The sequence below is a fragment of the Pseudoalteromonas sp. S1727 genome (assembly GCF_005886375.1).
GTDB classification, from domain to species: domain Bacteria; phylum Pseudomonadota; class Gammaproteobacteria; order Enterobacterales; family Alteromonadaceae; genus Pseudoalteromonas; species Pseudoalteromonas haloplanktis.
Window position 1 is genome coordinate 1 of the sequence record NZ_PNDT01000006.1, and the last position, 57,671, is coordinate 57,671.

Consider the following 57,671-nt stretch of genomic DNA (forward strand, 5'->3'; position numbering starts at 1 on the left):
CATGGATGCAGGAGGTAGAGCAATGCAGGAGCAATTGCCGAGAACAACTACATGTCAAAATTTATGCCTTGTTATCACTGTATTTACCTGTCGCTATAAATGGTCAGTAACTTAACACGATTGGTATAAAAAATTTAATTTATATGAATACCACCGCTTCTCGGTGGTATTTTTTTGCTTGCAGCAACAGCGGCATCAAGCAGGTTAAGGCATTGTTTTAAATAATTAACAATTCTAGGATAAATAAATTATACTCCAAAACAGCACTTAACTTTTGGAACTACTTTGTTGGTTAAAAAGCAATTCAATACACTGTTTTCTGTGTTTGCCCAATCACGGTATATTATTTCCCTACGTGAAGCATTCATTGCATTGATCCCGTATTTTGTAAGTTCAGCACTGGCCATTTTAGTATTAAACCTTGCTGTTAATTTTGCTTTTTTATCTCCCAACGATTTTTTGTATAACGTTATACAACACAGCTCAAATATCATTTCTGTATTATTTCCGCTGATGGTTGCACTGTCGGTAGGCTTTCACCTGTCTAAAAACTTAGGTAACAGTGCAGTGGTTGGCAGTATGCTAGCGTTAGTAGGGTTTTGCACGCACAGTGATTTTTTAGCGCTTAATAATGGCGAATTTGCTGTCAATGGCGCGGGCGCGTCGGCATATGCTGTTTTAGTGCCGTCATTAACCAGCTATTTGCTTATGTTGGGGTATAAATTGACTCCTAAACACTGGCTCGAGTTACCATTGCTCAGTGACTTTTTAAAAGAAAAACTATCTTTAATTGTGCCTTTTAGCTTGGCGTTTTTTGCTCTGTATTTAATTGTTCCCTTCATTGAATTGAGCGTGCAATCGGTTCTACTTTATATTGTCCCAAGTGGTGATGATAGCAGTGTAGCTATGCAATTATTTAAACGTATGATCATCGTCCACAGCTTTTGGTTTTTTGGTGTACATGGTGATAATGCGTATACAATGATGTTTGAGCAGCCGTTTTTACAACACGATATTGTGCCGGGTTTAACAGCAAAAACATTTTACGACACCTTTGTGTTGATTGGTGGTACTGGCTGTTTTATTGGCTTAATTGTCGCTGCGTTTCTGTTGCCAAATGGCAGTCATGAAAAAAGTATCGCAAAAATATCAATCCCGTTTTCGTTATTTAATTTCTGTGAAATCATTTTATTTGCATTGCCGGTATTTTTAAACCCGATGTTGCTAGTGCCTTTTATTTTAGTGCCATGTTTTAACTTTTTGGTCAGTTATTTTTTACTATCAAGTGGGGTTATAGGGTATCAGGAAGTGGCCATTAGTTGGATGACACCAACGATTATCAACGGTGCTATGGTTGGTACAGATGCAACCGCGCCTTTATATCAAGTGTTTTTGATCCTGTGTAATGCCTGTATTTATTACCCGTTTTTGCGGCTAAGCAGTGAAAAAAATAATTACCAAATGGCATTTAATAAACTAAGTAGCCAATTAAATGTGAACGAAGGCTTTGCGGCTAACTCTGAGCAGCGTTTTATTAAACAACAAAGAGCACAGAATTTGTCAAGTGCTCAGCTGACTACTGTGCTAAATACTATTTCAAATGCAAGGCTAGCCTTATATTATCAGCCACAAATAGATTTAAGCTCAGGTCAAGTGAGTGGTTTTGAAGCCTTGCTACGGTTACATAATAACGATGGAAGTGTCTCTGGTCCTTATTTTTTAGATACCCTGATCCTACACAAGCAAACTGATATTATTGATGGCTGGGTAATTAAGCAAGCGGCCCGTGATTTAACGCAGTGGCGCAATGTTGGTTTTAAGCCCAATATCAGTATTAATGTTAATCCTGATGTACTTACCAACACTGCAATGGTTGATAAAATATGCCAGCTGTTTGTTGAATTTGCAGAACAAGTAAAAATTGAAATCGTCGAATCCAGTTACCTTGAACAACAACTCATCGTGACACAGAATATAAACAAGCTGCGTGAGCATAATATCGAAACTGTGTTGGATGATTTTGGTACTGGGTATTCAAGTTTATCTATGTTGACACACTTTCCTGTGAAACACGTTAAATTAGACCGCCAATTTTTACTGCAATGCCAGCAAGATGCAGGTCGGATCCTCTATCAACAAGTAACAGAGTTATTTGCCAAGCTTGGCTTTTCTGTTGTTGCAGAAGGAATAGAAACAGTCGCAGAAGAGCAGTGGGTGAAGAGCTTAGGGATCACCACCGCACAAGGCTGGTTATATGCTCCTGCCATGTTACGAAATGAAGTGATTACTTTTACGCAAACCCGTAATAACGCAAATAAAAGCTAAGACTGCCATAAAATTTCTATATTTGTTTAATTATTCCTTCAATATTCTGGACCTATTTTGTCATAAACTCCCGCCATACTGTGCCCGCATTCAAAATAACAATTGCAAATGGGACAATAATGCGTACTTTGACAAAACAATCAACTTTAAGCCTCGCTATTGCGTTGGTTTTTTCAACTAACAGCTATGCCAATAATGAAATAGAAGAAGTCACTGTAGTGGCTAAACCAACCAGTTACGCTAACAGTGTGATTGAACAATCTATGATTGAGCAGCAAAGCTCGGTATCAAGTGTTTTGGCGGTGATTGATAACTTGCCAGGCATAAGCATTAACGAAGGTGATGCGTTTGGTGGTGATGATTGGTCAACAACAATCACTATGCGTGGTTTTAGTATTGACGGTAATCAGCAACAACTAGGTATGACGGTTGATGGTATTCCAAATGGTGGCTCAAATTACGGTGGTGGTGCAAAAGCGAATCGTTACCTCGACAGTGAAAACCTTGCTACAGTTGAGGTAGGTCAAGGTACATCAGACATCGCATCGGCATCACTAGAGGCGTTAGGTGGTACATTTAACTTTGTTAGTAAAGATCCAAGTCTCGATAAAAGCACCACTTTTGCTTATACCAATGGTGATCATGATGCCTCACGCTATTATTTTAAACATGAAACAGGCACCATTTTTGATAATACACAAGCGTATGTAAGCTATTCGCAAACTGATACGAGCCGCTGGATAGGTGAGGGTAGCAATGGTGGTAAAGATAACCAACATGCTGAGGTTAAGTTTGTATCAAACTTTGATGCTTTAACCCTGACAGGGCGTTTATCCTATGATGATGTTAGCGAGACCAACTACAACAGTGTAAGCCTTGAGCAGTTTGCACAAACGCCAGATTGGGATCAACTGACGTGGAACTGGACAGGCACCCCGCATTTTGACCAGATGTTTGCAGAAGGTTGGGGCACGTTGCGTGAAAATACGTTAGGTTACTTAAAATTTGAATATGCTATTTCGCCTTCATCAATGCTCACATTCAGCCCGTATTACCATAAAAATTCAGGCCGAGGTGATTGGATCCCGCCTTATTTAACTTCTCCAGTTGATAAAAATGGTAACCCAACGACAGAGGGCGGCAGTAATGCAGGCTCCTATGGTTTTGTAGATAGTGACGGTAACCCTCTTGCGCCAAATGACGGCTGTACACAAAGTTTAAGTTGGCCGTGGGAATCTGGCCCAGGCTTAAATCCCGCCTGTTACTCAGCTGATGCCACGCCTGTTATGTCGTATCGACATACCCATTATGATAAAAGCCGTTTAGGCTTAACTGCTAACTACCAATTAACGCTTGGTATGCATGATATTGAAGCGGGTATTTGGTATGAGCAATCTGAGCGTGATGAATCCCGTGATTGGCATAAAGTGATTGATGCCCGTGTATATCATCATTTTGATAGCACTCCATATTGGACACAGTACAAAAACACCTTTGATACCGATACGTTCAAATGGTACCTACAAGACTCGATGGCGCTGGGGGATTTCACTTTAAATATTGGTGCTAAGCAATACCTAGTTGAATTACAAAAGTACGACCACTTTAATGATATCAGCTCAGATAAAGTAGATAGCGACTCAGATGTGTTATTTAGCGCGGGTGTGCTTTATCAGCTTAATAGTAGCACCGAGTTATTTACTAGCTACAGCGAAAACTTTGCAGCAATTAAAGATGGTGTACTTGAGCGTGACAGCTCAACGTTAACTGATATTGAGCCGGAAACTGCTGAAAATATTGATTTTGGTGTGCGTTATAACGCTGATCGTTTAAGTCTGACCGCAACGGCTTACTCAATTGAGTTTGAAAACCGTATCACTTTTATTGCACCAGGCAGTGATACCAGTGGTATTGATTACACAATAGGCACTAATGGTTCGTACATTAATGTGGGTGGTATTGAATCACAAGGTTTTGAATTATCAGCAAGCTATATGTTAACTAATGAGTGGAATATCTACACGTCATACACTAACAATAGCTCTGAATACGCTTCTGACGACCCAAGCTCATATGCAAATGGTGAGCTCATTGATGGTGCTGGACCAAGCTTTAGAGCGGGTGATGATGTGATTGATGCGCCAAGCGATATGTTTGTACTCTCTACTGACTACTACAGCGGTGATTTCCGTTTTGGTATTTCAGCTAAATACACAGGAGAGCGTTTAGGTGCATGGACGGATGAGCAAACCCGTGCTCGCAATGAGGTTGATGGTTATACCGTGATTGATTTTAATGCAGGCTACTACGCTGAAGTAAATGCTGGCGCATTTAAATCAATCGATATAGCGTTTGCAGTGACGAATGTAACAGATAAACAATATCTTGCCGGTGGCACCGGTAACGGTTCTACCTACTTTATTGGCGTACCGCGTACAGCGGCACTGACATTTACTGCTAACTTTTAAATCATAGTGTAAACACAAAGCCCATCATTGATGGGCTTTTGCGATTTTTACAGGTAAAAAATGAAAAAACTAATCAAACTAAATTTGTTAGGCATAGTGTTACTAACGAGCCAATTCGCTATAGCAGCGCAAAATGTAGTGTTAGTCACACTGGATGGCGTGCGTTGGCAAGAGGTATTTAATGGCGCAGATGCTAATTTGCTCAACAACCCTGATTTTGTCAAACGTAGCGACGAGTTAAAAGCCGAATTTTGGCATGAAGACAGTAAAACACGCCAACACCTATTAATGCCTTTTATAACTCAAACAGTGGCAAAACAAGGAGCGATTATTGGCGACAGAAATAATAACTCCAAGATGTCGGTGAGTAACCCATGGTACTTCTCATATCCAGGTTATAATGAAATTTTAACTGGGTTTGTTGATGAAGGCATTAATAGTAACGATAAACGCTTAAACCCAAATAAGACGATGCTTGAACTGCTTGAACAACAGCCTGAATATAAAAACAAAACGGCACTCTTTGGTAGCTGGGATGTATTCCCATTCATTGTTAATGATAAACGCAGTGGCGTGTATGTAAACGCGGGCTTTATGCCAATTGCTGAGGGGTTATCAAACGATGCTGCACTTTTAAATGCGATGCAAAATGAGATCCCAAGCCCTTGGCACAATGTACGTTTTGATAGCTTTACTTACCGTTTTGCGAAAGCGTATATGTTGGCTAACAAGCCAAAACTATTGGTGATAAGTTTAGGTGAAACCGATGATTTTGCGCACGATGGTCATTATGATCAGTATTTAAAATCAGCCAAACAAAATGATGCATTTATTCAAGACTTATGGCAAACCATTCAAACAACGCAGGGTTATAAAAATAACACCACGCTTATCATTACCACCGATCATGGCCGTGGTAGTCACGCAAATGATTGGCAGCATCACAGCTCTAAGCAGGCTTTAGCAAAATCAGAGCAAGGACGTAAAGCATTTCCTGAAGGAGTAATTGGCTCTGATCATATCTGGTTTGCTGCAATAGGCCCTACCATTAAAGCCACAGGTTTGCTTAAAACTAGAGCAGAGCTAAAACAAGCGCAAGTTGCCGCTACAGTATTAACAGCACTAGGTGAAGACCCGAAAAAGATAAACCCTAAAATGGCACCCGCAATTTTAGAGGTGCTTAAATGAAGCTATTATTTTCAACAGCAATGATCACCACAACACTTATATCATGTGCATTAGTGAGTTTTAGCGCTTTAAGTGCAGCAGAAAAAATAACGGCACCACAAAAAATCCTGTTTGGCTCCTGTGGTCATCAAGATAAAGCGATTCCTATCTTTGATGCTATTAATAAAGAAAAGGCTGATTTGTTTATCTTTTTAGGGGATAACATTTACGGCGACACCAATGATATGCAAGTACTGGCTGACAAGTACCAAAAATTGGGTGCGAAACCAGGCTTTAAAGCGCTTAGGGAGCAAACGCCGATTATCGCCATGTGGGATGACCATGATTTTGGGCAAAACGATGCAGGTAAAGAATACCCACAAAAAGAGCAGTCACGACACATTATGCTCGATTTCTTCCAAGAGCCAAAAACATCAATTAGACGAACACGCCCTGATGGTATTTATACTTCGTACATGTATGGAAAAGGCAAGCAAACAGTGCAGGTGATCATGCCTGATTTACGCTGGAATCGTGATGCGCTTAATCATGTTAGCGAAGTCGAATATTACACTAAGCGCAAAGCAAACAATCAAGGACCTTACAGTCCAACGGATGTGAAAGGTGCATCAATGCTCGGTGAAGCGCAGTGGCAATGGTTTGAGCAAGAGCTGAAAAAACCTGCGGCAATCAAACTGATCAGCTCAAGCTTGCAGCTACTGCCTGATTTTACCGGCTGGGAATCATGGGCTAACTTTCCAGAAGATCGTGCACGTTTATTTGCACTGATCAAAAAACACCGTGTCAATGGGGTGATCATAATCAGTGGTGATACTCATTGGGGAGAAATTTCAAAATACAGTGCCAACCTCGATTACCCATTAACCGAAATGACCAGCTCAGGATTGACGGAAAAATGGAAAGACGTCTGCCCGAATAAGCACCGCGTTGGGCAGTTTACTCATGAGGTAAATTACGGTGATTTAAGTATTGATTGGCTGCAAGAAGACCCTGCAATTTCATTGCAGCTTAAAGGTATTGATGGCAAAACCATTATGCAAAGTCAATTTAGTTTATCAAGTATTAGCCCGTATAAATAAGCAAGGCGCTTGTTAAACTGCTCATAGCATCATGGATGAAGCTGTGAGCTTACTGTGTTTATATTTCAAGCTAAGCATCTGATTTATTAAAGCCAATTAACGACTTTGGCTACCCCTGTAATTGAAAATATCTTACACTGGTTTTATCTCAAGCAAGAACAGTGTCGCCATGCTCAATATTATTCAATCAAACCGAATGGAAGCCCTGCAAGCGCAGTTTCATTACCTGTTAAATAAATATCCTTTACCCAGTGTGTTTGATAAAGAAGTGGTGTTAGTGCAATCGCCGGGTATGTCGCAGTGGCTTAAAATAGGCTTGAGCGAACAACTCGGTATTGCTGCGCAGGTGGACTTTCCACTGCCTTCGAGCTTTATTTGGCAGCTTTATCAACAGCTATTGCCTAATGTGCCTAAAGAGTCGGCGTTTAACAAACCTAACCTTGCTTGGAAACTGTTTGCCATTTTACCAGCTTGTATTGATGAGCCACTGTATTTGCCACTAAAAACTTATTTGGCAGGCGATACAGACGGGCAAAAAACCTTTGCCCTGTGTGAAAAAATTGCTGACGTGTACGATCAATACTTAATGTATCGGCCGCACTGGATTGCAACTTGGGACAGTGGTGTTGATAAACTCGCTGACGTAGATATAAGCATAGCGCCTTGGCAGCCTGATCTGTGGCGGCGTATTGTTGAACACAGTAAAGGGCTCGGCCAGAGTCAATTCCATCGTGCTAATATGCAAGGAAAATTACTCAGCGCACTTGAGTCAATGGACGCGAATTTATTGCCCAAGCGCATCAATTTATTTGGTATTTCTGCGATAGCCAACTCGCAGCTCGAGGTGTTTGAAGCCTTGAGTCGAAAAACAGACGTTAATTTATTCTTTTTCAACCCCAGCGAACATTACTGGGGTGATGTAGTTGATGAAAAAACCGCAGCAAAGATCACCGCTAAATACGCGATAAAACCGCTGTTAGAGGCGCAATCTAAACCGGAACAAGATTACTATTTTATTGGTAATCCACTGTTATCATCGTGGGGTAAACTTGGCCGTGATTATTTTGAGCAACTTGTTCAGCTAGACGCCAGTTGGGTTGATGGCTTTATTGATGAGTTTGACGACACTTTACTTGGCCAAATTCAAAGCGAGATTTATCAGTTGGCATTTAAAGGTGAATCGTTAACTGAAGATAAAGCGTGGTTTATTAATGATGAAGGTAAATTGCCAGTCAGTTGTGACGATACCAGTATAACACTCAGCGATTGCCATACCCCACTTCGAGAAGTCGAGCGCCTGCACGACTATTTACTCAATTTGTTTCATCAAAATAAAGATCTCACTCCAAAAGACATTATTGTCATGATGCCAGATGTAGGCACTTATAGCCCCTATATTGAAGCCGTGTTTGGCGGTGCCCAAGGTAGCCGTAATATTCCTTACGCGCTGGCTGATTTAGCCATAGAGCAAGAAAAACCAGTGCTTAGCTCGTTTGCAAGTCTGGCTAATTTGCCGTTTTCGCGCTTTGGTGTGTCAGACATTCTCGACTTACTGCAAGTGAGCCAAATAGCTGAAAAGTTCAGTGTTGAGGCCCATGAGTACGAACAAATTCAGTATTGGCTGGAACGTGTAGGTGTTAAATGGGGCATTAACGCTGAGCATAAACACAGTTTTGATTTACCCGCTATAGAGCTAAATACTTGGCAACATGGTTTAAACCGATTATTGCTTGGCATTGCCCAGCGCGATGAACAATGCCCTTACAAAGGGGTTTACAGCGCCGATGAAGTGGAAGGTATGGCGCTTGATACGCTTAATAAACTAGTACACTTTATTGATGTATTACAAAACTTTAAAGAGCAACTAAGCCCCGATGATACGTTGACTAATAAAGCTGATATTTTGGCTAATTTGTTAAGCGAAATTTATGAAAGTGACAGCGACGATAGTTGGGATTTATTAGTACTGCAAAATGTGTTGGATGAGCTGAAAAAGCATCATGATAATGGCGATTACAGCCAAGCCGTATCGCAGCGCATTGTTAGTTATTTGGTTAAACAAGGTATTCAAGAAAAAGGCGTAGGGCAGCGTTTTTTAGTGGGGCAGGTTAATTTTTGCACCTTAATGCCAATGCGTGCTGTGCCTTTTAAAGTGGTGTGTATGCTTGGCCTTAATGACGCTGACTACCCACGCACCGTACAACCGATTGGTTTTGATTTGGTGCCGTATTCTAAAAAGCAAAAAGGTGACCGATCACGCAAACTCGATGATCGTTACTTGTTTTTAGAGGCGCTGCTCAGTGCTCGCGATAATTTATATATGAGCTACATAGGCCGATCGTGTTTTGACAATCAACCGCGCATGCCATCAACCTTGGTGAGTGAGTTATTAGAATACATTGGTCGTAGCTTTGAATACGCTGAACAAAGCGATAAAAAGTTACCGCAAAGTTTAATAAACCACCAGCATTTACAACCCTTTAATAGCCATTACTATAAAGCAGAGCCAGATCACACTTTGCAAAGTAATCACAGTTACAACCCAATTTGGCTACCTGCTGCGCCAATAATGCCAGAGCCTGTCACCGCGCTTGATGTTCGTGCGCCAGAGCAACTTGATTTTGATGTGTTTATTCGCAGTGTGTGCCATGCGCAAGAAAGCTTTTATCAACAAAGTTTAGGCTTGCGCTTACCGCAATTTAATGAAGTGGCCAAAGATGAAGAGCCATTTAGTGTAGATGCACTCAAGCGTTACTTTTACCTTGATGAAATACTGCAAGCAAATATTAATGAACAACCGCTTAGCACAGCACAAATACTCCAACGCGGCGATTTACCGCAAGCCAATGTGGGCGACATTATTTACGACAGTATGCAACACCGTGTTGACGCATTGGCAGGGCAAGTAAAAGAGCATATTAAAGGCGGCATAAGTGAGCCAATTGAGGTTAAGTTAACCCTTGAGCAGACTCAAATTGAAGGTTGGTTAAACCATGTGTATATGCAAAAACAAGTGTTTTATCGCAGTGCCAGTATTAAAGCTAACGATCTGATCAAAGGTTTTATTTATCACTTAGCAGCACAAAGCATGCAGCAAAATGTTGAAACATTGCTACTGGGCCTTGATAAACAAATTAGTTTTGCGCCACTGAGTAAAGCCGATGCAGATGCGTTACTCGCCGACTGGTTTGCTTTATATAAAGCGCTACGACAAGCACCGGTGGCGTTTTTTCCGGTTAGTGGTTATGAATACATTAAAAGCGGTGGTGATATAAATAAAGCAATGAGTAAATTTAGCCCGCAATACATAGGCCGTGGTGAAGGGGAAGATCCTTATATTCGCTTAACTGTGCAGTCGTTGGCCGATTGCCAAGACGAATTTATAAAGTGGAGCGAGCAATTGCTTGCGCCATTATTTGCTCACGCTAAGGAGAGTGATTATGCAAGCGCTTAACCCACTCACAATGCCACTGAAGGGACAAAGCCTGATTGAAGCCAGTGCCGGTACTGGTAAAACTTATACCATAACGGGCTTATATTTACGTTATTTACTTGGTATGCAGAGAGCCGACGACCCCGCTGCCGCAGGCAATGTACCACTGAGTGTTGAGCAAATATTGGTGGTAACGTTTACCGATGCCGCCACCCAAGAAATTAAAGACAGGGTGCGAAGCCGTATTATTGCCGCCCGTGATGCGTTGCTTGGTCAAGAGCCAGAAGATGAGTTGATAACCGGTGTAATTGCGGCAATTGACGATAAACACCGCGCTTTTGATTTACTTGACGCGGCGGCTAAATCCATGGATGAAGCGGCTATTTTTACTATACATGGTTTTTGTCAACGTATGCTTAAACAGCATGCGTTTGAATCTGGTGTGGCATTTAATTTAGAGTTTATTCTCGATGAGCGGGATATTCTGCTTGAGACCATTAAAGATTTTTGGCGTGCGTTTGTATACCCGTTAGATAAAGAAAAAACCGATGCCATATTAAATGTGTTCGCCGCGCCAGAACAATTGTTCTCACACGTAGCGAGTATTTTAAATAAAGGTAATGCGCAGATCACACCACAAATAAAGTTAGAAGATGTGTGGCAAGCCCGCGAGCAATATTTAGCAAAAGTCCCCAGCTTTAAACAAGCCTGTTTAGAAAGCGAGTTTATTGCTGCCATAAAAAGCTCAGGGCTAAGTGGCTCCAAAACTCCGGCACGTAAAGGCAGTTTACAAGCGCTGGAAGAATTTTGTGTAGGTGATGAAGCTTTTTTTGAGTTTGGCACTAGCAAATACTCATTTGCAGTGTGGGGTAGCGATAGCTTAAGCGATACGAGCAATTATAAAAAAAATCAGCCGCTATTTACTCACCCGCTGATAGCCGAATTTGATGAACTCGCAAGACTTTCATCTGTAGTGAACCAAGGTTTAGGTATTGCTATTGTGCAACATGCCGCACGTTGGGTAAAAACCGCCATTGTTAAGCGTAAACAAGAGCAAAGTGTGATCACCCCTGATGATTTACTCAGCAATTTACACAGTGCGCTGCACAGCGAGCAAGGCGATACCTTGGCGCAAAAAATAGCGCAGCTGTTTCCGGTGGCAATGATTGATGAGTTTCAAGATACGGATCCCATTCAGTACGGCATTTTTAGCAAGATTTATGGCCAAGAGAATACCACGCTTGCCATGATTGGCGACCCAAAACAGGCCATTTATGGTTTTAGAGGCGCGGATATTTTTACTTACATCGGCGCAAAACAAGCGGTTGTTAAAGAGCAGCAATTTACCTTAGGCACAAACTTTCGCTCCAGTAGCGACATAGTCCAAAGCGTAAACCAGCTATTTGCCAAACACGGCAATAGCTTTATTTATAACGATGCCATACCGTTCAGTCCAGTTGCAGCAAAGGGTAAAAAAGCCGATAAATCATTTTTACTTGATGGTAAGCCCGCTACTGCATTTGAATTTTGTGTATTTGTAGATACTGATGCAGATGAAAAAAATAAACCAACCAGTAAAGGCTTTGGCCAGCAACAGTTAGCACAGTATTTTGCTAATAAAATAGTCATTTTGTTGGAGCACGCTGGCCAAGAGCGTGCTTGTATTGGCACAACACCTATTACTGCTGCTGATATTTGTATTTTGGTACGGGACCGTGTTGAAGCTCAAATAATGAAAAAAGCCTTGAGTGAGGCGCATATTGCCAGCGTTTATTTGTCTCGTGACAGTGTATTTAATCAAGAGTTAAGCCATCATTTGCTTAACTTTTTAACTGCTTTACACGGCCAATATGACGAGTCGTTACTGCGTGGCGTCTTAGCAGGACCGCTATTTTGCCTCAGTTATACCGCTATTTATGCCTTGCATGAAGACGAAACTCAGTGGCAACAGTATTTAACCTTTTTTGCCACCTTGAGTGATACTTGGCACAAACAAGGTGCGATGGCGATGATGGAACAGTTACTTAGCCATAATCAGCTCAGTGCTAAGTGGCAGGGCTTAGGCTATAACGTTGAACGTTGGTTAACCGACTTCAGGCATTTAGCTGAAATATTACAACAAAAACAAATTGAGCTTGAAGGCACGCTGCGTCTATTACGTTGGTTTGCGCAAAAGGTTAGCCAGCAAGATGGTGAAGCGGTGCAAGTACGCCTAGAAAGTGACGCTAACTTAGTTAAAATTGTCACTATGCATGCCTCAAAAGGACTTGAGTATCCGTTGGTGTTTATGCCGTTTGCCAGTGGCTTTCGTGAAACCAAAGACGCGCTTTATCATCAAGATGGCAAACTGATTTATGATTTAAGTAAAAGTGAAGAGGCACTCGAAAAAGCCCAACAAGAGCGCTTAGCTGAAGACTTACGGTTATTGTATGTTGCACTCACTCGTGCCGTGCATTTTTGTGCCATTGGTATGTATAACCTTGGCCAAGGACAAAGCAGCCGCTTAGCAATACAAAGTAGCTCGTTAGGGCATGTATTATTTGCAGGTTTAGATATTACCAGTAGTCAAGTTTGGCGTGAGCATTTACAGACCTTTTGTGCTGAAAACGCTGCAATGGCATATCAGCAGTTTACCTCAGAACAACTGGGTGAGCAGGGCGTGTTAACATTTTCCAGCAGCCTTGACACCAGTGAAATACTCACTGTAAATCAGGTTAATACCCGTATTGAGCGGAATTGGCGCGCGACTAGCTTTAGTGCGCTGAGTTTTAAAAAGCACACTGATCATATAGAGCCGGGTCGTAGCGATGAAGATCACGAAAAAGACGAGTTTGCCACCCAGCAAGATGAAATCTTATCGCCATATAGCTTTCCTAAAGGTGCAAAACCAGGCAGTTGTTTACATGAAATTTTTGAACAACTCGATTTTACCCAACCTGAAACTCACCCCACGAATGCTGAGCAAAATTTAGCGGCTGTGGTTGAGCGTAGTTTAAAAAAATACCACATTAGTGAGCAGTGGCAAGCAACCACAGAGCAATGGGTACGCAATATTCTTAATTGCCCATTAAATGAGCATGGCTTGAGCCTTGGCGTGTTAACCCCACAGCAATGTTTAGTGGAGATGGAATTTAACCTGCCACTGACTCACCTATCAGCTAAGCAGTTAAATGCGGTATTAATTAAAGAGCTTGACTTTAACCAAAGCCGGTTGGACTTTTATGATGTAAAAGGCCTGCTGAAAGGCTTTGTTGATTTAATATTTTGCTATCAAGATAAGTACTATATTTTAGATTACAAATCAAACTACTTAGGAAGCCAAGTGAGTGACTATGAGCACGATTCACTAGAGCAAGCAATGAGTAGTCATCAGTACCATTTACAATATTTAATTTATACTGTGGCGCTGCATAGATTATTAAAACAACGAGTTCCTAATTACAGCATAGAGCAACATTTAGGGGGTGTGTATTACACTTTTTTACGCGGCATGAGTGAGGGCAAAGGCGTGTATTTTAAAAAGCTCACCACAGCGCAAGTGCTGATCTTAGATGGCCTGTTTAGTGAAGGAACCATGTTATGAATACTCCCCAACCAACTAGCCCTGTTATAGTGCCGTTACTGGATTATTTGCTCAGTGAAAACCGTGTGCGCATGGTAGATATAAAACTGGCTGAATTACTCTGTGAGCAACAACATGATGATGTTTTTTACTTAATTTTATTACTCAGCAATGCCCAGCAAAGCCAACATAGTTGCTTAACACTGAACGAACTTGATTGGCAAAATCCATTTAATTTACGCCAAACAGAATTTAGCCCACTGACGCTAAGTGTGCCCGATTGCTTAAGCCCATTCTGTGATGGCTTTAGCACCGAACAGGCTGTTACTTGCTTGCAAAGTCATGCCAGTGTTGGCGCTGACAAACCCTTATTGTTATTCGATAATCGCCTCTACTTTTCTCGCCTTGCTGGTTACGAGCATACCCTTGCACAGCGTTTATTGCAGATGAGTCAGCAAACAGTAAAGATTGATAATCAGGCACTGACGCAGCTCTTAGCGCATTATTTTCCAGATCAGCAAACCGATAGCATCGACTGGCAAAAAGTCGCGTGTGCAATGGCGGCGACTAAAGGGTTTAGTGTGATCACGGGTGGCCCTGGTACAGGTAAAACCACGACAGTGACAAAATTATTAGCAATATTACAGTCACTTTATCAATATGCTCCTTTGAGTATTAAGCTGGTGGCACCAACCGGAAAAGCCGCCGCACGCTTGAGTGAATCAATACTGGGCGCAAAAGACAAACTCACCAGTATTCCCGAGCATATCAAAACCTTGATACCACAAAGCGCGCAAACGATTCATCGTTTGCTCGGGGTTAAGCCCTTTACTAATAAATTTAGGCACTCAACTGCCAACCCATTGCATGTTGATTTGTTGATTATCGACGAAGCCTCCATGGTGGATTTATCTTTGATGGCAAAGCTCATTGAAGCATTGCCAGCCCATGCACGACTTATTTTATTGGGCGATAAAGACCAACTTGCTTCGGTAGATACTGGCAGTGTAATGAGCGATCTTTGCCAAGGGTTAGCGCTTGGTCAAACACCACATTATTCTGTTGAGCGCTGCGCTGAACTGAATCAACTGTGTTTTAATGGCGAAGCTAAACTGCAAAACAACCCGAGTGATTTTAAACTTGCCGATTGCATTGCATTTTTACAACACAGTTATCGCTTTGATGCAAAGAGTGGTATTGGTCAATTAGCGCAAGCGGTAAACACCAATAACTGCGGTAAACTCAATTACGTAGAGCAAGAGGTAAATAACGGCGTATTTAAAGACGTGATTTTTGATTATGACTTAGTTAGCCAGCCTCTTGATAAGCTCGTGCAAAGTGCGGCTAATAAATACGCCGAGTATCTGTACTTAATTGCTCAGCATGCACCAAGTGCTGCTGTACATAAAGCCTTTGCCAGCTATCAATTACTCGCGGCTGTGCGTGAAGGTGATTATGGTGTAAATAACTTAAATCACCGTATTGAAAAGCAGCTTGCACAACAAGGCTTAATAGCCTTAAATGCTGATCAGCGCCATTATGTGGGTATGCCGATCATGGTTGCGCAAAACGACTACCAGCTAAAATTATTCAATGGTGATATCGGTATTTTAATGCTCGATGAAAACGCGCAACTAAAAGCCGTGTTTATAGACGAGCAGGGTAATGAACGAGCGTTTTCACCAGCGCGATTGCCCGCTCACGATAAAGTGTATGTAATGACTATACACAAATCTCAAGGCTCTGAATTTAACTACACCGCCATGGTATTACCACCGGCAAACCAAGCGACCGCAGGCATAAACCGCCAACTGGTCTACACTGGTATTACCCGCGCCAAAAATACTTTTGAGCTGGTGGCCGACAAAAAAGTATTACTTGCAGCAATGAGTAAATCAGTCAGTCGCGCATCAGGGTTGTATGAGAGGTTGGTGCAGTTGTAAGCCTTAAGCAAAATTTAAAGTGTATCGTTTAATCAAGGATGAATGTTATGTTGATTGTTACTAAAACAGCTTTATGTAGTGTTGTAATTGCAATGATGATGGTAGTGATAGCTTTTGTGATTACTGGGAGTACAATTGTCAGTGCTTTTGGTACTGCCATGGTTTTATCTATTCCGATACTTCTGCCATTTATAGCACTTTATTTCATGGATATTAAATCTAGAAAAAAACCAATAGAGCCTTTATTTTACTGGCTGGTACTTGGTGCATTTATTGTAACTGTTATTTTACACATAGGTTGGAACTACATGATGTTAGCTGACATCATGCAAAAAGGTTCATTAGGCCCAGAGCAAGGGTATTGGCTGTTGATCAATTTATTCGGTGGTTTTAAAGCGTTAGTTGTAGGAGCCGCCATTGGTGTGTTCTGCCAGTTAATTTATAGTGGCTGTTTTGACAAACGTAGTAAATAAGATGAGATTTTCCGTCTGAGTGCCTGCAGTATTAAATTTTTATAGCTTCTAAATATAAGGCAACAGAAAATGTCATAGGTGTGTTTTAATTATGTGTAACACTCTTTTACGTTTCGTGTATAAACTATAGCTAATAGTTTATTGCTTGGTGCTGTGGTACAAGCTCAAATCGAGAATAATGTGGATAATTCAACTCAATTACAAACAATTGCGCGTCATTTAATGGCGCAACGTGACTCTGCTTTACCTAAATCAGATTTACCAGCTGGCTTAGCATTAAAAGACAGCGAAGAAAGCTTTGCTGTACAGAAATTAATGATCGCACTTAATGATCAGCAAGTGTATGGCTGGAAGTGTTTATTACCACTTGATGATGGTTCGATTATTTTAGCCCCGCTGTTGAGTAAACCTTATGCATTTACACAAACGTGTGAATTATATACGCAAAATAATAAAGCGCGTGTTGAGCCTGAGATCGCATTTGTATTTGGTCAAGACTTATTGGCGACTGAAAACTACAGTCATGAACAGGTTGACGCTGCGATAGCTAAAACCCATATGGCACTTGAATTGATTCAGAATCGCTTTTCAGATGATTATCAACCAACACATTTCGAAAAGTTAGCGGATGGCTTATTTAACCAAGGTATCGTCATCGGCCCAGAGATCAATAAAGCATACGCTTTTGATGCCGCTCAGATTGAGTTAACGATTGAGCAAAATGAACACCGTAATACGCGAACAGGCAAACACCCTTCAGGTCTTGCACAAGCACCAGTTTATTGGGCGGTAAACTACCTCGCACAGTTAGGTATCGATATAAAAGCGGGACAAGTATTTATTACCGGCTCGTACTGTGGAGTGATCGATTTAGATACCGATAGCAGTTGCGTTATTTCCTATGCAGGGCTTGGCGAGTACAGCATTACATTTACAGCGCGTTAGAGAATGCGCTACAAATTGGTTTATGGAGTCGAGTTGCTAAGGCCTTATGATTATTCTCAATATGACTAATCATAAGGCTTAGGGTATACGCAAAACCGTTACTCTCTTACGTTATACACTTGAACCGCGAATGATCAATGAGGGGGGAAGTAGGGTGTTTTCAACGATTTCACCACGAATTAATTTTAGTAAATTATTAACCAGCATTTGACCTGCGAGCGTTGTGTCTTGTTGCACTGTGGTCAAGGGTGGATTAGTAAAACTGGCAACTGCAATGTTGTCAAAGCCTACCACATGAACGTCATCAGGTACTTTGATCCCGGCTTCTTTGAGTGCGCGTATAGCGCCAATGGCAATTAAATCACTTGCGGCAAATAATGAATTAAAATGAATGTTGTTGGCAATTAATGAACGTGTAGCATGATAGCCTGATTCTTCAGTCGAAATGGCATTAGCCATCTTACGTTCGCTTAGAGTAATGCCGTGCTGATTAAATTCATCTTTAAACCCCTGATAACGAGCAAAAAACTCAGGACTATGTTCTGATGCATCACCAATAAAGGCACAGTCTTTTCTATTTGCACGTAATAGATGGGCAGCAGCAAGTTTACCGCCGCCGTAATTATCACAACTGACCGTGAGATCAGGACGGTTATCTACACTTGCTCCCCAACATACAAACTTAGTGTTTTGTTCTATAAGGCTACTAAATTTGGCTTGGTAATCTACATAATCACCATACCCAAGCAAAATAATACCGTCGGCACGGTGGCTGTCTTCGTAATCTGCTTGCCAATCGGCGCTGGTTGATTGAAAAGAAACTAGTAAATCATACCCTTGTGTAGCACATGCGCGAGTAATACTACCAAGCATAGCCAAAAAGAACGGGTTGATTTGTGATTCATCGGCAGTGGGATCTTCAAACAATAATAAAGCTAAAGTACTACTTTGCTGAGTGCGTAAATTGCTGGCGTTTTTATCAACTTTGTAATTAAGTTGTTTTGCTACTTCAAAAACACGTTTGCGAGTTTCTTCATTAACTAATGGACTGTTACGCAAAGCGCGCGAAACAGTAGATTGCGATACCCCTGCGTAGTGGGCGATGTCAAACGATGTAGCTTTACCTTTCATAGATAACCTAACTGCTTTAAGTAAATAAAGTGCAAATAACTCGTGCCATTTTCGTTGATTTGTTGATTTTTACAAGCTATTTATCAGTAATCTAAAATTTTTATTGATTCAAACCTGACACCGGTGTCATAATGTCGGCGTTTTATCATTTTGTTGTCAAAACGTATTGGCTGCCCATTTATTTGGGCAGCATTTTTTTACTAGAGTAACTGCTTTGGGGTGATAGCTCAAAGTTTATCTCATGACGATGGCAAGACCATTGAAATTACAATAATAAGCTCGGTTATAGCTAAGTATCTAAACCGCTTAGACAAAAGAGAAAACATGATGAACTCCAAGCCAAATTCACAATTCGATCCTATCTTAGTGGCCGACATTGGCGGCACTAATGCTCGTTTTGCTTTAATTACTGCCTTTAACTTAGAAAAAAAACAATTTGTTATTGAGCATAATATTACTTTTCCAAGTGCCAATTTTGGCTCATTGCAAGCAGCATTGCAGCATTATTTATCGCAAGTTAATAATATTCAGCCTCGTCGCGCGTGTCTAGCCGTCGCAGGACCAATCAAAGCTGGCCAAGTACATTTGACTAATTTAGGTTGGCATTTTAGCGTTGCAGAGGTTAAAGCTGAATTTGATTTAGCGCAACTTGAAGTGATCAACGACTTTGCTGCATTTGCCTATGCAGCGCCGTATTTAGACGCACAACAAAACATTGCAGTTAAAGCTGGACAAGCAGATACTGATGCGAATATTGCAGTAATGGGCCCTGGCACTGGTTTTGGTGCGGCTTGTTTAGTGCGTACAACGCAGGCAAGCGCAGTGTTGAGTTGCGAAGCAGGGCATATGACGCTTGCTTCAGTAAATGAACTCGATACTCAGTTGATCGCGCAATTACGTAAACAGTTACCCCATGTATCGGTGGAAACTGTGTTTTCAGGCCCTGGTATTGTCCATTTATATCAAGCAATGGCTGCTGTAAATGGTGTTGAAGCACAAAATTTAACGGCTGCACAAATTAGCGAATTAGCTAATAATGGCGAATGCAGTATTTGTGATGCGACCTTAAACCAATTTTGTGATTGGATAGGAAGCGTAGCAGGGGACCTTGCTGTTGCCTTTGGTGCGCTAGGTGGTGTGTATATTGGTGGCGGTATTTTACCGCGCATGCAAGATCGTTTACTTGCAAGCCGCTTTGTTGAGCGTTTTAACGCTAAAGGGATCATGTCGCAATATGTGAGCCAAATACCCGTAACGCTTGTTATACAAGATAATATTCCACTTATTGGTGCTGCGGCTTGCTTGCACGTTAATGGGCAGTCATAAAACATCGCTGTAGGGGATGTTATTGGGAAGGTTGGATGAAGAAAGTTACTATAAATAGTGTTGCAAGCTATGCTGGGGTGTCTAAAAAAACCGTATCGCGTGTTTTAAATAATGAACCCAATGTAAGTGATGCAACTCGCGAAAAAGTGCTCAAAGTGTTTAAAGAGCTCGATTATACTCCTAACCCTATTGCTCGCGGTTTAGCACAAAATCGTAGTTTTATAATTGGCTGTATTTACGATAACCCGAGTAAAAGTTATATCACTCGGGTGCAAACAGGTGCACTGGCTGCGTGCCAAGAAAACAACTATAACTTGTTGATCCACCCATGTGATCTACGTGGTGATGCGTTGATCAGTAATATAGAACATTTACTGCAATCTTCTCGCCTTGATGGTTTGGTATTAACCCCGCCGTTTTCAGATTTTAAGGTGTTGGTTGATTTTCTAAAAAGCAAAAAAATTCCTTATGCCCGTGTAGCGTCTGCTGTACTTGAAGATGAGTCGATTTCAGTGCGTAGTAATGATGAGCAAGGGGCTTTTGAGATCACCGAGCACTTAATTAACTTAGGTCATAAGGCGATCGCGTTTATTAAAGGTCACCCTGATCACAGTGCTACAGAGCAGCGTTTTAAAGGTTATCGCCGTGCTTTAAGTACCCATGGCATTGAATTTAATGAACGTTTGGTTGAAGAAGGTAACTTTAGTTATCACTCAGGTGTAGACAGTGCACGCAGTATCTTAGATCTAACACCAAGACCAACGGCAGTATTTGCATCAAATGATTACATGGCCGCTGCCGTATTAAAATTGGCAACACAACGGCAGTTAAAAGTACCGGATGATATTTCGATAGCAGGTTTTGATAATGCCCCAATTGCACGCCATATTTGGCCTGGGCTGACAACTATTGCACAACCTGTAGAAGAAATGACTCAGCAAGCGGTTAATAAACTAATTGAGCACATTAGTGAACCGCAAGAGCAGCCCTATCAAGTGACGCTAGAAGCGCGTTTGATCACCCGTGAATCCACCGCACAAATAAAGCCTTAAATATGTAAATGAAGCAATTTTCACAGTTGCCCGAGTTTGAGTGACGCTTACTCGGGCATTTTTTTAGCTGTTTTTAATGTTAAGTTTGCCCCAGCAAAAAATTTCTTGGTTAATTCATTATTGAGCCTAGTATGCTCTGCTTAGCGGCATAAATTTTTTGACTAAACAGATATACCAATCGACTTAAATATTTAACCATTCTAGCGAGCTAAATGGTCAGTAACTTAACACGAAGAGTATAACAATTTTATTCACTGCTACTTTGTACTAGAAGAAAGTAAAACCTTTTAATATTAACGAACTAGTTTAATACTAGGTGGGTTGTTAAAGCTTTTTTAAAAAAATAGCGAACAAAAATCGTGCACTGAGTAAAAAAATAGTGGTGGTCATTATTTGGTCATTTAAAATAATTAAACTAAATTTATAAGATAAGGTTGACACCGGTGTCACAGTCGTGCGTTAATACAGTGACACCGGTGTCAGGTTGATTGTGAGAGACAACTTGACAACGTATACCTTTGAACGGGTAAATCAAAGATGCTCAGTGCAAGTTCATTCGTGGAGTATGTGCTTGCTACTGAGCCTTTATCCTCTAACCATAGAGATGAGTCGAATTTTATGTTGCATCCTCGTATTCAAGAAGTCACCGAACGCGTTATCGAACGCAGTAAAGCTACTCGCCAAGCCTATTTAGAACGCATGAATCATGCAAAAAAACAAACAAGAGTTCGTTCTGGTTTAGGTTGCGGTAATATTGCTCACGTAATGGCTGCTTGTAGCAGTGATGATAAAGCACGTTTAAAGGCTGATGAACAGCCTAACCTAGCTATTATCAATTCATACAATGATATGCTTTCTGCGCATGTCCCTTACAAAGATTATCCAGATTTAATTAAAGACCTTGCCACTAAATATGATGCAACAGCACAAGTAGCTGGTGGTGTGCCAGCGATGTGTGATGGTGTTACTCAGGGCCGTGATGGCATGGAATTATCACTTTTTTCTCGTGATGTTATTGCTATGTCTACTGCAATTTCGTTATCACACGATGTATTTGATGGTGTTTTTTGCTTAGGTGTGTGTGACAAAATTGTCCCTGGCCTATTAATTGGCGCTTTATCATTTGGCCATCTACCGGTTGCGTTTTTACCAGCAGGTCCGATGCAATCAGGTATCCCTAACAAAGAAAAAGCCCGTATTCGTCAAAAGTTCGCACAAGGTTTAGTAAGCCGTGATGAATTGTTAGAAGCTGAAAGTGCGTCTTACCACAGTGCTGGTACATGTACTTTTTATGGAACTGCTAACTCAAACCAAATGTTAATGGAAATTATGGGCTTACACCTTCCAGGTAGCTCGTTTATCAATCCATATACAGAATTACGCGATGGTCTAACGGGTAATGCGGTAGAAACCATGCTTAAGCAACTTATTCAAACAAAAGATGCGAATTGTTTAGCTGACGTTGTAACTGAAAAAACCATAATTAATGGTTTGGTCGGTTTATTATCTACAGGCGGCTCTACAAACCATGCTATTCACTTGGTTGCTATCGCTAAAGCGGCGGGTATTGAGCTGACATGGAAAGATATGTCGGATTTATCAGAAGTTGTGCCACTACTGACGCGTATTTATCCAAATGGCTCAGCTGATGTGAATCATTTCCAAGCTGCCGGTGGTATGGGTTTCTTAATGAAGCAACTTGTTGGTGCTGGTTTCTTGCATAATGACGTTAAAACTATTGTGGGTGAAGGCCTTGAAGCATACACCCAAGAGCCACGTTTAGACACGGATAATAATTTGATCATGACTGATTCAAATGGTCCAAGCAAAGTGAAATGGGTGCCATGTCCTGAAAAGTCATTAGATGAAGAAGTACTGCGTCCAGTAGATAACCCATTCAGTAAACAAGGTGGTTTACAGCTACTTACAGGTAACTTAGGTAAAGCTGTTATTAAAGTGTCAGCAGTTGCAATTGAGCACCAAGTAGTATCAGCACCGGCAAAAGTATTTAGTTCACAAAGTGCACTACAAGAAGCGTATACACGCGGTGAATTAAACCAAGACTTTATTGCTGTACTTAAAGAGCAAGGCCCGAAAGCGAAGGGCATGCCAGAGCTGCATAAATTAACGCCAGTTATGGCAACCTTGCAAGATCAAGGTTTTAAAGTTGCAATTGTGACTGATGGCCGTATGTCTGGCGCATCAGGTAAAGTACCTGCTGCAATTCACTTAGCGCCAGAGGCCGTTGAAGGTGGCATTATCGCAAAAATTCACGAAGGTGATTTAGTTACACTTGATGCACCAGCGGGAATTTTAAAACTACACGTAAGCGATGAAGAGCTTGCAAAACGTGAATTACAGCTGAGCGTCCCAAGTTTAACCTTTGGTACTGGACGTGAGTTGTTTACAGGATTTAGAAACATTGTTAGTAGCGCAGATTTAGGCGCAAGTGCGTTTGGAATAGAATAATAATTAGCCATTCACAGGGTAATGAGGACATACAATGAGCATAGAAAAAATCTTAGCATCGGCACCTGTGGTGCCAGTAGTGGTGATTGAAAAATTAGAAGATGCAGCACCACTTGCTAGAGCACTTTATAACGGGGGCTTAAAAGCGCTTGAGATCACATTACGTACACCCATTGCTGCAGAAGCGGTCAAGCTGATGAAAGCGGAAGTACCAGAAGCGTATGTGGGCACAGGTACAGTGGTTGATAAAGCAAGCTTTGAAGCATCGGTTGCCGCAGGCGCTGACTTTATGGTCAGCCCGGGCGTAAATGATGAGCTTTTAGCGCTAGCTAAAGACAGTGATATTCCATTTCTACCAGGTGCCGCAACGCCGAGCGAAGTGATGAAGTTAGCAAGCCATGGTTTTAAGTTTTTAAAGTTCTTTCCAGCAGAAGCTGCAGGCGGTACTGCAATGCTTAAATCAATTGGTGGCCCATTACCTCATGTTACGTTTTGCCCAACAGGTGGTATTAGTTTAGCAACTGCACCGAGCTACTTAGCGCTTAGCAATGTGATTTGTGTCGGTGGTACTTGGATGCTTGATAAACAACTTATTGAAAACAAAGACTGGCAAGCCATTGAAGCGCTTGCTCGCCAAGCAAGTGAAATTAAATAATTAAAGGGGAGTTTTTTAAATGATTAATGTAGCAATTAATGGCTATGGCCGTATCGGTCGCAACGTATTACGTGCACTTTATGAGTCAGCGCAAAACAATGAAATTAAAATCGTTGCGATTAATGACTTAGCGCCAGCGAATGTAAATGCACACCTTACTCAATTTGATTCTGTGCATGGTCAATTTTCGCAAAAAGTAACACTTGCTGATAACACTATGCTTATCGGTGATGACGTAATTACTCTTACGCAAGAGCGTGACCCTGCAAACTTGCCATGGAAAGAGTTAAACGTAGATATCGTATTAGAATGTACGGGCTTTTTCACAAAACGTGAAGATGCTGCAAAACACATTACTGCGGGTGCGAAAAAAGTGATTGTATCAGCACCTGGTACCGACTTAGATGCAACCGTAGTTCATGGTGTAAATGATGATGTACTTAATGCCGACAGCAACATTATTTCTAACGCATCATGTACTACAAACTGTTTAGCACCTATTGCAAAAGCAATTAATGATACAGTTGGTATTGAGCAAGGCAGCATGACAACCATTCATGCTTATACAAATGACCAAAACCTGTCAGATGTATACCACCCAGATCTATACCGTGCACGTAGTGCTACGCAGTCTATGATCCCAACTAAAACAGGCGCAGCCAAAGCGGTTGGCTTAGTATTACCTGAGCTTGCGGGTAAGCTTGACGGGATGTCAGTACGCGTTCCAACAATTAACGTATCGTTAGTTGATTTTACGTTTATTACTAAACGTGACACAACAGCAGCTGAAATAAATGAAGTAATGAAAGCCGCAGCTGAAGGTTCAATGAAAGAGATCTTAGAGTACAATGAGCTTCCGCTTGTTTCTATTGATTTTAATCATAACCCAGCGTCGTCAATCTTTGATGCTACGCAAACTAAAGCTGAAGGTAAATTAGTTAAAGTGATGGCTTGGTATGATAACGAATGGGGTTTCTCAAACCGCATGTTAGACCAAGTTAAAACACTCGGTCAGTATTTATAATTGACCCTATAAAAGTTTAGCTTTATCCAACAAAGCCGCGAATATCGCGGCTTTTTTACGTTTTATAGCTTAACGTTCAAAGTTGCTAAGCGAGGGCGCTCTGACATTACTAAACTCATAGATTGCGCTGCAATTTGCTGTAGTTTATACGTTTCTGAGGTAGATTCTTTGCATAGGGTAAGTAAATCAGCAATTAAACAACCTATAGCTCTTACTTCTATCAACTCCATTTGTGAACGCTGATAGTCAGTGAGTGAGTTCAAGTTTGTTGCTGCGCCAAAGTCACCAAATAAAACAGTGTACTGGGCATCTATCATAGTGTTGTGAGCGTACACATCACCATGACTGACATTATTCGCATGTAAGTGGACAAGGGTGCTGAGCATCTGCTTTGCAATATGTTTAATGGCTTCAGCGGTGAACTGTGTGTGTTCGGCAAAGGTATCGCGAGTGCAGGTTTCAAGTGACGGCGGTAAGCCAAGATTTTGGTAATCTTGGTTAATAAGCTCCATCACCAGCCCTAGTTGTTCTGGGTTATCGATATATGCAAGCACTTTGATAAGATTTGGGTGCTCGCCAGCTTGTAAGCAACAGTTTACTTCATCTAATGGATAACCATCACTGGTAATCGCTCCTTTAAATAGCTTAACGGCTACTTTATGTTGCTGCCAATCTGCTAAGTGTATTATTCCCGATGCGCCTTCACCAATTTGGCTTATGAGTTCAAACTCATTAAGCGTTGCTTGCTTTATTGCCCCATGTTGTAGTGATTGCGATTTATTAAAGTTGTTTCCGGCAAACGCCAGCCAAGTAAGCGCGGGGAGTTCGAACAGCCAGTCATCAATTTGGGTTAAGTTATTTGCTGATAAGCGAACGAGTTCTAGTTGCTGACACTGCTGCATGCTGTGGGGCAGAGTTGTTAACTGATTACCAGCTAGAGCGAGTTTACGTAGTTGAGTAAGTTCACCAAAAGACTCAGGCAATTGTTGAAGCTTATTGTCAGTTAAAATTAACCATTGAGTTGTAAGTGGCAAGCTATGCTCTGCAAATTCGCTGATCTGATTACCTTTAAACGCGATCATGATCAGGGCTGGGCATTTTGCTAGTACTGGGGGAATATGCTGAAACTGGTTGAATGATAAAAATACCCGTTTTAATTTGGTTAAACAGGCAAACTGAGCGGGTAAATCAGTGAGTTTATTGTTTGATAAATCGAGTACTTCAAGAGTCTCTGCTAGGGTAAATATTTCGTCGGGGAACGTCGTTAATTCTGCAACCAGTTGCAAACGTTTAGCGCCAACTAATTGACCACTGCGAAGCTGTTCAAGGGTATTCAAAATACAAATCCATTTATTTAGGTCGTTTAATATTCAGTAAATAAAAAAGGCCAATCTAATGGCCTTGATGATCACTTTATTGTATGGAATTAAAATTGTGCATTGTGATAGACGTTTTGTACGTCGTCACAATCTTCAAGCATCGCTAAAAAGCGTTCCATTACTTCTACATCTTCACCTTCAAGTGGTGCTTCTACTTGGGGTACGAATGCGATTAAGTCTTCGTGGAATTCACTAATACCCATTTCTTCTAGCGCAGTACGAGCGTTGTTATATTCAGTATGTGGAGCAAAAACGGTCACTTTACCGTCTTCTACTTCTACATCAGTGACATCAACATCCGCCATCATCAGTGCTTCAAGCACGGTTTCGTCGTCATCACCGTCAAAAACAAAAATCGCAAGATGATCAAATAAGTGCGATACCGAATTTTGTGCGCCAATTTTAGCATTTGCTTTGGTAAAACATACACGCACATCAGCAAAGGTGCGTTTGTTGTTATCAGTTAAGCAATCTACGATGATCATGCAGTTACCCGGTCCGTAACCTTCGTAGCGAGTCGCTGAGTAATCTTCGCCACCGCCGCCTTTGGCTTTGTCGATAGCGCGCTCAATAACGTGAGCGGGAACTTGGTCTTTTTTAGCTCTTTCGATTAAACGACGTAGTGCGAGATTGCCATCTGGATCAACACCACCGTTTTTGGCACAAATATAAATTTCTTTACCGTACTTTGAGTAAACTTTAGTTTTAGCACCCGCAGTTTTAGCCATTGAATCTTTTTTGTTTTGGTAAGCTCTTCCCATCTGCGTTTCGCCTTAAATATATTTTAAAAGTGTAAATTTTGTAGGCTCGTATTCTAAAGGTAAATGCGGGGCAGGGCTAGTCTGATTTAAAGTGTGTAAATAGTAGAGAAGGTTTTGCTGTGCTGGTTGTTTAAATAAAAACAATATAGCCCGCGTGCGCGGGCTAATTAAAGGTTAAGTTGTGCTTACCAAATACGCACACGCTCTTCTTCAGGCAAGTAAAGCTTATCACCTGGTTTTACATCAAATGCTTTATACCATGCATCATGGTTACGAGGGGCTTGTGCTCTAAAGCGACCTGGCGCATGTGTACCACCACGTAGTTGGTTTAACATACTTTGCTCTGTGCGTTTTTCTTTCCATACTTGTGCCCACGCTAAAAAGAACCGCTGATCGCCTGTTAGGCCATCAATTACAGGTGCTTCTTTACCATTTAAGCTCAGTTTATAAGCGTGATATGCCATTGCTAGGCCGCCCACATCACCAATATTTTCACCTAAGCTGTTACGGCCATTGACGAAGTTACCTGGGATTGGCTCGTACTGGCTATACTGGGCTGCGAGCTGATCGGCTTTGGCCTCAAATGCAGCACGATCTGAGTCAGTCCACCAGTTGCGTTGCACACCGTTTGCATCTGATTTAGAGCCCTGATCATCAAAACCATGACCCATTTCATGACCAATAACAGCACCTATGCCACCATAGTTAACAGCTGGATCGGCATTTGGATCGAAAAATGGTGGTTGCAGGATAGCAGCAGGGAACACAATTTCGTTAAATGAGCTATTGTAGTACGCATTCACGCGTTGTGGTGTCATACCCCAACGGTTACGATCCGTTTTTTCAAGCTCTTTGGCAACACTGTCTGCTTGGAAAAACTCACGGGTGTTTTTTATATTGCCCATTAAATCGTTGTCGCTAATTGTTAAGCCGTCAAATGATTGCCATACATCTGGATAGCCGATTTTTGGCACAAATGCGGCCAATTTAGCACGCGCATTTACTTTTGTTTCTGCGCCCATCCAGTCTAGGTTATCAATACGCTCACCGAGTGCTGTACGTAGGTTTTCAACCAATTCGGACATTTGCTGTTTTGATGATTCTGGGAAGTAACGTGCGACATACACTTTACCGATAGCAAAGCCTAACGAGTTGGTACCTGACATTTGGCTAATAGCACGTTTCCAGCGAGGACGTGGCTCTTGTTGTCCGTTAAGTTCTTTACCGTAAAACGCAAAATTAGTATTGAATACTTCTTCAGAAAGTAACTCTGCGTTACCACTGAGTGCGTGATAGGTTAAGTAGTCTTTCCATACTGCTAGGTCTTGTTGATTGATAAGTTCAATCATGGCTTTTATAGGCTCTGGTTGTGACACATTCAACTGCGGCACTTGATAACCTGTTTGCGCAAAGTACAGATCCCAATTAAAGTCTGGGTATGCTTCGCTCAGCTCACTGCGCTTAACTTGGTTTAATGTTAGGTCGCGGTTACGGCGTTTTTCACGTGGCCAATGACCTTCTGCAATTTTAGTTTCAAGGGCTAAGATCGCCTGTGCACGTTCGGTGGTATTATCGACACCGGCTAATTCAAGCATTTGTGCAATGTGTGCAACATATGCGCTACGGGTTTTTTCAAAACGCTCAGAATCTTCTAAGTAGTAAGAGCGATCTGGTAAGCCTAAACCGCCAGCGCCCAGTGACATTTCATATTTATTTGGATCAAGACGGTTAAACCACATGCCACCGCCAATAGGAGAGTTAACACCACTCAGCCACGCTTGACCAAACAGCTTAGTAAGATCATCCGTTGATGATACGTCATTGATTTCAGTCAACAATGGTTTAATAGGTGTGATACCTAATTTATTAAGTGTTTCGGTATCCATATAAGCGTTGTAAAAGTCAGCGATTAGCTGCTCTTCAGCATTTAAATCATCACGTGCCGCTATTTCTTCAATGATTTCTTTAACACGCTCTTCACTGCGCTCTGCTAACCCAGAAAAAGCACCATAGCGTGTTTTGTCCGCAGGCATTACGTAGTTGTCATACCATGTGCCACTGGCATACATAAAAAAATCATCGCCAGGTTTAATTGCTTCGTTACGCGCCGTTAAATCTACACCAAAGCTACCTAATTCTGGTTGTTCAGCGGCTGTAGTTGTTTCAACGGCTGTTTTTGGGGCTGAGGTTTCGGTTGTTTCAGGCTTAGAACAGCCTGCTAAAAATGTGGCAGCGAGTGTGGCTGCAATAAGTGTTTTTTTCATTGGATTACCCTGAATGTTATTTTTATCATAGATTTTTATAACCTAGCTTTTGATTGTTATAGATAACCGAAAGCGAGACAAACTTTTGAGGTGAATAACTTAATCACCCGATAAAGCCGTGTTAATAAATAAACTAACTGAGTCAGCGGTACTTAGCAATTGTTTGACTGCATTTGCTGTAATTGCCACATCCGCGCATATTCACCTTGTAAAGCAAGCAGTTGTTGATGATTGCCTTGTTCAACGAGTTGACCTGCTTGCATAACCAAGATTTTGTCAGCATCGGTTATTGTTGATAAGCGGTGTGCAATCACTAAACTTGTATGATTTGCGGCTACTTCTCGCATGGCGTTTAATATTGCTTGTTCTGCATGAGAGTCCAGCGCAGAGGTTGCTTCGTCAAAAATTAAGATTGGTGACTTCTTCAAAATGGCACGCGCGATGGCGATACGTTGTTTCTCACCCCCAGAGACTTTTAAGCCACGTTCGCCAACAAGGGTTTGATCGCCTTTCTCAAGGCTATTTATAAATTTAGTTAAGTGAGCCATCTTAATCGCTTTATCGATTTCTTCATCACTGGCACCAGAGCGACCATAAGCGATATTTTCTCGTATGCTAGTATTAAAAAGTACGGTGTCTTGTGGGACGATGGCAATTGCTTGGCGTAAGCTGTGTAGCGTGATGTCGCGCACGTCTTGGCCATCAATACAAATACTGCCACTGTCAATATCATAAAAACGATATAACACGCGGGCAAGGGTACTTTTACCTGCGCCACTGGCACCGACCACCGCGACTTTGCTCCCGGCGTTAATGGTAAAACTCAGTTGCTTGAGAATAGCCCGAGAGCTGTGGTAGCTAAAATTAACGTTGTTAAACTCTATATTCCCTTGCTGTATAGCAAGCGGCTGGGCATTTTCTTTATCTGTGATCCGTGGCTTTGTGGTTAATAGCCCGAGCATGTTTTCAAGATCTGTTAGGGCACGGCGAATTTCTCGATATACAAAGCCTAAAAAATTGAGTGGTAAGAAAAGCTGGATCATGTAGGCATTGATCATAACCAATTCACCGATGCTTAACTCACCTGTTACGACATCTGCTGTGCCTAACCACATTAATGCGGTGATCGCTGCGGCAATGATCAAGGCTTGGCCTGAGTTAAGTGCTAATAAAGATAAGCGGTTTTTCAATCGTGCGTGTTCCCAAGTAGCTAAAAAAGCGTCATAACTGTTGGCTTCGTGGGTTTCATTATTAAAATATTTAACGGTTTCGTAGTTGAGCAAACTGTCGATTGCTCGACTATTGCTGTTGTTATCAGCTTGGTTTGCCTCACGAATGAATCGATTGCGCCATTGAGTAATGGTGACCGTGAAGGCAATATAAATAATCACCGCGATGAGGGTGACAAGCGCAAACCAAGGAGAAAAAAGCGTGGCGAATATAATCGCGACAATTAAGATCTCTAATAGCGTAGGGATAATATTAAACATTAAAAAGCGCATTAAAAAGCTTAGGCCTTGCGTTCCGCGTTCAATATCACGGCTAATCCCGCCAGTTTGTCTATTTAAATGAAAACTCAGCTCAAGTGCATGTAAATGCTTAAATACTTTAAGACCAATATGCCGCATGGCGTGCTCTGTGACACGGCCAAATAAGGCATCGCGTACTTCGCCAAAAAACACCCCAGCAAAGCGTAATCCGCCATAAAGCAGTAAAAGTGTTACGGGGACCATGAGAACGGTTTGTAGATTACCATCAACAGCATCAATGATTTCTTTTAGCGCCCATGGCATCAGCAAGGTTGCGCCTTTTGCAGCAATCAATGCAAGCACAGCTAACAAGACTCGCGCTTTGAACACCATTAAATATGGCCATAACGTTTTAACACTTTGTTTTAAGTTCATGGCATCATGATGTTTTATTGCTTCTTGTTTACCCATACCGCGCATATTTTCTCTAACTCTATTAAGTCTGTATTAAACTTTTTTTAGTAGCCTAGAGTATAAACTTTAACAGTGTGGATCTAGGACTATACTGTAACAGCACATAGTACAGTGTAGGCAGCTTAAGACAATTAATTAAACTCAGTTTTTAACACAGAAGGGAAAGCAGATGAAAACTATCGGATACGCGGCACATGAAGCTAACACGCCATTAGTACCATTTTATTTTGAAAGACGCGATTTACGTGGTGAAGACGTTGCGATTGAAATCTTGTATTGCGGGGTGTGTCATTCAGATCTCCATACTGTAAATAACGACTGGGGCGGTACTCGTTACCCCATTTTACCAGGCCATGAGATCGTAGGCCGTGTGACTGCTATTGGCAGCAAAGTGACTAAATACCAAGTTGGTGACAATGTTGCAGTTGGCTGTATGGTTGATAGCTGTCTTGAATGCGACCAATGCCATAAAGGCGAAGAGCAATTTTGTCGCGAAGGCATGGTTGGTACTTATTCAGGGAAAGATCGTATTACTGGTGAATCAACCAAAGGTGGCTACGCGAAACACATTGTTGTGCGCGAAGAGTTTGTTCTAAACGTACCAAAATCATTGGATCTTGCTAAATGTGCACCAATTTTATGTGCGGGTATTACCACATATTCACCGCTTCGCACCTGGAATGTCGGCCCTGGTAGTCGTGTTGCCGTGATTGGTTTAGGAGGCTTGGGCCATATGGCGATTAAAATTGCTGCGGCGATGGGAGCGCATGTGACGGCTATTAGTCGATCAGATGACAAAAAACAGCAAGCACTTGAATATGGCGCTGAAGGTTTACTTATCTCTAAAGATCAAAAAGCCATGGATGCCCATGCAAATAAATTTGATTTAATCATTAATACCATTCCCGTTAAGCATGACTTTACCCCTTATTTGCCTTTGCTCGATATTGATGGCACACAAGTGTTAGTTGGCCAAGTGGGTGATATGGCTGAATCCAGCTCAGTGCCACTATTATTGGGACGTCGCCGCGTGGCTGGCTCTTTAATTGGTGGTATTGCGCAAACGCAGGAAATTCTCGATTTCTGTGCACTACACAATATTCTTCCAGAAGTTGAAATGATTAAAATGGATGAGATCAATCAAGCATTTGAACGTCTAAAAGAAGGTGATCTATCTCACCGTTATGTGATTGACATGTCATCACTTGAAGTCGTTTAATAGCTCTATAGTGCCGCTTTATACCAATCGTGTTAAGTATTTAAGTCGATTGGTATTAAACGGCGGCATAATTTTTTTAATAGTAAAACGCTATTGAAATAATTAAAACGCACCCAATAATAGTATTAATATTCTAGCTAGATAATAAAATGATTCGTTTTCGCTTAGTCTTCGCTGTGTTACTGATGTTTGCTGCACTTTTTAGTGTGCAGGCAACTGCTGCGAGCAGCACTAAAGTTGAACTGAGTCAGCCTATTGTTACTTTTCAGCCGCTGATACAAGCAGATTTGAGTCAGTTAGCGGTAAAGATATTTGACAATTCAACGTCAGATACCACGCCTTTTACTAAAAAGAGTGCGGCGGATGAGCAACCCTCTGAAGGTGCAGGCTTTGAATCATTGCAACCACGTTTAACCGTTAGCAACTCGTCATTATTTTTATATCATACTCAAGTAGAGCCAAATTATGTGGCTATCTTTGAGTTTTTTGTGCCAAGTCTTGCGCGGCAACTTTATTTACAGCCTCTTGAACCGGCAATAACGTTACCTTGGTTTGTGTGTTATGAAGGTAAGAAGTCTCGTTTGAGTGGTTGGAAAGACGCAAATTTACAATACCGAGCTGTTGTTACCTACCACAGTTAATTCTTCTCGTTAATTTTTCGCTGTTTTAGTGATTTCGCTAAAGCAAAAAATAACGACGCCAATTTTGGCGTGAAGCCTATGCTTTTATAGGCTTAAGGAAGAAGTATGTTAAAAAAATCATCAAAAAAACCGCTGTTTCAGCGTTTTAAAATAAGCTATCTAGCTATGCTTGTAGCACTGATATTGCTGGCTATTAGCGCCTTACCAAATTTATACCCTGCAAAGTCCTGGTTGCATGTGACAGCACAACAACAAGTTAACGCTGAGTTATTAGCAATTGACACGCAAAAAAGTGTGGTCGATTTTTTAAATCAACACGGTTTTACTGTCGAACAGTCTATGCAATCGTCTCAACAGCAATCGTCATTAAATGTGTTACTCCACGAGCCGACAAAAAGCGCCGCAGCTCAGCAAGCGTTAAAAAGTGAATTTACGCAGTTGAATGTAAAAATAGTGACGCATCAAACAAGTCCAGATTGGTTACAAAGTTTAGGTTTAGCACCTATAAAGTTGGGGCTGGATCTCAATGGTGGGGTGTTGTTTGTATTAGATGTTGATTTAGTCAAAGCGCAACAAGAGCAGCTGGATAGCGCTTATGAGCAAACAAAAACGATAATTCGTGATGAAAAAGCAAGAGGGGTCCGTGTGCAACAAAATGCGCAAGGATTTGAATTACATGCATTACCAGCTGCAAAAGATCAATTGCTTACAGTGCAGACGCAAGTTTTAAAACGTTTTCAGCGTTTAGCTCCAACGGTGCATACGCAAGGTAAGTTAACAACAGTGGCATTTAGTTTTAGTGAGCAAGGCAGTAGTGAGTTTACTAAAGAAGTGATGAGTCAAACGTTGACGACGTTGCGTGGTCGTATTGAAGAGTTAGGCATTACGGAAGCGGTAACCCAGCGCCAAGGTAAACAGCGTATTCGTATTGAACTACCCGGTGTACAAGATCCCGCAGCTGCAAAACGGATCATTGGTGCTACGGCATCCCTTGATTTCCATCAACTTAAAGAATATGGCGGCAAGTCCTTTGCCCTACAAAATGGGGGCACCATCAGCTTAGATCCAATTGCTATCTTTTCAGGCCAACATATTAATAATGCGCATGCTGGGCGCGATGAGTGGGGTAAGCCTCTGGTACAACTGAGCCTTGATAGCCAAGGTGGCGAAGCGATGTCGGCGTTTTCCAAGCGTAATATCGGCAAGCCTATGGCGACAGTGTATTCTGAATATTACAAAAATGACCAAGGAAAAGTGGTTAAAAAAAGTGAAGTTATTAATGTAGCAAATATAGCTCAGCACTTAAGTAGTCAATTTAGTATTACAAATATGCAAAGCCCGCAAGCGGCACAAGATTTAGCATTATTACTGCGTGCAGGTTCACTAACCGCCCCAGTAACCATAGTGCAAGAACAAACCATTGGCCCAAGCTTAGGCGCTGATAACATAAATAACGGGTTAGCTGCTTTAATGCTAGGAATGGGTATCACATTGGCATTTATGGCTTTGTGGTATCGGCGCTTAGGGTTAGTGGCGAATATAGCCTTATTATTAAATTTAACGGCTTTGGTTGGTTTAATGTCATTGCTGCCTGGTGTTGTGCTCACTTTACCTGGGATTGCAGGGCTGGTACTAACAATTGGCATGGCGGTTGATACTAATGTCATTATATTTGAGCGTATCAAAGAAGAGCGACGTAAAGGCCGTGCGCCCTATCAAGCTATAGAGCAGGGCTATAAACAAGCATTTAGCACCATTTTTGACGCTAACATTACCACGATGATCACTGCCGTCATTTTATATGGCATAGGCTATGGGCCAGTAAAAGGGTTTGCTATTACGCTTGCGCTTGGGCTTATAACCAGTGTGTTTACCGGCGTGTATGTCTCAAAGGCATTGAGCCAAACCGTGTATTTAAAATTGGCAAACAAACGTGGAGTAAATGCATGAGTAAAGTAACTGAAAAAAAGAGCACAATAACGCGCTTACGTTTATCTGGTTTATTTTTATCTCTGTTTTTAATCATTTTCTCAGTAATAGGAATAACATCAAAAGGCTTGAATTTTGGCCTTGATTTTACCGGGGGGTATTTAACTGAGTTTACGACCTCAGTGCCAATTAACCAAAGTGAACTTACTGAGAAATTGAGTATTTATCATGACGGTGATTTTATTCTCACCGCGCAATCAAGCCAACACTTTCAATTAAGAGAAGCTGAGCAAGTAAAAAACTCAGGCTGGATCACAAGTTTAACTGAAGATGAGTCGTTGGGTGTTGAAGTTGTGTCATCATCTTATTTAGGTTCACAAGTGGGAGATGAATTATTCGATCAAGGGTGCTTAGCATTATTTGCAGCAATGGTTGCTGTAATGATTTACTTAGCACTTAGGTTTGAATGGCGTTTGGCGCTGGGGGCGGTAATAGCTTTACTGCATGACGTGATCATAGTGGTAGGCTTATTTTCGTGGTTGCAGCTTGATTTTAATTTAACGGTATTGGCAAGTTTGCTGGCAATTATTGGTTACTCATTAAATGATTCTATTATTGTCGCAGACCGAGTGCGTGAATTGCTACGCTTGGATACTAATAAACAACTCGCAAGCGTTAACACTGTGATTGATGAATCAATTAAAAGTACTTTAACGCGTACTTTGATCACTTCAGGTACTACATTAGCGACAGTTGCGAGTGTCTGGTTACTCGCTGGTGCGCCATTACAGGGGTTTTCTATCGCTTTGTTTACGGGAATTGTGGTAGGGACCTTGTCATCCATCTGTATTGCGGCAACGCTACCACAGTTACTTGGTTTAAAGCATGAGAACTATCAAGTTAAAGTGGACGAACAAAGCCAAGCGTTAATGGATATGCCGTAACGATCCGCATGATACTAATAAAAATGCCGCAATGAATGCGGCATTTTGCTTAACAAGTAAATTTGTTAACTTAAATTAATAGTCACCACATCAGCAACGTCTTCATTGCTATTGATAGGTTGCTTTGGAATGTCAGGTTTATCCATGGCAATATCACCACCGTCAATCACTTCACCAGTTGTTAAGTTAGCAAAGTCGAATAATTGATTATCGGCTAAATGTGATGGCACTACATTTTGCATCGCGGTGAAAATGCTTTCAATACGACCTGGGTGTTCTTTATTCCACTGCGCAAGCATTGCCTTGGTATGTTTACGCTGTAAATTTTCCTGCGAGCCACATAAGTTACAGGGAATAATAGGGTAAGCTTGATGAATGGCATATTTTTCAATATCGGTTTCTTTACAGTACGCTAATGGGCGAATAACCATATGCTCACCATTATCACTCATTAGTTTAGCAGGCATACTTTTTAGTTTACCGCCATAAAACATGTTTAAGAATAGCGTTTCAATCATATCGTCACGATGATGACCCAATGCAATTTTTGTCGCTCCTAGCTCTTTAGCAGTACGGTATAAAATACCACGGCGTAAGCGAGAGCATAGCGAGCATGTTGTTTTTCCTTCGGGAATAATGTCTGTCACTATACTGTAGGTATCTTCTTCGACAATTTTGTATTCAATACCCAGGGTATCTAAATACTCAGGCAATACATGCTCAGGGAAGCCTGGTTGTTTTTGATCTAAATTAACAGCAAAGAGGGAAAACTTTATAGGTGCAACACGTTGCAAATGCTGCAGCATATCTAATAGAGTGTAACTGTCTTTGCCTCCTGACAAGCACACCATGATACGGTCGCCTTCTTCAATCATGTTGAAGTCCATAACGGCTTGACCAGTTAGACGACGTAAGCGCTTTTGTAACTTATTGAAGTTATATTGAGCTTTGGCTTGAACAGAATGCGACATTACGCCCCCTTGAAATACTATGCGTAAAATAAAGGGGCGTATTATATGCTGAAAGTGGCAATGCTCAAAACTTATTTATTGGCTAATTTATTTTGCCAATGGAGAAACATAACCATCGGGTTTGAGCGCCAATACATCGCAATCTAGGCTGTCAATTACATGCTCTGCGGTATTGCCAACTAAAGCCGCACTTAAGCCTGTGCGACCAACAGTGCCAATAACAACTAGCTCGCTGTTTAGCCGCTTAGCAACATCTGGGATCACATCTTCGGGTAAACCTTCTTCAATAACACAGTGTTGCTGACTAATTTGATGTTTAGCTGCTAATGCTTGGGTTGATTCTATATGGTGTTTCTTAACCGATTCATTGTAGACGCTGGGATTAAATTCTGGAATTTCAATAGCGATATTCACAGGTGTAGCAGGGTAGGCGTTGACGAGATTTAAACTGGCGTTAGCAAGCTCGCATAGAAATTGTGCATCTTTAATAATACGGTGATTTAAATCAAGGTGCTGTTGGTTTTCACTGACGGCATTTACTGCGGCTAAAATATTTCCTTGTGCAGGCCATGCTTGCTCTTTGACGAGTAATACTGGTGCTGGGCATTTACGAATTAAATGCCAGTCAGTTGGCGTAAAAATAACGGACTTTAAAGTGTCGTGCTGGTGGGTGCCTTTAACAACCAAATCAAATTGTTCATTGATAACAGTATCTATGATCGCTTCATATGCGCGGTTATGCCACACAACTCGGCTGCAGATTTTAACCTCTGGATACTGTGTTAAAATTTCATCTAACCATAATTGGCGATCTTTTACGACGGCGTTACGCATTGCTTCGCGTTCATCGGCCGAGAGCATGGTGGTCATTTCATATGAGAAATCATAAATACTCATAAAGGCGGTGATACTGGCACCTGATTTTTTAGCAAGTTCAATAGAACGAGATAAACCATGCTGCGAGTCAGCGGTTGGATCGATAATAGCGAGGATCTGTTTGATAGTGTTCATAAGCTGCTCCTTTAACTACATTCTATGTCTACATAATACTTACAGTGTAACGCATTTCATGAGTAGTTAAAGTAACAGCGAAGCATATGTTACGCTAGATCAATTTATTTGGGGTGAATTGCCGCTGCTGCAGATAAACCTTCACTATCTAAAATAGTTATAAATTTACCTTCTACTTTGATCAGCTCAGCTTTTTGAAAACGGCTTAATAAGCGGCTAATTGTTTCAACCGTTAAGCCAAGGTAATTGCCAATTTCACCACGGGTCATGGTAAAGCGAAATTCCTTACGCGAAAAGCCACGCTCACCAAACCGATTTGATAAATTATGAATGAAGCTTGCTAAACGCTCTTCAGCCGATTTTTTATTGAGTGCTAAAAACATTTCTTGATCATAGTTAATCTCACTGCTCATCAAACGCATTATTTGTTGGCGTAATTTCGGCAATTTACCAGACAGTTCATCTAAGGTATCAAATGGAATTTCACATACCATCGAGGTTTCAAGTGCTTGTGAAAAACTTTGATGAGTCATTTTATTTATTGCATCAAAGCCAATTAAGTCACCCGCTAGGTGAAAGCCGGTGATTTGTTCATCACCTTGCTCAGAGAGAGTATATGATTTAAATGAACCAGAACGAACTGCAAAAATAGCATTTAATGGGGCACCCGACTCAAATAGAAAGTCACCTTTATGAAGCGGTTTTTTACGCTCGATGATTTCATCCAGTTTATCCATTTCTTGACCATTAAGGGTAAAAGGCAAGCATAATTGGCTAATACTGCAGTCATTACAGCTGATAGTACAATTGTTTTTGGTTTTGTTATGAGATAAATCCATTAGTTCAGTCCGTAAAATGTTGTCACATCAATTTGTTAAGATTAATGCACCAGCTTGTCAGTTGCAATGATAAGTAAATAAATACCATACCAGATCAGTATGCTGCCAAGTGCTATTCGTGCCCAAGGGTGATTTAATAGTTTATGGAGCACTTGTGCTCCCATTCCCATACTTAACATGGCGGGAAAAGTGCCTAGAGCAAAAAATAGCATGACTAAAGCGCCATCATAAGCGTTGCTACTGGTCATTGCCCAAGTTAATGCTGAATACACTAAACCACAGGGTAACCACCCCCATAAAGCACCATACGCCATTGCTTTAGGTAATGAGTTAATCGGCATTATAAAGCGGTTAAGTTTAATTAAATGCTGCCATATTAGTGTTTTACCTAATGATTCAAGCCATTGTAAGCTTGCGCCTAAGCGCATGATATATAAGCCAACTAAGATCATAAATAGGCCGCTTAACAAGGCTAACGTTAACGCCAGCAAATGGTTTTGCGTGGCGAAATGGCTGCTGATCCCAGCAACGAGCGCACCTGCAAACATATAGCTGCCAGCGCGGCCAATATTATACGCAATCGAGTATTGTAATGGCCGGCTTTTATCGGTTGCTAATTGTAAAGAGCTGGCAATACCGCCGCACATCGCAATGCAGTGGCCACTGCCAATTAACCCCATAATGAATGCGCTGACGAATAACGGATCAATCATTACTTTTTTTGTGTTGCTCTTTGTCGTCTTCAAACAAAATACTATGACCTTGCTTGTTTAAATCAGAAAACTGTTCTCCACGAACAGCCCAAAAGAATACCCCGATTGCAATCAATACAAACAATATCGCGATGGGGATTAGAATATAAATGATACTCATAACTTTAATAACCTCAGTGAGTTACTGATCACAATAATGGAGCTTGCAGACATGCCGATAACGGCCATCCATGGGGCAACAAGTCCTAACGCTGCAAGCGGTAAGATAGAGCCATTATAGAACAACGACAACGCTAAGTTTTGCTTTATAATGCGGCGCGTTTTTTTCGATACCGTTATTAAATGGTCAATTGCGGCTAAATCACTGTTGAGTAATACCACATCGGCAGTATTTTTGGAAATATCAGCACCTGTCTCCATCGCAATAGATAAATGTGCACTGTTGAAAACCGGGCTATCGTTAACGCCATCACCAACCATGGCAACAATTTCACCTTCACGAGACCAGCGCTGTACTTCGCTTTGTTTATCCTCTGGTAAACAGCTTATTTTATAGCTATCAAGCGCAAGCTTTTTAGCAATTTGTTGCCCTGCGTTTGACGCATCGCCAGTTAACATATGGCAGCTTAAGCCTTGCTGCTGTAAAGAGCGGATCAACTGTGCGGCATTGCTTTTTACTTCATCAACAAAATAAAAGTTAGCAACCGGCTGTTGATCAATATAAAACGTGGCTTGAGCATTACTTTTCTTGCTGTTGAACCAGCCGCTTTTGCCCACCGCATAATGGTGGGTATCATCACTACCAGTGATGCCAAGGCCCGGGTGGATGGTTATATTCGTTAAATGGCGTTGATTCGGTGTAAACTCAGTGAATGCGCTAGCTATCGGGTGCTCTGAGTAACTCTCCAGTTGCGCAGCTAAGGTTAAAATTTGTTTTTTTGACAAGGTGTCTGCTAATAAATCCACCGCATCAAGAGTAAAACGCCCCTGTGTCAAAGTGCCTGTTTTATCAAAGGCAACGCGGGTTAGTTGTGGCAAAGTCTCAAGTACATGAGATTGCTTAATGAGTATGCCTTTGCGGGTTAAGGTTGCCACCGCGCAGGTTAACGCCGTTGGAATAGCTAAGCTTAATGCGCAAGGGCAGGTTGCTACAAGTACCGCTATGGTGATCCAAAAAGCATGCTCAGGGTCAACTTGATACCAGCCAATTGCAGTAATAGATGCAAATACCAGCAAGCAGGCAACAAACCATTGCGCAACTTTGTCGGTAATCTCTACTAATTTAGGACGGGTAGCCAGTGCACCGTGCTGTAGTTTTATTATTTGATTTAAAAGTGTATTTTGGCCAATCTTGTTGATGCGAATTTCAATCACACCGTCATGGTTCACAGTACCTGCAAACACTTGATGTTCGATGTATTTGTTAACGGGTAAATGCTCGCCAGTCATCATTGATTCGTCTACCGTTGTATTGCCTGAACAGACAATGCCATCAGCTGGAATGGTTTCACCCGCTTTGATCAAGACTCGGTCATCGAGTTTTAACTTTTTAGCCGCAATAATATGCTCTTGGCCATTTTCATCCAGTTTACGTGCTGTAAGCGGTAATAACTTTTGTAAGTTTGCAGTAAATTCGCTGGCTTTAAGCCGTGCACGAAACTCTAAATATTTACCCAGTAGAAGTAAAAAGGTAAACATACAAATTGATTCAAAATAGACTTCGCCTACGGCCATTATTGTGGCATAGCTGCTGGCTGCATATGCCCCAAAGATAGCCAATGACACCGGTAAATCCATGTTGAGCTGTTTAGCTTTGAGTCCATTTATAGCATTTGTTAAGAAAGGCATTGCGCTGTATAAAATAACAGGGGAGGCGAGTATTAGGCTGATCCAGCGAAAATACTGCTCAAAGTTTTCTTCCATGCCAGAAAACATTCCAAAGTACATGGCAAAGGCGAACATCATTACTTGCATGGTCATTAAGCCTGCCACGCCGAGTCTACGTATGTAGGCTTTTGCAACGAGTTGTTTTTGGCTTGCTTCTAGGTCGGCTTGGAAAGGGTATGCTTTATAACCTATTTCTAGCAATGCTTTGATTATATCACTCAGCGGTAAAGCATTTTTATGCCACTGAATCATGGCGCGATTGGTCGAAGTGTTTACGTCTACTCGTTTTACAGCGGCCATATTCAGCAGCTGCTTTTCAATTAGCCACGCACACGCAGCACAGGTGATACCTTCGACGGTCAGTAATACTTCACTGATATCGCCATTTTGACTTATAAATTCATCTTGAATATCTTCATTATCATAACTTTTGATCAGTTCAAGTTGTTCCGGGACTAGTTGTTCAACTTTACCCGCAGTGACTGTTCTAAATTTATAATAATCGGTCATGCCTTGAGCGACAATTGTCTCGGCAACGGTTTGACAGCCAATGCAACACATAGGCTCTGCACTACCGTCTATAACAACCGTAGCGCTAAAACCTGCGGGTACACTTTCAAGGCAGTGAAAGCAGTTATTGGACATGATAGGGTGACTACTTATACTCAGGGCTTACGGCAATACTTTGCTCACTTGGCAAAGTGATGTTTTCTTTTAGTTTCCAGCTACCATCAGTTGGCTCAATAAAAACTGTATAAGTGCCGTTGATATAGGGCTCAACAATAGCGGTAAATTCACCATTGGCATTTGGCGTCAAATGCGTACTAAAGTCATGATCTTCAATTGTACGATGATAAAATGACAGCTTTAATGAGTAGATATTGCTAGTGTCGCCTTTATTAAACTTAAAGCTAATTTTATCCGCTTCTACTTTTAATTCACCGTGTAAATAAAGCGCTTTGGCTTTATCGAATTTACTTAATTCTAAGTTAATCGCTTTGCCTTTTTTATAGTAATCATCCACGACCATATCAGGGCCATTACCGATTGCTGTAATGAATAGAGAAATACAACCAACGATGGCAACTAGCGGAAAAAAGATTAAAAACCAAGGCCAGAAATTTTTATACCACGGAGTAGGAGTCATAAATACGCTTAATTTGTTTTCGGTGCAGACATTTTATAGGATTTAAATTGAAAAGACTAAAAAAAAGCCTCCAGATGGAGGCTTTTTTGATCTTAATTAATCTATTGAATTAAAAGATTAAACTATAAACATTTAATTAACGTTTTGCTTATTTATCTTGCGATAAACTATACACATACGCTGTTAATAGGTGGACTTTTTCTTCACCTAAAATGTCTTTCCATGCAGGCATTACACCAGCACGGCCGTTTACAATAGTTTCTTCAACAGCACGTTGAGAACCACCATATAGCCAGATGTTATCCGTTAAATCTGGTGCGCCAAACGGTAGGTTATGTGCTACAGAACCTTTACCATCCGCACCATGACACGCTGCACACATTGCAAACTTAGCTGCACCGGCTGCGGCGTCTTTTTGGTTAACAGTACGCCCAGATAAGCTTAATACGTGAGCGGTCATTTCTTTCACACCTTGCTCACCTAATGCAGCACCCCAAGGTGGCATCGCAGCAATACGACCGTGTAATAACGTTTCTTTGATTTTGTCTGGTGTGCCGCCATATAACCAATCTTTATCAGTTAGGTTAGGGAAGCCTTGACCACCACGTGCATCTGAGCCATGGCACTGTGAACAGTTTTGCGCAAATAAACGCTGCCCAATTTCCAGTGCTTTTTCATCAGTTGCAAGTGTTTCGATATCTTGCTCAGCAAAAGCCGAAAAAATTGGACCAAAACGTTCGTCGGCAGCGCGATATTCAGCATCCAGTTTTACAAAGCGACCTTCTGCGTGTGCATCTTCAACAGCTTGTTTAGATTCTGCAAGAGATGTAATACCTTGGTTAGAACTGGTCCACTTACCAAGACCTTCCCAGTTACCTAAACCTGGGTATGCCGCTAAGTAGTAAACTGACCATGCGAATGTTGCAAAGAACATGTAGGTCCACCACTTTGGCAGTGGGTTGTTTAGTTCTTCAATACCATCAAATTCATGCCCACAGCTTTCACCTTCTTCAACGCCTGCGTAGTTTTTTAAGTTCCAAACTAGCAAACCAAACAAAATGATAAGACATGATAGGGTTAATACAATAACCCATATACTCCAAAAGCTAGTCATTTCTCAGACCCCTTTTCCTCGTTAGAGATTGTCTTGTTATGCTTCTCTTCATCTTCAAAGATGGCATTTGCAGCGTCTTTAAAACGTGTTTTACTACGCTTACTGTACGCCCACACAACAATGACAATAAATAGTACTAAAATTACCAGAGTTAAAATGCCTCTGTATGTTCCGTAATCCATAATTATTACTTCAAGTGTGTGCCAAGTTGTTGCAAGTAGGCGATAAGAGCTTGCATTTCTGTTGCTCCTTTACCATCGTTCATTGCGTCAACTTTGGCAACATCAGCGATTAGTTCTTCATCACTACCGTAACCTAATCCCGGATGTGCCGGGTTTTGCGGGTTGATGGCGAATGTATCACGGAAAATTTTAAGTTTTTTCAGAGTCAGGCTAGTATCAACGCGATTCTCTGCTAACCAAGGAAAGCCTGGCATATTTGACTCAGGAACCACTGCACGTGGGTCAACTAAGTGAGCATAATGCCAGTCGTCCGAGTAACGTTTACCAACACGAGCTAGGTCAGGACCAGTACGTTTAGAACCCCATTGGAATGGGTGATCCCATACTGACTCACCAGCGACTGAATAGTGGCCATAACGTTCAACTTCGTCACGGAATGGGCGGATCATCTGTGAGTGACAGTTATAACATCCTTCACGTACATAGATGTCGCGGCCTTCCATTTCAAGTGCATTAAGTGGACGTAAGCCATCTACAGGCTTTGTTGTATCGTCTTGGAACATTAGTGGAGTGATCTCTACTAGGGCACCAAAACTGATAGCAAAAACCGTCAAGATAGCCATTAGGCCGATATTCTTTTCGACTATTTCGTGTTTGTTTTGTGAATTTTTATTGCTCATCATCTCACTCCGTTATGCTAACTGTGCTTGCGCGTCTAACTTCAACGAATCATTTTTCGCTGAAATTGTACGGTACACGTTATAAGCCATAACGAGCATACCAGCGACAATGAATACACCACCTAAGAAGCGCATAACATAGAAAGGATGAGATGCTTGTAGCGACTGTACAAAGCTATACATTAATGTACCGTCAGCGTTCACTGCACGCCACATTAGGCCTTGCATAACACCTGAGATCCACATTGCAACAATATAAAGTACAACACCTACGGTATGTAACCAGAAGTGTGTATTAACAAGTTTCACGCTGTACATACGACCTTGCGAGAATAACGCAGGGATGAGGTGATAAATCGCGCCGATAGAAATCATCGCAACCCAACCTAGTGCACCAGAGTGAACGTGTCCCACTGTCCAATCAGTGTAGTGAGAGAGGGCATTTACAGATTTGATTGCCATCATCGGACCTTCGAAGGTAGACATACCATAGAAAGATAATGACACTACTAAGAAACGCAATACTGGATCAGTACGTAACTTGTGCCATGCGCCTGATAGCGTCATGATACCGTTGATCATACCGCCCCATGAAGGAACAAATAAGATAATAGACATAACCATGCCTAAACTTTGTGTCCAGTCAGGAAGTGCAGTGTAGTGTAAGTGGTGAGGACCGGCCCAAATATAAAGAGAAACCAATGCCCAAAAGTGAACCACTGATAAACGGTATGAATAAACCGGACGGCCTGCTTGTTTTGGTACAAAGTAATACATCATACCTAAGAAGCCTGCTGTTAATAAGAAACCTACAGCGTTATGTCCATACCACCACTGCACCATTGCATCTACCGCACCCGCGTAAATAGAATATGATTTAGTAAGTGAAACTGGAACAGCCATACTATTAACAATGTGTAGTACAGCTACTGTAATAATAAAGCCCGCATAGAACCAATTTGCTACATAAATATGTGATACTTTACGTTTTGCAATTGTACCCATGAATACGACTGCGTAGGTAACCCATACCACCGCAATTAATATATCGATTGGCCACTCAAGTTCTGCGTATTCTTTTGAGCTGGTAATACCTAAAGGCAGTGTGATAACCGCAAGTACGATAACTAATTGCCAGCCCCAAAATGTAAAGGCTGCTAATTTATCTGAGAGAAGGCGCGTTTGGCAGGTACGTTGTACGACGTAATACGACGTAGCAAAAAGTGCACTTGTACCAAATGCGAAAATAACTGCGTTCGTGTGTAACGGACGAAGTCGAGAGTAAGTTAACCATGGTGTATCAAAGTTAAGTGCTGGCCAAGCTAATTGGGCAGCAATCAGAACCCCAATACTCATGCCAACGATGCCCCAAATCACTGTCATAATAGCGAATTGGCGTACAACCTTATAGTTGTACTCAGTTTGTGATGCTACTGTTTGGCTCATTTTCTGGCTTCCGCTGCAATTTATGCGTTTAGAAATGAATTACCCACTTATAAAAAGTGGGGCCTACTATTATTCACAAGTATGTTATCAAAAACCCTCAAAGCCTTGACTGCTTCAGAAAACAAACTCGAGAAACCCTTATATTTGCAGGGAAATGATAAATTTTTTGACCTAAAAAAGATAGGTCAATTGCATAAAATTATGACATCAATCAATTTTTCTCACGCAGTTGGCTATTTTTGACACACTTTCTTATACATTTGCGTATTAATTCTGCGCAATGGTTGTATTTTAACGGTACGCTGATTAGTATCCGCTGTTATTTTCCTCAAGGAATGCTATGCCAATTAAATTGTTAATTGTGTTTTTAAGTGTACTAAAGTTATTAATAGCATGTGATTCGCAAACAATAAGTATAGAAGAGCAAAGCCAAGCCGCAAGCTGTGAAAGTAACCAATTATGCCATTATAAGGATCAGGTAAAGGTTTGGTTACCAGAACCAAATATAACACCAGAAACACCTTTTGAAATTCACTTGTCAGTACCGAATGGTTTTACAGTGCACAGTGCGAAGCTCGAGGGCGTAACAATGTATATGGGCTTTATTCCCGTTTTATTTGAATCTCGTGAGGATATATTAGTAGCGAATACCATGGTTGGTATATGTGCTGAGCGAAACATGACCTGGAAATTAGTGCTAGTGCTTAAAGATCAACAAGAACACGCTGAGCCTATATTTTATTACTTTGATGTGACTTATTGACCTGAGCCTTAACTGCCATTTTATCGTAACAGGTTGATTATTCTGTAACGCGACCTGCGCCATATCACTGTTAACTAAGCATGCTTATAGACTTTAAGTGCAGAGAACTGTCTGGTGTGCTCCTTAAGTTCTATTCTTCACAATATCTTACTCGTTTTTACTGTAATAAAAGTAACCTTTCTTTCCTTTATACTCATATCAATCCAAGCATCTTCAAGCAGCTCTCTTCTAGCGCATTAGACAACTTTATTTATATGTGAAGCTGTAATGAATAGCATTAAATCTACATATAAAGATATAAATGAGGCAAGCAATCGCTTAAATACGCAAAGTTTCTGCATAAGTATGGTTAGCATTTCTTACTCAGTTTTGCAGTTATACTAAAATGATGTGATTAAGTTGTGAAATTTTCTGATTTAGGTATTTACTCCCTTTAATTACATATGATTACAAACTTAATCAGTTTGGTTGCATACATGGTTTAAATGTTTTATATTTACTCTATCTTGTTGAATGTAAAAAGTATTAAGTAGTTAACAATGAAACATTCATTAACTTTTGTACCTTGTTAAGGTTTGTTTAAAATGGCTGTGGCATTTATTGTCCGCCCATTCAGTTTTCGTTCAGTTAAATCCACCTAAGTTGCCCTCCGTTGACTCGTGATTCTAATAATAACGAGCACTACCTGAGCAAGGTATTTTTCCAACAAGTAGGGTTTCAAATGAAAAAATCTATTCTTAGTTTAGCTGTTTTTGCAGCCATTCCGATGTTCTCAACAAGTGTTATAGCTGCAGATGAAGCAGCACAATCAATCGAAAAAATCCAAGTAACGGGTTCTCGTATTAAACGCACAGACATGGAAACGTCAAGCCCAGTAACTTTGATAGGTGCAGATGATATTAAAGCAATGGGTGCAACCAGCATCGATAGCGTTTTACAAAAAATGACCGCTACTGGCGGCGCAATGACAAACCCAGGTATCAACAATGGTTCTGGTGGTAACGCACGTGTTGACTTACGTGGTCTTGGTTCACAGCGTACATTAGTACTTGTAAACGGTCGCCGTATGATTGCATCGGGTACTGGTGCAGCATCTACTGTTGACTTAAATACCATTCCAGTATCAATGATCAAGCAAGTTGAAGTATTAAAAGACGGCGCCTCGGCTGTATATGGTACTGATGCGGTTGCAGGTGTTGTAAACATTATCTTAAAAGATGATTTCGAAGGTTTAGATATGAACCTTAACTCTGCTATCACAGGTGAAGGTGATGCAGAAGAAACATCATTTGATTTAACTTTAGGTGGTTCTTTTGACCGTGGTAATGTTGTAATCGGTTTACAATATACTGACCGTGGTGAAGCATCTCAAGGTGATCGTGACTTTTCAAAGTGTGCAATTTATGAAACTGATGAAGGCGAAAAATACTGTGGTGGCTCTTCATACACGCCAAATGGCCATGTATGGTCAGGTGATTTAAGCCTTCAAGGTGAAGAAGGTGGTGGTTGGCATAACTACACTGATGAGCAAGATGCATATAACTTTGCTCCAGATAGCTACTTATTTACACCAATGAAACGCTTAAACCTAACAGGTATTGGTCATTTTGATATAACTGATGAAACACGTTTATATTCAGAGTTTACATACTCTAAGCGTTGGTCAGAGCAGCAAATGGCATCACAACCAATCTGGTTTGATTTCACTTACACAGATAACATGAATAGCTCACTTGTTGATTCAGGTGTGAACTATGGTGATGAAGTTTCATACGGTCGTCGTATGACTGATACAGGTCCTCGTGAGTTCTCTCAAGCCGTTGATACTGTTCGCTCAGTTGTTGGTGTAAACGGTTTCTTAGATAATGGTTGGGAGTGGGATACCTCTGTACTATTTGGTCGTAATGACTCTGTAGACCGTCTTGCAAACCTACACAACATGGGTTCAATCCAAGACGCAATCACAGCAGGTACTTTTGATCCAATTTCACAAGACTCTTGGAAGCCTGATAGCCTAGGTCAATATGTATATACTGAAAATAACTCAGGCGGTAGCCAGTTATTCATGATCTCAGCAGCACTAACTGGCGATGTTATGGAATTACCAGCAGGCTATATGGCTTTTGCTGCGGGTGTTGAGCGTCGTGAAGAAAAAGCATGGTACATTCCTGATTCACTAACATCACAAGGTCTTGCAAATGACCCACGTGTAGAGCCTACTGGTGGTCGTTTTGACGTTAATGAAGCGTATTTAGAGCTTGCAGTTCCTTTACTTGCTGATGCTTTCTTAGCAGAAAGTGTTGATTTGAGTGTTGCTGTTCGTGCGTTTGACTACAGTACATTTGGTTCAGATGAAACATGGAAACTAGGTTTAACTTGGCGTGTAAATGATGAACTAATGCTACGTGGTGTTCGTTCAACTGCATTCCGTGCGCCTTCAGTTTCTGAGTTATATCAAGGTGATTCTCCTTCATATGAGCAGGTTGAATTCCCAAATGCGCAAGACCAAGCTGAAGTAACAGTTGGCGGTAATAGCATGTTAACACCTGAAGAAGCTGATACAGTAACGTTAGGTTTTGTATATGCACCAGAGTGGTTTGATGGCTTCTCAATGACTGTTGATTACTACGACATTGAAATCGAAAATGCGATTGCGAGTGTTAATAATCAATACATAGTGCAAACCTGTCTAAATGAAGACACGGGTGGTTATCAAAACCAAGATTCACCACTTTGTCAGTCATCAAACATTAACTTTAACCAACAAACTGGCCGTATTAGCTTTAATAACCAGTTACAAAACATTGGTAAAGAAAACACTAAAGGTTATGACGTAAACTTTGCATATCGATTTGATGCTGCAGGCTTAGCATGGCGTACAGCTTTAGACGTTACATACTTAGATGAATATAGCGTTGAAGTACTTGATACGACAATTGATTATGCTGGTTTAGTTACTGGTGGTGAAGGTGGCTACTCAGATATCAAGTCAAACCTAACTGTAGGTGTTGCTGGCGATAATTGGGATGCACAGTACCAAATGCGCTATATTGCAGGAATGGACAGCTATGCATGTCTATCTGAGACAAGCGTATGTAGCACTCCATCTACACCAGATGTTGTATACAGCGACATTAGCGGTTCTTACATGATTAATGACACAGTCTCTGTAAACGCTGGCGTAAATAACTTATTTGATAAGCAACCGCCTTATTACACAGGTTATACTGATGCAAATACAGATGCATACTCGTACGATACATTAGGTCGTCGTTTCTTCGCTGGTGTGAATGTTAAATTCTAATCAGTAACTGACTTTGATTCTTTCTAAGGCCTAGTTTTTACTAGGCCTTTTTTATTGAACAAACACAGGTGTAACAGTAAACTAAACGTATCTAAATTTTTTTAGGAGAGTTGATTGTTAAAACAGGATGAAAACTTATCCTTTATTATCGAACCAGAACTGAGTCCGCGCTCTGAACAGCGTATTGACTTGTACTTTTCTATCCCTAATGAAATGGGGATCAACCCACAAACGCTCACTGAAGAAGCGTATTTTAATAATCACTTTAAATCGCATTTAGCCTATAACGCCAATAATATCCATTTACCTTTAGTGCGTAGTCGTTTTGTCAGTAAAAATAAAGGCGAACAGCAAGATTACCGGCAAAATCTTAACCTCTATTGCTATCAAGTGCGCTTAGCAATTGATACAGATATTAAAGATACATTAAAGATTAAAGAGCTTGATGAATTCTATCAGCGGGCCATTGAGTTGTGTGAGTTAAGCCAGGGCTTACTAAAAAAATTAAGACGTTATACCCCTGATGACGAGAAGCTGATTTCGTTTTACACCAATGCTGACAACTATTTAAGCTGGCATATTGAGCAGTCATTTTTAAAGTTACTTGATGAAGGGCCACGCAGTAGTGATTACGCCAAAGAGCGCACTGAGCTGATGAATTTTTGTAAAGCTGAGCAAAACTATCGCCATGAACAACAATATAACTCAGAATCGACGTTGCTTGATGCTAATCGACTTACTAATAAAATGCGCTTATTACAGCGTTTGATTGAGCATGGGGTGGTGTTGAACCGGAGTACTCGTCACCTTAACAGCTATTTAAAACGACTCGTTAAAGGCACTGTTACCGCAATCATAATGGCATTTGTGATGGTGGTTGTACTGAATGCCCGGATTTCGTTTACTGAAGTGACAGCTACCTTAGTGATTATTTTAGGTGCCATTTATGGTATGCGGGAAATTTTTAAAGAAGATATTACCCGAGTAATTTGGCGAGCAATAGTAAAAGGACGGCCCAAATGGCGATTTCAATTTCGTAATAGCGTTACTAAAGACAAAATAGCCACACAATATATATGGCTTGAATATACCCGTTTTAGGCATATTCCTGAGGATGTTAGAAAGATATTTTCAAAGCGGCGCCAGCAAAATAAACAAGCGGCGCAGTGGTTGCATTTTGCCAGTGAGATTCGGGTGAGCGCTAAAGAGTTTTTACCTGGCTATGATAGTTTGCAACAGAATTTACAGTTCAGTTTAGCTGCATTTACGCGTAACTTAAAAAAGGGTGAAGGTAAGCTATATCATATTGATAATAATAAGATATCTAAACAAAGTGTAGAGCGTAGATACCAATTGAATGTGGTGGTTTCTTATCAAAGTGCTCAGGAGATAAAATACCAACGTTATAAGATCACTTTAAACAGAAGTAAAATAGTTAACATTGAGCTTATTTATAGCGAAATGGAATAAATAATTTAGTCTATTTTCAATCGCTATCAGGTATTATCACCCTCTTTATTCTGCCTTAATGGGAGTACAATGCGTCTGCTTATCTCTAGAATGACAGCAACAAGCCAATGCCCGCCACGTAAACCGATGAGTAAAATTCTATGGTCATTACTTGGCTCTTTCTTGGGGATTTACTTAGTGGCTATGATTGGTAAAAGCTTACAGTTTGACCCACTAAGTAACTTATATTTAATTGGCTCTTTAGGGGCTACTGCAGTGCTTATTTATGGTGCGCCATTGGCTGAGTTTTCTCAACCACGCAATTTGATTGGTGGCCATTTTTTTAGTGCTCTGGTAGGAGTAACCGTTGCCAAATTTTTAGGCAGCGATTTAATGTTGGCCAGTGCGCTTGCAGTGTCAGTATCAATAGCAGTGATGCATTTAACCCGTACATTGCACCCGCCAGGCGGGGCAACAGCATTGATTGCTGTGATCGGTGGTGAGTCGATACAGAAACTTGGGTATTTCTATGTAATAAGTCCTGTGTTATCAGGAGCTGCAATTATGTTATTGGTGGGGTTATTAGTTAATAATTTATCACGCAATCCTAAACGCCATTACCCAGTATACTGGTGGTAGATTTTATAAAACCAGATGGAGATATGTTCCATCTGGTTTGATTTTTACTTCTCTAAACCGTTTTTGCTGTATAAAGATACTTTATCAGACACTAGCGTAATTTCGATGTTTTTACTCTCATTACCCCATGTGCAGTTTGTATGTAGGGTTTTTTCTACACAACTATCTGCACTCCCTAAGATGGCTTCAACTTCGGTTTTATCCATACCTATTTCGATCTTTTCGTAATTTTCTAAACTTACTTTTGAGCAGGCTGCAAGGCTCAATGCTGCCACAATAATGAAAAACTTTTTCATTGATTATCTTCCTTTATTTAGTGTTTAAATTTTCTAATTTGCACGATCATTCCCATTTTTGGATGATCAAAATAATGTATCTCGCCACTTATTACCCGCTTAAATTGTGAAAATCGAGCATGCTGAATGTCACCATTAGGTAGGCTTTCATTAACATCAAAACTAGCGTTAATAAATAAGTAATGGCGCAGGTAAATATTAAAGATACCATCTAACTCCCATTGATCAGCCGCTTGTTCAATTTCGGGGACAATGGGTTGATTCGAACTCACTAAACTAATGAAGTCATTATTTGAATATTGTGATGTAGAGGCAACGATTGGGGCGCGTAATAATTTACCAGCAAATAGTTTGATATGCTCAGAGCGAGACTGACTTGCTCCAGCGAAACGCCAACCAGTATGCAGTAAAGGCCTCAGGCCTTTGCGTATCAATTCTTGTTGTTGTGACTTAAATTGTAGCTGCTCTGGGGCAAGTAAGTAGGTTTGCTCCATATCGTCTTTAGCTGGCGCTAATGGACTTATTGGTAAGCTTGAGTAACTGTGTAAATAATCAATGCTGTCATCACATAAGTTAGAGTGACTGGCACCAATTACTGAGTCGGTTAATGACTGTGAATTAAAACGGCTGTCACCATTTATACAGTCTTGTTTTGCTTGCTCGCTATAAAGTGGTGTCAGTAAATCAAGGCTACGCTTGGCCCTGATTGGATCTTGCTCCAAACTAAAATCTTCTTGCAGATAAGGGGCAGGGCGTTGTTTGAAAATGAGTACTTCAACTTCAAACCAACGCTCAGCAAATGCTGCACTGCTGAATACGCAGCACAGTAGGATCAGAGATTTTTTAAGCAACATTAATGGCTAACCTTTTTTTCGAAATCTGCAATCATTGCAGTGACCATTTTTAAGCGTTCACGGGCATTTGCCTCATTGATCGCAAAGCGCAACTTATTTGCACCATCCATTTTGTACACCTTAGGCGCACTTTGTATCAAACCTATAATGAAGCTAGGGTTAACCTTAGTATGTTGGCTAAACTCGAAATAGCCACCCTTAGGATTCGCTTCAATTTTCTTAATTCCTAATTCACTGGCTTTGAGTTTGAGCTGCTGCAAACTAAACAAGTTTTTCGTGGCATCAGGCAATAAACCAAAGCGATCGATCAGTTCAACTTGTAATTCATCCATATCATCAATATTAGCGCAGCTGGCAACTCGTTTGTAAATTCCTAATCGCGCATTAACATCATGAATATAGTCATCAGGTAATAAAGCTGCGAGTTTTAAATCGACTTCACTTTGTTGATGGAGTAAGTTTTCAAGGGTTGGCTCTTTACCTTCACGTAGGGCTTTCACCGCTTGCTCTAGCATTTCCATGTATAAACTAAAGCCGATGGTTTGCATTTGTCCGGATTGGTCATCGCCTAATAGTTCACCAGCACCACGAATTTCTAAATCATGGGTCGCAAGCGCAAAACCTGCGCCCAAATCTTCGAGAGACTCTATCGCTTCAAGGCGTTTTACAGCATCTTTGGACAGTGCTTTTGGATTACCCGTTAATAAATAGGCGTAGGCTTGATGGTGGCTACGGCCAACACGACCGCGCAGCTGATGTAATTGCGCTAAACCCAGTTTATCGGCTCTATCCATAATAATGGTATTAGCTGTTGGGATATCAATACCCGTTTCGATGATCGTAGTACACACTAATACATTATATTTTTGGTGATAAAATTCACTCATCAATTGCTCTAAATCTCGTTCGCGCATTTGTCCATGCGCAGAGGCAACGCTTGCTTCTGGCACCCACTCGCTAATTTCTTCAGCAACACGATCAATAGTTTCAACATTGTTATGTAAAAAGTACACTTGGCCGCCGCGTTTAATTTCACGCAGCACCGCTTCTCTTATTAAATCAGCATCGCGTTGGCGAACAAATGTTTTTACTGCCAAACGTTTCGCAGGTGGGGTGGCGATGATTGATAAGTCACGCATACCACTCATGGCCATGTTTAAAGTCCGTGGGATAGGTGTTGCCGTTAGCGTTAAAATATCAACATCGGCACGCAATGATTTGATTTTTTCTTTTTGACGAACCCCAAAACGGTGCTCTTCGTCGACTATTAATAAGCCTAAGTCTTTGAAAATAATATCTTGCTGAATAAGCTTATGGGTACCAATGACAATGTCTAGGGTACCTTTGGCCATTTTTTCTAAGGTGTCTTTTTGCTCTTTTGGCGAATTAAAGCGAGACAGTACACCTACTTCAATGGGTAAATCAGCAAAGCGGTCTTTAAAGTTTTCATAGTGTTGTTGTGCAAGTAATGTGGTTGGAACTAATACCGCAACTTGCTTGTTATCGTTCACTGCAACAAATGCGGCGCGCATGGCAACTTCTGTTTTACCAAAACCAACATCACCACAGACTAGTCGGTCCATAGCGTGTTTACTTTGCATATCGCCTAACACAGCCTCGATGGCATTGCGTTGATCGTCAGTTTCTTCAAACGGAAAACTATCACTAAATACCCGATAAGCTGCGCCATCAAGCTTAAAGGCATTACCTGGTTTTGCTTGTCGCTTAGCATAAATGTCGAGTAATTCAGCTGCCACATCACGGACTTTCTCAGCTGCGCGTTTTTTCGCTTTTTCCCATGCATCTGAGCCCAGTTTATGTAGTGGGGCACTGGCTTCTTCCCCTCCAGAATAACGACTTAACATATGCAGTGCTGATACCGGCACATACAGTTTTGCATCATTAGCATAGGTGATAGTAACAAATTCGGTGATCAAACCTGCTGCATCAATCGTCTGTAGCCCCTGATAGCGGCCTACGCCGTGATCAAGGTGAACAATAGGTTGGCCTACTTTAAGCTCTGCAAGATTACGAATTAACGCATCTTGGCTGGCTTCGTATTTATGTTTACGACGACGGCGCTGCGATACTTTAATTCCGAGTAACTCTTGCTCTGTAATAATTGATAATACAGGTTTAGTGCCTAGCACGACGCTTTGTTCTAATGGGCTGACAATCAGCCCTACATCGCTACTACTATTAACAAACTCGTCGAATGATAAAAACTCTTTAAATTTTAGACCACTGGGTTTAAGTATGGCGAGTAAAGATTCCCTGCGACCGTCTGATTCAACCGACAGTAAAATACGGCCTTTTTGTTTTTTTTGCGCGGCAACATAATTGATAAACGCTTGATACGGTTCATGCAGTTTATGATCAATGCGCACAGCCGGTAATTCACTGGTAGTGAGATTTTTATTTCCCGCCTTAGTAGGCAGCTTTGCTTGCGAAAGGCGAATGCGGGCAAAGTTGCCTAAATTGGCAAACAATTCATTGATCGGTTGATATAAGGCAACCGGTTCAAGTAAAGGTCTGAGGGGATCGACGCGGCGATTTTCATAACGTACATTCACATCATGCCAAAAGTGATCGGCTGCATTTTCTAAATCACCTAACTGCATCACGGTGGTGTGCGCTGGTAGGTAATCAAAGATAGTGGCAAGTTGCTCGAAAAACAGCGGCATGTAATATTCAATGCCCGCCGGCCAATTGCCTTTGGTTACTTGCATATACACAGAATCTTGGGATGAGCTGGCGCCAAACTTTTCGCGATAGTTGATCCTAAAGCGCTCAATGTCCGCTTCATTGGTCGGAAACTCATGGGCAGGTAATAACTCAATTTTTTCGACTTTTTCATCAGAGCGCTGACTTTCAACATCAAATAAGCGAATGGTGTCGAGTTCATCATCAAGAAAATCAAGTCTAAATGGATGCGGGCTGCCCATCGGGTATAAATCAACAATTGAACCGCGAATGGCGTACTCACCATGCTCCATCACTTGTTGTACATGTAAGTAACCAGCTTGCTCTAAGTTATTACGCAGCTGGTGCGTATCCAGAATATCGCCGACTTTAAAATTAATGGTGGAGCCATAAATAAACGAAGCAGGGGCTGTTCGCAACATCAAGGTTGAAACCGGTACAATTAATACACTTTGTTGTTCTTTTTTTAGCGTATTTAAGGTGGCTAAACGTGATGAAATAATATCTTGGTGCGGTGAAAAGTGATCATAGGGCAGTGTTTCCCAGTCGGGAAAAATCATGACCGGATGATCAGGAAGTAAGCATTCTAATTCGGTTTCTAAGCGCAGTGCACTAGGGGTATCAGGGGTGACAATCAGCACTAAGCCATCTTGTTGTTTGACACCTTGGGCAATGGCGATACTTAACCCACTGCCTGTCAGTTGCCCCCATTGAATTTTATCTTTTTGAGATTTTACCCAAGGCAAGGCTGCCCATTGCGCAAACGCCATTTACTACTCCTTTAATGCGCCTCAATTGAGGCGCTAATTTATTCTTAATCGCGATATATTTTGGTTAGATCTTGGTAATGATCAATACGACGGTCGCGTAGGTATGGCCAAATTCGTCTAACATTTTCAGAGCGTTTTTGATCAAGTTCAACCACTAACAGTTGCTCATCGGTGTTATTGGCTTCAGCTAACAGTTCACCTTGAGGACCGGCAATAAATGAATTCCCCCAAAATTGAATACCGTCACTTTGCCCACTTGGATCACTTTCATGACCAACACGGTTACAACTAATCACTGGCACACCATTGGCAACCGCGTGTGCACGTTGCGAAATGACCCAGGCATCTTTTTGACGCGTTTGCTCTGCGTTATCGTCACGGGGATCCCAGCCAATTGCTGTTGGGTAAATTAATAATTCAGCACCGGCCATTGCCATTAGGCGTGCAGCTTCGGGAAACCATTGATCCCAACATACTAGTACACCAAGCTTGCCAACAGAGGTTTGAATCGGCTGAAAGCCTAAATCACCCGGTGTGAAGTAAAATTTTTCATAAAAACCAGGATCGTCAGGAATATGCATTTTGCGGTATTTGCCTGCAATGGTACCGTCTTTTTCAAGCACAACCGCAGTATTGTGATAAAGACCGGTAGCACGTTTTTCAAATAGTGAGGCAACAATCACAATCCCCAGCTCTTTTGCTAACTCAGCGAGTGTATTACTGCTTGGACCTGGGATGGTTTCAGCTAAA

The 57,671-nt window shown here is 41.3% G+C and carries 42 protein-coding genes (1 of these 42 running past the window's edge); 22 read left to right on the forward strand and 20 right to left on the reverse strand.

What is annotated here, in order from left to right; all coding sequences use genetic code 11:
- Window positions 1-285: 285 nt before the first annotated feature.
- The 9 genes from CWB85_RS01235 (at window position 286) to CWB85_RS01275 (ending at window position 17,416) form a co-directional block, all read left to right on the forward strand.
- Window positions 286-2,325 (forward strand): EAL domain-containing protein, encoded by a 2,040-nt coding sequence (locus CWB85_RS01235; RefSeq protein ID WP_016707362.1) that lies wholly within the window; start codon window positions 286-288, stop codon window positions 2,323-2,325.
- Window positions 2,326-2,444: 119 nt separating this feature from the next.
- On the forward strand, window positions 2,445-4,793 hold the full coding sequence (locus tag CWB85_RS01240; protein ID WP_138553859.1) for a TonB-dependent receptor domain-containing protein: 2,349 nt from the start codon (window positions 2,445-2,447) through the stop codon (window positions 4,791-4,793).
- Window positions 4,794-4,853: 60 nt separating this feature from the next.
- Window positions 4,854-5,981 carry an alkaline phosphatase family protein gene (locus tag CWB85_RS01245; RefSeq protein WP_138553860.1) on the forward strand — a complete coding sequence of 376 codons (1,128 nt, stop codon included), beginning with the start codon at window positions 4,854-4,856 and terminating at the stop codon, window positions 5,979-5,981.
- The gene (locus CWB85_RS01250) at window positions 5,978-7,060 is read left to right on the forward strand and encodes an alkaline phosphatase D family protein (protein WP_138553861.1); all 1,083 of its coding nucleotides are present in this window, start codon (window positions 5,978-5,980) and stop codon (window positions 7,058-7,060) included. The genes CWB85_RS01245 and CWB85_RS01250 overlap by 4 nt, the downstream gene beginning before the upstream one ends.
- 169 nt (window positions 7,061-7,229) lie before the next feature.
- Entirely contained in the window at window positions 7,230-10,514 is a 3,285-nt protein-coding gene (gene recC / locus CWB85_RS01255) for an exodeoxyribonuclease V subunit gamma (RefSeq protein ID WP_138553891.1), read from the forward strand.
- Window positions 10,501-14,076 (forward strand): exodeoxyribonuclease V subunit beta, encoded by a 3,576-nt coding sequence (gene recB, locus CWB85_RS01260; RefSeq protein ID WP_138553862.1) that lies wholly within the window; start codon window positions 10,501-10,503, stop codon window positions 14,074-14,076. Before recC ends, recB begins: the two co-directional genes overlap by 14 nt.
- Window positions 14,073-15,998, forward strand: coding sequence for an exodeoxyribonuclease V subunit alpha (recD, locus tag CWB85_RS01265; protein WP_138553863.1), 1,926 nt, complete (start codon window positions 14,073-14,075; stop codon window positions 15,996-15,998). Before recB ends, recD begins: the two co-directional genes overlap by 4 nt.
- 47 nt (window positions 15,999-16,045) lie before the next feature.
- On the forward strand, window positions 16,046-16,471 hold the full coding sequence (locus tag CWB85_RS01270) for a hypothetical protein (RefSeq protein ID WP_138553864.1): 426 nt from the start codon (window positions 16,046-16,048) through the stop codon (window positions 16,469-16,471).
- Window positions 16,472-16,651: 180 nt separating this feature from the next.
- Complete coding sequence (locus CWB85_RS01275) at window positions 16,652-17,416, forward strand: fumarylacetoacetate hydrolase family protein (RefSeq protein ID WP_171038969.1); 765 nt, start codon at window positions 16,652-16,654, stop codon at window positions 17,414-17,416.
- Window positions 17,417-17,527: 111 nt separating this feature from the next.
- Here CWB85_RS01275 and CWB85_RS01280 read toward each other — a convergent pair whose 3' ends face one another.
- Window positions 17,528-18,547 (reverse strand): LacI family DNA-binding transcriptional regulator, encoded by a 1,020-nt coding sequence (locus CWB85_RS01280; protein WP_138553866.1) that lies wholly within the window; start codon window positions 18,545-18,547, stop codon window positions 17,528-17,530.
- A 324-nt stretch (window positions 18,548-18,871) separates the two neighbouring features.
- Between CWB85_RS01280 and glk the strand changes: the two genes are divergently transcribed.
- From glk to gap, 5 genes are all read left to right on the forward strand, one after another.
- Complete coding sequence (glk, locus tag CWB85_RS01285; RefSeq protein WP_016707352.1) at window positions 18,872-19,873, forward strand: glucokinase; 1,002 nt, start codon at window positions 18,872-18,874, stop codon at window positions 19,871-19,873.
- Window positions 19,874-19,908: 35 nt separating this feature from the next.
- The gene (locus tag CWB85_RS01290; protein WP_016707351.1) at window positions 19,909-20,925 is read left to right on the forward strand and encodes a LacI family DNA-binding transcriptional regulator; all 1,017 of its coding nucleotides are present in this window, start codon (window positions 19,909-19,911) and stop codon (window positions 20,923-20,925) included.
- A gap of 618 nt (window positions 20,926-21,543) precedes the next feature.
- The gene (gene edd, locus CWB85_RS01295) at window positions 21,544-23,394 is read left to right on the forward strand and encodes a phosphogluconate dehydratase (RefSeq protein ID WP_029216030.1); all 1,851 of its coding nucleotides are present in this window, start codon (window positions 21,544-21,546) and stop codon (window positions 23,392-23,394) included.
- 34 nt (window positions 23,395-23,428) lie between these two features.
- Complete coding sequence (eda, locus tag CWB85_RS01300) at window positions 23,429-24,049, forward strand: bifunctional 4-hydroxy-2-oxoglutarate aldolase/2-dehydro-3-deoxy-phosphogluconate aldolase (RefSeq protein ID WP_016707349.1); 621 nt, start codon at window positions 23,429-23,431, stop codon at window positions 24,047-24,049.
- A 19-nt stretch (window positions 24,050-24,068) separates the two neighbouring features.
- Entirely contained in the window at window positions 24,069-25,073 is a 1,005-nt protein-coding gene (gap, locus tag CWB85_RS01305) for a type I glyceraldehyde-3-phosphate dehydrogenase (protein ID WP_016707348.1), read from the forward strand.
- A gap of 62 nt (window positions 25,074-25,135) precedes the next feature.
- Here the strand turns inward: gap and CWB85_RS01310 are convergent, their stop codons facing one another.
- From CWB85_RS01310 to CWB85_RS01325, 4 genes are all read right to left on the reverse strand, one after another.
- On the reverse strand, window positions 25,136-26,410 hold the full coding sequence (locus CWB85_RS01310) for a leucine-rich repeat-containing protein kinase family protein (protein WP_138553867.1): 1,275 nt from the start codon (window positions 26,408-26,410) through the stop codon (window positions 25,136-25,138).
- An 89-nt stretch (window positions 26,411-26,499) separates the two neighbouring features.
- On the reverse strand, window positions 26,500-27,213 hold the full coding sequence (locus CWB85_RS01315) for a YebC/PmpR family DNA-binding transcriptional regulator (RefSeq protein ID WP_138553868.1): 714 nt from the start codon (window positions 27,211-27,213) through the stop codon (window positions 26,500-26,502).
- A gap of 185 nt (window positions 27,214-27,398) precedes the next feature.
- Window positions 27,399-29,477, reverse strand: a complete 2,079-nt coding sequence (locus CWB85_RS01320; RefSeq protein WP_138553869.1) for a M13 family metallopeptidase — start codon at window positions 29,475-29,477, stop codon at window positions 27,399-27,401.
- 152 nt (window positions 29,478-29,629) lie between these two features.
- The gene (locus tag CWB85_RS01325; RefSeq protein WP_138553892.1) at window positions 29,630-31,381 is read right to left on the reverse strand and encodes an ABCB family ABC transporter ATP-binding protein/permease; all 1,752 of its coding nucleotides are present in this window, start codon (window positions 31,379-31,381) and stop codon (window positions 29,630-29,632) included.
- 208 nt (window positions 31,382-31,589) lie between these two features.
- Between CWB85_RS01325 and CWB85_RS01330 the strand changes: the two genes are divergently transcribed.
- From CWB85_RS01330 to secF, 4 genes are all read left to right on the forward strand, one after another.
- A complete protein-coding gene (locus CWB85_RS01330; protein WP_138553870.1) occupies window positions 31,590-32,639 on the forward strand; it encodes an NAD(P)-dependent alcohol dehydrogenase in 1,050 nt (349 codons plus the stop codon).
- A 149-nt stretch (window positions 32,640-32,788) separates the two neighbouring features.
- Window positions 32,789-33,280 (forward strand): hypothetical protein, encoded by a 492-nt coding sequence (locus tag CWB85_RS01335; protein WP_138553871.1) that lies wholly within the window; start codon window positions 32,789-32,791, stop codon window positions 33,278-33,280.
- Between the two features lie 105 nt (window positions 33,281-33,385).
- Complete coding sequence (secD, locus tag CWB85_RS01340) at window positions 33,386-35,230, forward strand: protein translocase subunit SecD (protein ID WP_138553872.1); 1,845 nt, start codon at window positions 33,386-33,388, stop codon at window positions 35,228-35,230.
- Window positions 35,227-36,153: a protein translocase subunit SecF gene (secF, locus tag CWB85_RS01345; protein ID WP_016707340.1), complete on the forward strand. Its 927-nt coding sequence runs from the start codon at window positions 35,227-35,229 to the stop codon at window positions 36,151-36,153. Before secD ends, secF begins: the two co-directional genes overlap by 4 nt.
- A 65-nt stretch (window positions 36,154-36,218) precedes the next feature.
- On the opposite strand, the gene ttcA is transcribed toward secF, so the two are convergent.
- From ttcA to ccoN, 11 genes are all read right to left on the reverse strand, one after another.
- On the reverse strand, window positions 36,219-37,124 hold the full coding sequence (gene ttcA / locus CWB85_RS01350; protein ID WP_016707339.1) for a tRNA 2-thiocytidine(32) synthetase TtcA: 906 nt from the start codon (window positions 37,122-37,124) through the stop codon (window positions 36,219-36,221).
- Window positions 37,125-37,211: 87 nt separating this feature from the next.
- Entirely contained in the window at window positions 37,212-38,135 is a 924-nt protein-coding gene (uspE, locus tag CWB85_RS01355) for a universal stress protein UspE (RefSeq protein WP_138553873.1), read from the reverse strand.
- A gap of 104 nt (window positions 38,136-38,239) precedes the next feature.
- On the reverse strand, window positions 38,240-38,974 hold the full coding sequence (locus CWB85_RS01360; protein WP_016707337.1) for an FNR family transcription factor: 735 nt from the start codon (window positions 38,972-38,974) through the stop codon (window positions 38,240-38,242).
- 41 nt (window positions 38,975-39,015) lie between these two features.
- Window positions 39,016-39,687 carry a sulfite exporter TauE/SafE family protein gene (locus CWB85_RS01365; RefSeq protein ID WP_138553874.1) on the reverse strand — a complete coding sequence of 224 codons (672 nt, stop codon included), beginning with the start codon at window positions 39,685-39,687 and terminating at the stop codon, window positions 39,016-39,018.
- Window positions 39,680-39,847, reverse strand: coding sequence for a cbb3-type cytochrome oxidase assembly protein CcoS (ccoS, locus tag CWB85_RS01370; RefSeq protein ID WP_016707335.1), 168 nt, complete (start codon window positions 39,845-39,847; stop codon window positions 39,680-39,682). The genes CWB85_RS01365 and ccoS overlap by 8 nt, the downstream gene beginning before the upstream one ends.
- Window positions 39,844-42,219, reverse strand: a complete 2,376-nt coding sequence (locus CWB85_RS01375) for a heavy metal translocating P-type ATPase (protein ID WP_138553875.1) — start codon at window positions 42,217-42,219, stop codon at window positions 39,844-39,846. The genes ccoS and CWB85_RS01375 overlap by 4 nt, the downstream gene beginning before the upstream one ends.
- Before the next feature lie 10 nt (window positions 42,220-42,229).
- Window positions 42,230-42,721 (reverse strand): FixH family protein, encoded by a 492-nt coding sequence (locus tag CWB85_RS01380; protein ID WP_138553876.1) that lies wholly within the window; start codon window positions 42,719-42,721, stop codon window positions 42,230-42,232.
- Window positions 42,722-42,869: 148 nt separating this feature from the next.
- Window positions 42,870-43,835 carry a cytochrome-c oxidase, cbb3-type subunit III gene (gene ccoP / locus CWB85_RS01385; RefSeq protein ID WP_138553877.1) on the reverse strand — a complete coding sequence of 322 codons (966 nt, stop codon included), beginning with the start codon at window positions 43,833-43,835 and terminating at the stop codon, window positions 42,870-42,872.
- A complete protein-coding gene (locus CWB85_RS01390; RefSeq protein ID WP_016707331.1) occupies window positions 43,832-44,017 on the reverse strand; it encodes a cbb3-type cytochrome oxidase subunit 3 in 186 nt (61 codons plus the stop codon). Before CWB85_RS01390 ends, ccoP begins: the two co-directional genes overlap by 4 nt.
- 5 nt (window positions 44,018-44,022) lie before the next feature.
- On the reverse strand, window positions 44,023-44,697 hold the full coding sequence (gene ccoO / locus CWB85_RS01395) for a cytochrome-c oxidase, cbb3-type subunit II (protein ID WP_016707330.1): 675 nt from the start codon (window positions 44,695-44,697) through the stop codon (window positions 44,023-44,025).
- A gap of 12 nt (window positions 44,698-44,709) precedes the next feature.
- Entirely contained in the window at window positions 44,710-46,143 is a 1,434-nt protein-coding gene (gene ccoN, locus CWB85_RS01400) for a cytochrome-c oxidase, cbb3-type subunit I (RefSeq protein WP_016707329.1), read from the reverse strand.
- A 340-nt stretch (window positions 46,144-46,483) separates the two neighbouring features.
- Here ccoN and CWB85_RS01405 point away from each other — a divergent pair, with 340 nt between their 5' ends.
- The 4 genes from CWB85_RS01405 (at window position 46,484) to CWB85_RS01420 (ending at window position 52,298) form a co-directional block, all read left to right on the forward strand.
- Window positions 46,484-46,906 carry a hypothetical protein gene (locus CWB85_RS01405; protein WP_138553878.1) on the forward strand — a complete coding sequence of 141 codons (423 nt, stop codon included), beginning with the start codon at window positions 46,484-46,486 and terminating at the stop codon, window positions 46,904-46,906.
- Between the two features lie 721 nt (window positions 46,907-47,627).
- Entirely contained in the window at window positions 47,628-50,210 is a 2,583-nt protein-coding gene (locus CWB85_RS01410) for a TonB-dependent receptor (protein ID WP_138553879.1), read from the forward strand.
- 114 nt (window positions 50,211-50,324) lie between these two features.
- Entirely contained in the window at window positions 50,325-51,680 is a 1,356-nt protein-coding gene (locus CWB85_RS01415; RefSeq protein WP_138553880.1) for a hypothetical protein, read from the forward strand.
- A gap of 69 nt (window positions 51,681-51,749) precedes the next feature.
- Window positions 51,750-52,298: an HPP family protein gene (locus CWB85_RS01420; RefSeq protein WP_029216028.1), complete on the forward strand. Its 549-nt coding sequence runs from the start codon at window positions 51,750-51,752 to the stop codon at window positions 52,296-52,298.
- Window positions 52,299-52,342: 44 nt separating this feature from the next.
- Here the strand turns inward: CWB85_RS01420 and CWB85_RS01425 are convergent, their stop codons facing one another.
- The 4 genes in view from CWB85_RS01425 to CWB85_RS01440 are tightly spaced (at most 44 nt apart) and all read right to left on the reverse strand, a layout consistent with a single transcriptional unit that may run on beyond the window.
- Window positions 52,343-52,594: an outer membrane protein assembly factor BamE gene (locus CWB85_RS01425; protein ID WP_138553881.1), complete on the reverse strand. Its 252-nt coding sequence runs from the start codon at window positions 52,592-52,594 to the stop codon at window positions 52,343-52,345.
- A 17-nt stretch (window positions 52,595-52,611) separates the two neighbouring features.
- The gene (locus tag CWB85_RS01430) at window positions 52,612-53,448 is read right to left on the reverse strand and encodes a peptidoglycan binding protein CsiV (protein ID WP_138553882.1); all 837 of its coding nucleotides are present in this window, start codon (window positions 53,446-53,448) and stop codon (window positions 52,612-52,614) included.
- Complete coding sequence (gene mfd / locus CWB85_RS01435) at window positions 53,448-56,921, reverse strand: transcription-repair coupling factor (protein WP_016707321.1); 3,474 nt, start codon at window positions 56,919-56,921, stop codon at window positions 53,448-53,450. Before mfd ends, CWB85_RS01430 begins: the two co-directional genes overlap by 1 nt.
- 44 nt (window positions 56,922-56,965) lie before the next feature.
- Window positions 56,966-57,671, reverse strand: partial view of a carbon-nitrogen hydrolase gene (locus tag CWB85_RS01440; protein ID WP_016707320.1) — the 3' portion only. Its footprint extends 188 nt past the window's final position; only the last 706 of its 894 coding nucleotides appear in the window; its start codon lies off the right edge, out of view; its stop codon occupies window positions 56,966-56,968.

What these genes read in the sequence shown, in the direction of transcription:
- CWB85_RS01410 (WP_138553879.1), top strand. Translation starts at nt 47,628, where the DNA reads ATGAAAAAATCTATTCTTAGTTTAGCTGTTTTTGCAGCCATTCCGATG.
- eda (WP_016707349.1), top strand. Translation starts at nt 23,429, where the DNA reads ATGAGCATAGAAAAAATCTTAGCATCGGCACCTGTGGTGCCAGTAGTG.
- secF (WP_016707340.1), top strand. Translation starts at nt 35,227, where the DNA reads ATGAGTAAAGTAACTGAAAAAAAGAGCACAATAACGCGCTTACGTTTA.
- ttcA (WP_016707339.1), bottom strand. Translation starts at nt 37,124, where the DNA reads ATGTCGCATTCTGTTCAAGCCAAAGCTCAATATAACTTCAATAAGTTA.
- recC (WP_138553891.1), top strand. Translation starts at nt 7,230, where the DNA reads ATGCTCAATATTATTCAATCAAACCGAATGGAAGCCCTGCAAGCGCAG.
- recD (WP_138553863.1), top strand. Translation starts at nt 14,073, where the DNA reads ATGAATACTCCCCAACCAACTAGCCCTGTTATAGTGCCGTTACTGGAT.
- CWB85_RS01375 (WP_138553875.1), bottom strand. Translation starts at nt 42,219, where the DNA reads ATGTCCAATAACTGCTTTCACTGCCTTGAAAGTGTACCCGCAGGTTTT.
- ccoS (WP_016707335.1), bottom strand. Translation starts at nt 39,847, where the DNA reads ATGAGTATCATTTATATTCTAATCCCCATCGCGATATTGTTTGTATTG.
- ccoN (WP_016707329.1), bottom strand. Translation starts at nt 46,143, where the DNA reads ATGAGCCAAACAGTAGCATCACAAACTGAGTACAACTATAAGGTTGTA.
- CWB85_RS01315 (WP_138553868.1), bottom strand. Translation starts at nt 27,213, where the DNA reads ATGGGAAGAGCTTACCAAAACAAAAAAGATTCAATGGCTAAAACTGCG.
- CWB85_RS01360 (WP_016707337.1), bottom strand. Translation starts at nt 38,974, where the DNA reads ATGGATTTATCTCATAACAAAACCAAAAACAATTGTACTATCAGCTGT.
- CWB85_RS01250 (WP_138553861.1), top strand. Translation starts at nt 5,978, where the DNA reads ATGAAGCTATTATTTTCAACAGCAATGATCACCACAACACTTATATCA.
- ccoP (WP_138553877.1), bottom strand. Translation starts at nt 43,835, where the DNA reads ATGACTAGCTTTTGGAGTATATGGGTTATTGTATTAACCCTATCATGT.
- CWB85_RS01430 (WP_138553882.1), bottom strand. Translation starts at nt 53,448, where the DNA reads ATGTTGCTTAAAAAATCTCTGATCCTACTGTGCTGCGTATTCAGCAGT.
- CWB85_RS01420 (WP_029216028.1), top strand. Translation starts at nt 51,750, where the DNA reads ATGCGTCTGCTTATCTCTAGAATGACAGCAACAAGCCAATGCCCGCCA.
- CWB85_RS01330 (WP_138553870.1), top strand. Translation starts at nt 31,590, where the DNA reads ATGAAAACTATCGGATACGCGGCACATGAAGCTAACACGCCATTAGTA.
- CWB85_RS01325 (WP_138553892.1), bottom strand. Translation starts at nt 31,381, where the DNA reads ATGAACTTAAAACAAAGTGTTAAAACGTTATGGCCATATTTAATGGTG.
- uspE (WP_138553873.1), bottom strand. Translation starts at nt 38,135, where the DNA reads ATGAACACTATCAAACAGATCCTCGCTATTATCGATCCAACCGCTGAC.
- secD (WP_138553872.1), top strand. Translation starts at nt 33,386, where the DNA reads ATGTTAAAAAAATCATCAAAAAAACCGCTGTTTCAGCGTTTTAAAATA.
- CWB85_RS01320 (WP_138553869.1), bottom strand. Translation starts at nt 29,477, where the DNA reads ATGAAAAAAACACTTATTGCAGCCACACTCGCTGCCACATTTTTAGCA.
- glk (WP_016707352.1), top strand. Translation starts at nt 18,872, where the DNA reads ATGATGAACTCCAAGCCAAATTCACAATTCGATCCTATCTTAGTGGCC.
- CWB85_RS01380 (WP_138553876.1), bottom strand. Translation starts at nt 42,721, where the DNA reads ATGACTCCTACTCCGTGGTATAAAAATTTCTGGCCTTGGTTTTTAATC.
- CWB85_RS01390 (WP_016707331.1), bottom strand. Translation starts at nt 44,017, where the DNA reads ATGGATTACGGAACATACAGAGGCATTTTAACTCTGGTAATTTTAGTA.
- CWB85_RS01270 (WP_138553864.1), top strand. Translation starts at nt 16,046, where the DNA reads ATGTTGATTGTTACTAAAACAGCTTTATGTAGTGTTGTAATTGCAATG.
- CWB85_RS01335 (WP_138553871.1), top strand. Translation starts at nt 32,789, where the DNA reads ATGATTCGTTTTCGCTTAGTCTTCGCTGTGTTACTGATGTTTGCTGCA.
- recB (WP_138553862.1), top strand. Translation starts at nt 10,501, where the DNA reads ATGCAAGCGCTTAACCCACTCACAATGCCACTGAAGGGACAAAGCCTG.
- edd (WP_029216030.1), top strand. Translation starts at nt 21,544, where the DNA reads ATGTTGCATCCTCGTATTCAAGAAGTCACCGAACGCGTTATCGAACGC.
- gap (WP_016707348.1), top strand. Translation starts at nt 24,069, where the DNA reads ATGATTAATGTAGCAATTAATGGCTATGGCCGTATCGGTCGCAACGTA.
- CWB85_RS01365 (WP_138553874.1), bottom strand. Translation starts at nt 39,687, where the DNA reads ATGATTGATCCGTTATTCGTCAGCGCATTCATTATGGGGTTAATTGGC.
- mfd (WP_016707321.1), bottom strand. Translation starts at nt 56,921, where the DNA reads ATGGCGTTTGCGCAATGGGCAGCCTTGCCTTGGGTAAAATCTCAAAAA.
- CWB85_RS01290 (WP_016707351.1), top strand. Translation starts at nt 19,909, where the DNA reads ATGAAGAAAGTTACTATAAATAGTGTTGCAAGCTATGCTGGGGTGTCT.
- CWB85_RS01280 (WP_138553866.1), bottom strand. Translation starts at nt 18,547, where the DNA reads ATGAAAGGTAAAGCTACATCGTTTGACATCGCCCACTACGCAGGGGTA.
- CWB85_RS01405 (WP_138553878.1), top strand. Translation starts at nt 46,484, where the DNA reads ATGCCAATTAAATTGTTAATTGTGTTTTTAAGTGTACTAAAGTTATTA.
- ccoO (WP_016707330.1), bottom strand. Translation starts at nt 44,697, where the DNA reads ATGAGCAATAAAAATTCACAAAACAAACACGAAATAGTCGAAAAGAAT.
- CWB85_RS01425 (WP_138553881.1), bottom strand. Translation starts at nt 52,594, where the DNA reads ATGAAAAAGTTTTTCATTATTGTGGCAGCATTGAGCCTTGCAGCCTGC.
- CWB85_RS01240 (WP_138553859.1), top strand. Translation starts at nt 2,445, where the DNA reads ATGCGTACTTTGACAAAACAATCAACTTTAAGCCTCGCTATTGCGTTG.
- CWB85_RS01245 (WP_138553860.1), top strand. Translation starts at nt 4,854, where the DNA reads ATGAAAAAACTAATCAAACTAAATTTGTTAGGCATAGTGTTACTAACG.